This window comes from Achromobacter animicus, from assembly GCF_902859585.1.
Taxonomy (GTDB): domain Bacteria; phylum Pseudomonadota; class Gammaproteobacteria; order Burkholderiales; family Burkholderiaceae_B; genus Achromobacter; species Achromobacter animicus.
In genome coordinates, this window is the sequence record NZ_CADIJM010000022.1 from 1 (window position 1) to 53,850 (window position 53,850).

General features: G+C 64.9%; 43 protein-coding genes, 2 tRNA genes, 1 other RNA gene and 1 pseudogene. 29 read left to right on the forward strand and 18 right to left on the reverse strand.

The annotated features are described in order from the left end of the window. Nucleotides 1-413, reverse strand: a pseudogene (locus tag HV681_RS27755) (D-alanyl-D-alanine carboxypeptidase); the annotation flags it as partial. 310 nt (nucleotides 414-723) lie between these two features. Continuing rightward, a tRNA-Arg gene (locus HV681_RS26160) sits at nucleotides 724-798 on the reverse strand. Between the two features lie 350 nt (nucleotides 799-1,148). Between HV681_RS26160 and HV681_RS26165 the strand changes: the two genes are divergently transcribed. The 12 genes from HV681_RS26165 to HV681_RS26220 all read left to right on the forward strand — a co-directional run bounded on the left by HV681_RS26165 (nucleotide 1,149) and on the right by HV681_RS26220 (nucleotide 16,690). Continuing rightward, the gene (locus tag HV681_RS26165) at nucleotides 1,149-2,354 is read left to right on the forward strand and encodes an MFS transporter (protein ID WP_175126024.1); all 1,206 of its coding nucleotides are present in this window, start codon (nucleotides 1,149-1,151) and stop codon (nucleotides 2,352-2,354) included. Nucleotides 2,355-2,377: 23 nt separating this feature from the next. Continuing rightward, nucleotides 2,378-2,536, forward strand: coding sequence for a hypothetical protein (locus HV681_RS26170; protein WP_175126025.1), 159 nt, complete (start codon nucleotides 2,378-2,380; stop codon nucleotides 2,534-2,536). Nucleotides 2,537-2,660: 124 nt separating this feature from the next. Further along, nucleotides 2,661-5,330, forward strand: a complete 2,670-nt coding sequence (locus tag HV681_RS26175; RefSeq protein WP_437340403.1) for a PD-(D/E)XK nuclease family protein — start codon at nucleotides 2,661-2,663, stop codon at nucleotides 5,328-5,330. A gap of 2 nt (nucleotides 5,331-5,332) precedes the next feature. Then, nucleotides 5,333-8,791 carry a UvrD-helicase domain-containing protein gene (locus tag HV681_RS26180; protein WP_175126027.1) on the forward strand — a complete coding sequence of 1,153 codons (3,459 nt, stop codon included), beginning with the start codon at nucleotides 5,333-5,335 and terminating at the stop codon, nucleotides 8,789-8,791. Between the two features lie 267 nt (nucleotides 8,792-9,058). Continuing rightward, nucleotides 9,059-9,156: signal recognition particle sRNA small type (gene ffs / locus HV681_RS26185), an RNA gene on the forward strand. A gap of 151 nt (nucleotides 9,157-9,307) precedes the next feature. Then, the gene (gene dnaX / locus HV681_RS26190; protein ID WP_175126028.1) at nucleotides 9,308-11,710 is read left to right on the forward strand and encodes a DNA polymerase III subunit gamma/tau; all 2,403 of its coding nucleotides are present in this window, start codon (nucleotides 9,308-9,310) and stop codon (nucleotides 11,708-11,710) included. Between the two features lie 44 nt (nucleotides 11,711-11,754). Next, complete coding sequence (locus HV681_RS26195; protein ID WP_056326789.1) at nucleotides 11,755-12,081, forward strand: YbaB/EbfC family nucleoid-associated protein; 327 nt, start codon at nucleotides 11,755-11,757, stop codon at nucleotides 12,079-12,081. A 21-nt stretch (nucleotides 12,082-12,102) separates the two neighbouring features. Then, entirely contained in the window at nucleotides 12,103-12,711 is a 609-nt protein-coding gene (recR, locus tag HV681_RS26200; RefSeq protein ID WP_175126029.1) for a recombination mediator RecR, read from the forward strand. 67 nt (nucleotides 12,712-12,778) lie between these two features. Further along, complete coding sequence (locus HV681_RS26205; RefSeq protein WP_175126030.1) at nucleotides 12,779-14,053, forward strand: CaiB/BaiF CoA transferase family protein; 1,275 nt, start codon at nucleotides 12,779-12,781, stop codon at nucleotides 14,051-14,053. Next, nucleotides 14,050-15,090, forward strand: coding sequence for an ABC transporter substrate-binding protein (locus tag HV681_RS26210; RefSeq protein WP_175126031.1), 1,041 nt, complete (start codon nucleotides 14,050-14,052; stop codon nucleotides 15,088-15,090). Before HV681_RS26205 ends, HV681_RS26210 begins: the two co-directional genes overlap by 4 nt. Then, entirely contained in the window at nucleotides 15,083-15,892 is an 810-nt protein-coding gene (locus tag HV681_RS26215) for an ABC transporter ATP-binding protein (RefSeq protein WP_056570777.1), read from the forward strand. The genes HV681_RS26210 and HV681_RS26215 overlap by 8 nt, the downstream gene beginning before the upstream one ends. Nucleotides 15,893-15,895: 3 nt before the next feature. After that, nucleotides 15,896-16,690, forward strand: a complete 795-nt coding sequence (locus HV681_RS26220; protein ID WP_175126032.1) for an ABC transporter permease — start codon at nucleotides 15,896-15,898, stop codon at nucleotides 16,688-16,690. A 25-nt stretch (nucleotides 16,691-16,715) separates the two neighbouring features. On the opposite strand, the gene HV681_RS26225 is transcribed toward HV681_RS26220, so the two are convergent. From HV681_RS26225 to HV681_RS26240, 4 genes are all read right to left on the reverse strand, one after another. After that, nucleotides 16,716-17,291, reverse strand: coding sequence for a biliverdin-producing heme oxygenase (locus HV681_RS26225; RefSeq protein ID WP_175126033.1), 576 nt, complete (start codon nucleotides 17,289-17,291; stop codon nucleotides 16,716-16,718). Between the two features lie 73 nt (nucleotides 17,292-17,364). After that, nucleotides 17,365-17,997, reverse strand: a complete 633-nt coding sequence (locus HV681_RS26230) for a hypothetical protein (protein ID WP_175126034.1) — start codon at nucleotides 17,995-17,997, stop codon at nucleotides 17,365-17,367. A 10-nt stretch (nucleotides 17,998-18,007) separates the two neighbouring features. Next, nucleotides 18,008-18,364 (reverse strand): response regulator, encoded by a 357-nt coding sequence (locus HV681_RS26235; protein ID WP_224776719.1) that lies wholly within the window; start codon nucleotides 18,362-18,364, stop codon nucleotides 18,008-18,010. Between the two features lie 25 nt (nucleotides 18,365-18,389). After that, nucleotides 18,390-20,579 carry an ATP-binding protein gene (locus HV681_RS26240; RefSeq protein ID WP_175126036.1) on the reverse strand — a complete coding sequence of 730 codons (2,190 nt, stop codon included), beginning with the start codon at nucleotides 20,577-20,579 and terminating at the stop codon, nucleotides 18,390-18,392. Between the two features lie 97 nt (nucleotides 20,580-20,676). On the opposite strand from HV681_RS26240, the gene HV681_RS26245 reads away from it, so the two are divergent. Beyond that, entirely contained in the window at nucleotides 20,677-21,204 is a 528-nt protein-coding gene (locus tag HV681_RS26245) for a carboxymuconolactone decarboxylase family protein (protein ID WP_175126037.1), read from the forward strand. 38 nt (nucleotides 21,205-21,242) lie between these two features. Here HV681_RS26245 and tal read toward each other — a convergent pair whose 3' ends face one another. Next, nucleotides 21,243-22,196 (reverse strand): transaldolase, encoded by a 954-nt coding sequence (tal, locus tag HV681_RS26250; RefSeq protein WP_175126038.1) that lies wholly within the window; start codon nucleotides 22,194-22,196, stop codon nucleotides 21,243-21,245. 235 nt (nucleotides 22,197-22,431) lie between these two features. On the opposite strand from tal, the gene carA reads away from it, so the two are divergent. From carA to HV681_RS26265, 3 genes are all read left to right on the forward strand, one after another. Continuing rightward, nucleotides 22,432-23,586, forward strand: coding sequence for a glutamine-hydrolyzing carbamoyl-phosphate synthase small subunit (gene carA / locus HV681_RS26255; protein WP_056570759.1), 1,155 nt, complete (start codon nucleotides 22,432-22,434; stop codon nucleotides 23,584-23,586). A gap of 10 nt (nucleotides 23,587-23,596) precedes the next feature. Then, complete coding sequence (carB, locus tag HV681_RS26260) at nucleotides 23,597-26,836, forward strand: carbamoyl-phosphate synthase large subunit (RefSeq protein ID WP_175126039.1); 3,240 nt, start codon at nucleotides 23,597-23,599, stop codon at nucleotides 26,834-26,836. Nucleotides 26,837-26,910: 74 nt separating this feature from the next. Then, complete coding sequence (locus tag HV681_RS26265; protein WP_175126040.1) at nucleotides 26,911-27,675, forward strand: SDR family oxidoreductase; 765 nt, start codon at nucleotides 26,911-26,913, stop codon at nucleotides 27,673-27,675. Between the two features lie 43 nt (nucleotides 27,676-27,718). On the opposite strand, the gene HV681_RS26270 is transcribed toward HV681_RS26265, so the two are convergent. The 6 genes from HV681_RS26270 to HV681_RS26295 form a co-directional block, all read right to left on the reverse strand. Continuing rightward, on the reverse strand, nucleotides 27,719-28,363 hold the full coding sequence (locus HV681_RS26270) for a histidine phosphatase family protein (protein ID WP_175126041.1): 645 nt from the start codon (nucleotides 28,361-28,363) through the stop codon (nucleotides 27,719-27,721). A gap of 26 nt (nucleotides 28,364-28,389) precedes the next feature. After that, entirely contained in the window at nucleotides 28,390-29,298 is a 909-nt protein-coding gene (locus HV681_RS26275) for a LysR family transcriptional regulator (RefSeq protein WP_175126042.1), read from the reverse strand. 15 nt (nucleotides 29,299-29,313) lie between these two features. After that, the gene (locus HV681_RS26280; protein ID WP_105240132.1) at nucleotides 29,314-30,399 is read right to left on the reverse strand and encodes an ABC transporter ATP-binding protein; all 1,086 of its coding nucleotides are present in this window, start codon (nucleotides 30,397-30,399) and stop codon (nucleotides 29,314-29,316) included. Further along, complete coding sequence (locus HV681_RS26285; protein WP_175126043.1) at nucleotides 30,396-32,108, reverse strand: ABC transporter permease; 1,713 nt, start codon at nucleotides 32,106-32,108, stop codon at nucleotides 30,396-30,398. Before HV681_RS26285 ends, HV681_RS26280 begins: the two co-directional genes overlap by 4 nt. Before the next feature lie 89 nt (nucleotides 32,109-32,197). Beyond that, nucleotides 32,198-33,523, reverse strand: coding sequence for an ABC transporter substrate-binding protein (locus tag HV681_RS26290; RefSeq protein ID WP_175126044.1), 1,326 nt, complete (start codon nucleotides 33,521-33,523; stop codon nucleotides 32,198-32,200). A gap of 116 nt (nucleotides 33,524-33,639) precedes the next feature. Then, entirely contained in the window at nucleotides 33,640-34,080 is a 441-nt protein-coding gene (locus tag HV681_RS26295; RefSeq protein WP_175126045.1) for a FlxA-like family protein, read from the reverse strand. Nucleotides 34,081-34,230: 150 nt separating this feature from the next. Between HV681_RS26295 and HV681_RS26300 the strand changes: the two genes are divergently transcribed. After that, nucleotides 34,231-35,541 carry a solute carrier family 23 protein gene (locus tag HV681_RS26300; RefSeq protein WP_175126046.1) on the forward strand — a complete coding sequence of 437 codons (1,311 nt, stop codon included), beginning with the start codon at nucleotides 34,231-34,233 and terminating at the stop codon, nucleotides 35,539-35,541. Between the two features lie 416 nt (nucleotides 35,542-35,957). Beyond that, complete coding sequence (gene greA / locus HV681_RS26305; RefSeq protein WP_175126060.1) at nucleotides 35,958-36,434, forward strand: transcription elongation factor GreA; 477 nt, start codon at nucleotides 35,958-35,960, stop codon at nucleotides 36,432-36,434. Nucleotides 36,435-36,564: 130 nt separating this feature from the next. On the opposite strand, the gene HV681_RS26310 is transcribed toward greA, so the two are convergent. Further along, nucleotides 36,565-37,167 carry a YhbY family RNA-binding protein gene (locus tag HV681_RS26310; protein WP_175126047.1) on the reverse strand — a complete coding sequence of 201 codons (603 nt, stop codon included), beginning with the start codon at nucleotides 37,165-37,167 and terminating at the stop codon, nucleotides 36,565-36,567. An 18-nt stretch (nucleotides 37,168-37,185) separates the two neighbouring features. Here HV681_RS26310 and HV681_RS26315 point away from each other — a divergent pair, with 18 nt between their 5' ends. The 5 genes from HV681_RS26315 (at nucleotide 37,186) to HV681_RS26335 (ending at nucleotide 43,105) form a co-directional block, all read left to right on the forward strand. Next, nucleotides 37,186-37,818, forward strand: a complete 633-nt coding sequence (locus HV681_RS26315; RefSeq protein ID WP_175126048.1) for an RlmE family RNA methyltransferase — start codon at nucleotides 37,186-37,188, stop codon at nucleotides 37,816-37,818. A gap of 221 nt (nucleotides 37,819-38,039) precedes the next feature. Continuing rightward, a complete protein-coding gene (gene ftsH, locus HV681_RS26320) occupies nucleotides 38,040-39,926 on the forward strand; it encodes an ATP-dependent zinc metalloprotease FtsH (RefSeq protein ID WP_175126049.1) in 1,887 nt (628 codons plus the stop codon). A gap of 18 nt (nucleotides 39,927-39,944) precedes the next feature. Next, on the forward strand, nucleotides 39,945-40,790 hold the full coding sequence (gene folP / locus HV681_RS26325) for a dihydropteroate synthase (protein ID WP_175126050.1): 846 nt from the start codon (nucleotides 39,945-39,947) through the stop codon (nucleotides 40,788-40,790). After that, nucleotides 40,787-42,130, forward strand: a complete 1,344-nt coding sequence (glmM, locus tag HV681_RS26330) for a phosphoglucosamine mutase (protein ID WP_175126051.1) — start codon at nucleotides 40,787-40,789, stop codon at nucleotides 42,128-42,130. Before folP ends, glmM begins: the two co-directional genes overlap by 4 nt. A gap of 168 nt (nucleotides 42,131-42,298) precedes the next feature. Continuing rightward, entirely contained in the window at nucleotides 42,299-43,105 is an 807-nt protein-coding gene (locus HV681_RS26335; protein WP_175126052.1) for a GNAT family N-acetyltransferase, read from the forward strand. A gap of 159 nt (nucleotides 43,106-43,264) precedes the next feature. Here HV681_RS26335 and ppx read toward each other — a convergent pair whose 3' ends face one another. Continuing rightward, nucleotides 43,265-44,752 carry an exopolyphosphatase gene (ppx, locus tag HV681_RS26340; RefSeq protein WP_175126053.1) on the reverse strand — a complete coding sequence of 496 codons (1,488 nt, stop codon included), beginning with the start codon at nucleotides 44,750-44,752 and terminating at the stop codon, nucleotides 43,265-43,267. 219 nt (nucleotides 44,753-44,971) lie between these two features. Between ppx and ppk1 the strand changes: the two genes are divergently transcribed. The 6 genes from ppk1 to HV681_RS26370 all read left to right on the forward strand — a co-directional run bounded on the left by ppk1 (nucleotide 44,972) and on the right by HV681_RS26370 (nucleotide 51,256). Next, nucleotides 44,972-47,047: a polyphosphate kinase 1 gene (gene ppk1, locus HV681_RS26345; RefSeq protein WP_175126054.1), complete on the forward strand. Its 2,076-nt coding sequence runs from the start codon at nucleotides 44,972-44,974 to the stop codon at nucleotides 47,045-47,047. A 227-nt stretch (nucleotides 47,048-47,274) separates the two neighbouring features. After that, nucleotides 47,275-48,315, forward strand: coding sequence for a phosphate ABC transporter substrate-binding protein PstS (pstS, locus tag HV681_RS26350; RefSeq protein ID WP_175126055.1), 1,041 nt, complete (start codon nucleotides 47,275-47,277; stop codon nucleotides 48,313-48,315). 100 nt (nucleotides 48,316-48,415) lie between these two features. Further along, nucleotides 48,416-49,432, forward strand: coding sequence for a phosphate ABC transporter permease subunit PstC (gene pstC / locus HV681_RS26355; RefSeq protein WP_175126056.1), 1,017 nt, complete (start codon nucleotides 48,416-48,418; stop codon nucleotides 49,430-49,432). A 24-nt stretch (nucleotides 49,433-49,456) separates the two neighbouring features. Beyond that, nucleotides 49,457-50,311, forward strand: coding sequence for a phosphate ABC transporter permease PstA (gene pstA / locus HV681_RS26360; protein ID WP_082579045.1), 855 nt, complete (start codon nucleotides 49,457-49,459; stop codon nucleotides 50,309-50,311). 49 nt (nucleotides 50,312-50,360) lie between these two features. Then, entirely contained in the window at nucleotides 50,361-51,137 is a 777-nt protein-coding gene (gene pstB, locus HV681_RS26365) for a phosphate ABC transporter ATP-binding protein PstB (RefSeq protein WP_175126057.1), read from the forward strand. 42 nt (nucleotides 51,138-51,179) lie between these two features. Then, nucleotides 51,180-51,256 (forward strand) — tRNA-Pro (locus HV681_RS26370). A gap of 211 nt (nucleotides 51,257-51,467) precedes the next feature. Here HV681_RS26370 and HV681_RS26375 read toward each other — a convergent pair. The 3 genes from HV681_RS26375 to HV681_RS26385 all read right to left on the reverse strand — a co-directional run bounded on the left by HV681_RS26375 (nucleotide 51,468) and on the right by HV681_RS26385 (nucleotide 52,951). After that, nucleotides 51,468-51,755 carry a helix-turn-helix transcriptional regulator gene (locus HV681_RS26375; protein WP_175126058.1) on the reverse strand — a complete coding sequence of 96 codons (288 nt, stop codon included), beginning with the start codon at nucleotides 51,753-51,755 and terminating at the stop codon, nucleotides 51,468-51,470. Nucleotides 51,756-52,342: 587 nt separating this feature from the next. Further along, nucleotides 52,343-52,516, reverse strand: coding sequence for a hypothetical protein (locus HV681_RS26380; RefSeq protein WP_254595074.1), 174 nt, complete (start codon nucleotides 52,514-52,516; stop codon nucleotides 52,343-52,345). Nucleotides 52,517-52,639: 123 nt separating this feature from the next. Continuing rightward, the gene (locus HV681_RS26385; RefSeq protein ID WP_175126059.1) at nucleotides 52,640-52,951 is read right to left on the reverse strand and encodes a hypothetical protein; all 312 of its coding nucleotides are present in this window, start codon (nucleotides 52,949-52,951) and stop codon (nucleotides 52,640-52,642) included. Between the last annotated feature and the right edge of the window lie 899 nt (nucleotides 52,952-53,850).

The following is a 53,850-nucleotide window of genomic DNA, read 5'->3' on the forward strand; positions in this document are numbered from 1 at the left end:
GGCGGCATCGCGGCGCTGGCAGCGCCGGCTGCGGCAACGCGCCGGCCGCGAGCGGCCTTGTCCGCCTTGCCACCCTTGCCGCTCTTACCCGACGCGCCCGCCTTCTTGGACGGCGTGCCTTTCGCGGCAACCTGCTTGCCGCTCTTGGGCGGGGCCTTCTTGGCCGAAGAGGATTTGGGAGGCGCCTTCTTGGCGGACGGCGCGGCCTGCTTGGCAGCGGCGCTCTTGCCCGAGCCCGCCTTGGGCGCGGGGGCCTTCTTTGCTTGTTGCGCCTTGCAGGCCGCCGATTTGGCGTTTGTCTTGCAAGGATCGGAATTTTTGGCTGCTTGTGCCGCAGGGGGCAGGAGCGCGCACACCGCCAGCGCGGCAGGCGCTAGGGCTTTCGCAATTGCACGTTTCCAGGAAAAGGCCATGGTTGAGCAGGCTTGTCGGTCTGTGAACAAATATTTCTTAAGCCGGCGTTTCGTCGGATCAGGAAAAGTCCAGATGAATTATGGGCTTACGCGTCGAATTTAAACAGCAATTTCAAGTGCCACGCAAGGCGATTTGCGACGTTTACCGAAAAAAATATCAGTGACATATTGACGCAGCAGCAATTGGTCACATGTCAGAAGTCGCAAAGCTAACCGCGCAGCGCGCAAGAGCGTAGCCCGGATTAACCCTCATCTGGCTGAATGGGTGGACTTTTTTGAGGAGGAACGGCGCGCAAGGCCGAGGCTTGAGTGGCCTCGCCGGGTGGAATCGAACCACCAATTGACCCTTAGGAGGGGCCGGTTATATCCATTTAACTACGGCGAGCGGGGCGGGGTGCGCGAGACGCTTGCGCCACTGAGGGCGGCAAACGGGCGCCAGCATGGGCGCGCTACTGCACTAAGGCCTTGAAATTGCTGCGGAACTTGCGAGCCGAAGTTTAGCACTGCGGACGCGGGCCTCGAAGCAGGACGCAAGTCTATCAGCAGGCGGGGCAACGCCCAAATCATTGGGCTTTGAATGGCGCCTCGCAAATGTCTCGTCCGCGAAGCTTGTCGTGCCAACGCGGGTATTCGCGGACCCGCCTGCCGACTTGTATATGATGTTTGAGTCCCGCCGCCGCGTGGGGCCGCCCCGAGGAGGGGGCGAAAACCCAAAAACAACCAGACACGGGTTTCATGTCTAGCCAAACCGATACGATTTCCGCACGCACCATTGCCTTGGGCACCCTGGTCGTGCTGCTTGCCATGGGGGTGCGCGCCACCTTCGGCCTTTTCATGCAGCCGATGGGCCTGACGCACGGCTGGAGCCGCGAAGTGTTCTCCATGGCCTTCGCCCTGCAGAACCTGGTGTGGGGCGTGGCCTGTATCTTCATGGGCATGCTGGCCGACCGCTACGGTTCCGGCCGCACGATTGCCCTGGGCGCGCTGCTGTACATGCTGGGCCTCATCGGCACGCGCTTTGCCACCGACGAGGCCACGCTTTATCTGACGGCCGGCGTGCTGGTCGGGCTGGGCCAGGCGGGCACGACGTTCCCCGTCATCCTGCCCGTCGTCGCGCGCTCCGTGCCGCCCGCCTATCGCAGCACGGCGATGGGCATTGCCAGCGCGGGCGGCTCGCTGGGGCAGTTTGCCGTGGTGCCTACCGGACAACTGCTCATCAGCGGTCTGGACTGGACCGGCGCGCTGTGGGTGCTGTCGCTCTTCGTGGCTTGTGCCGCACCGCTTGCGTATTTCCTGCGCGGCCGGCCGCAAGCGCACACGGGTCCCCAGCAATCGCTGGCCACCGCCATCAAGCAGGCCGTGCGGCATCCGTCGTTCCACTTCCTGTTCTGGAGCTACTTCGTCTGCGGCTTCCACACCGCGTTCATCACCTTGCATTTGCCTGCCTATGTGACCGACGGCGGGCTGACGGCCGGGCAGGGCGCCACCGCAATCGCGCTCATCGGCCTCTTCAACGTCCTGGGGTCGTTCTACGCCGGCAAACTCGGCGGCAAGTACAGCAAGAAGCGGCTGCTGGCGGTGGTGTACTTCATGCGGGCGTTCGGCATCCTGTTGCTGCTTTCGGTGCCGCTGACGCCATGGGTGTTGTACGTATTTGCCGCGTGGATGGGTTTGTTCTGGCTGGGCACCGTGCCGTTGACGCAGGGGCTCATCGGTCAGATCTATGGCCTGCGCTATGCGGCCACGCTCTCGGGCATCGTGTTCCTCGGCCATCAGTTGGGCAGCTTCATCGGCGTGTGGCTGGGCGGCTACGCCTACGCCAAGACCGGCAGCTATGACCTGGTCTGGTGGCTGGGCGTTGCGCTTGCGGTCATCGCCGCGCTGCTGTGCTTGCCCGTGCGTGAACAGCCGGTGACGCCGGCTCAGCCCGCAACGGCGTGATCACGACCTCCCGGAACCGCGCCATGAACGCCAGCCCGAACCCCGAAGCCCCGCGCCGCAAAGGCTGGCGCGCCGTGGGCGTGCTGGCGTTGGTTGCCGTGTTGGGGCTTGCATTCTGGGGGTACACCACGCCAGAGATGCAGATTCACTGGGAAAACCTGGCCGCACTCTGCGGGTTTTGACAGGGCTCGGCTTACCGCAACCGGCGCATTTTGCCGGCCGGCTCGCGGTATCCTACGGCGGAGATTTTTCTCCGCCTTTTTCATCTCTTTTTCTTCGCGTGGCGCCTGCCGCGCGCGCCCTTGGATGACCATGCAGGACGCAGCGCCCACCTACTCCGATCTCTCGTTGCCAGACATCGCTGGTCTGTCGGCGGCGGACACGCTTGTGCTGACGGTGAACAATCGCCTGTCGCGCCGCCTTACGCTCGAGCTCGCCGGATTGCTGCGCCAGGAGCGGCAGGTCAGCGAATTGCCTCGCATCTTGCCGCTGTCCGCCTGGCTTGCGGAATCCGCCAACGAGCTCGCGTTCGAATCCGACGAAGACGTGCCTGCCTACCGGCTCGACAGTTTCGCCACGCAACTCGTCTGGACCGAAGCCATCCGCATCGAAGAAGCCGAACGCGTCCTGCTGGACGCCAGCCAGGCTGCCCGGCTGTCGATGGATGCCGACCTGCTCATGGACGAATGGGCGTTGCAGGTGCCTTCCGGCGCGGATACCGACGAATACCGCGGCTTTGCGCGATGGCGCGAACGCTACCGCCAGACACTTGCTGGCATCGACGCCGAAGACGCGAACCAGGGCTATGCGCGCGTGCTGCGCGCGCTTGAAGCCGGCCGCCTCGCCACGCCGCGGCAACTGGTGCTTGCCGGATTCACGGACATCTCACCGCGCTTTCAGCGCCTGCTGCTGGCGTTCGAGGCGCAGGGCACGGATGTTGCGCAATGGCGCGACACGCAGCGCGTGCAAGCGGTGGCGCATCGCTTCGAAGCCGCAGACCAAGGCGCTGAATGGCGCGCCGCCGCGGCCTGGGCCGCCAGCCAATTGAAGGCCAACCCTGCCGGCCGTTATGCCATCGTCTCGCCGCAACTTGAAGCCGAATCCCCATTTGCACGCCGCGTACTCAGCCAGGCGCTGGCCGGGCGAGACGGCGCGCCGGCGTTTGCGTTCAACGTGGCGGTGGGCCGTCCGCTCGACGAATGGCCCATGGCGCGCGCGGCGTTGGCGTGGCTGCGGGCCTTGGCCGAATGCGCGCCCGGCAAGGGATGTGGCGTCGACGTGCTGGGCGCCGCGCTGCTTGCAGGGCATTGCGCCGGCGACGTGCGCGACCGCGCGCGTCTTGCGGCCATCGATGCGCGCTGGCGACGCCAGGGCAAGCTGCACGTAGCCTTGCCGGAATGGCGCAAGCTGCTCGCGGACATTCCGTTGTTGGCGCAGGCATGGAACCACGCTACCGAGATCTGGACGCAGGGCGGCAACAAGGCTACGTGCGATGTCTGGATGCTGCGCATGAAGGCCGCATTGACGGCCCTGGGCTTCCCCGGCGAAGCGCCGCTGGACAGCGTCGGTTATCAGGTCATGGGTGCGCTTGGCGATGCGCTCGGCAGCTTTTCGGCGCTGGCGCCGGCCGCGGGCCGTCTGGGCGGCTTGGCGGCGGTGAACCTGCTGGAAAGCGTGGCGCGTTCATCCTCGTTCCAGCCGCAGCGCGACCCGCTCGCGCGGTTGGACGTATTGGGTTTGCTGGAAGCCGAAGGCGGCTACTGGGATGGTGTCTGGCTCTTGGGCCTGACGGACGACGTATTGCCGGCATCGCCGAAGCCAAACCCGCTGCTGCCCCTGGCCGTATTGCGTCAGGCCAGGGCGCCACGCGCCACGCCCGAGCGCGAACGCGAATGGGCGGAAGGCATGTACGCCGCGCTCTGCCGCTGTGCGCCCGGCATCATCGTCAGCCACGCGCACATGGATGGCGAGCGCGAATTGCGCCCGTCGCCGCTGATCGCCGCGCTTCCCCTCACCGATTGGGCGCCGGTCCTGGCCGAATCGCAGGCCGCCTTGCCGCAGGAATCGCTGGACGATTCGCAAGGGCCGCCGCTGGCCGCCGGCAATCGTGGCGGGGGCGGGCTGGATGTGCTGGACACGCAGGCGCGCAATCCGCTGTGGGCGTTCGTGCGCCATCGCCTCGGCGGGCGCGAGCTCGCGCCATATGCCGACGCCGCCACCGTGAACGTGCGTGGCCAGTTCCTGCACAAGGCGCTCGAAATCGTGTGGGGCATGATGCCCGACCAGGATGCGCTGCACGAACAACTTGCGGCGGGCCGCCTGCCGGCGCTGCTGGAGCAGGCCGTGGCGCAGGCCGCTGACGAAGAACTCAAGGAGTACGCGCCGGCCCTGCGGGCGCTGGAATGCCAGCGTGCCCAGGCCGTGCTGGCGTCGTGGCTCGATCTCGAGGCGCAGCGCATGCCATTCGCGGTCGCACAAGTTGAAAAGAACCATCAGTGGCAGCGTGGCGCGCTCAACCTGAAGCTGCGGCTGGACCGCATCGACAGCCTGCCCGATGGCCGCAACGTCATCGTCGACTACAAAACCGGCGTGGCCGCGGCCAAGCCCGAGCCCGACTGGTCGCGCAGTCGTCCCGTGAACGTGCAGTTGCCGTTCTATGCGTCCGTGCTGGCCGACGCCGCCGGCGGTGAAGCGGCGGGCCTGGTGCTCGCGCAGATCCACGCGCGGCAGGTCGCCGCACAAGGCTTGGCCGACGAAGACCTGGGCATGCCGGGCGTCACGCTGGCCAGCGAAAGCAAATTCTTCGAAGGCCTGTCCTGGCCCGAAATCCGTCAACGCTGGCGCGTGGCTATCGAGTCGCTGGCCGACGAATATGTCGCCGGCTATGCGGCCAACGTCGCGTACCGGCGCGACGATCTGAAATACTGCGATGCCTTGCCGTTCCTGCGCTTGCATCTGGACGACGAGGACGCATGACCATGGCCGAACAAGATCGCCTTCCGCATGACCACGCCGCGCGCGCCGCAGCGCTCGATCCCGCGCGCTCCTTTCTGGTCCAGGCGCCTGCGGGGTCGGGCAAGACCGAACTCCTGACCGACCGCATCCTGGCCTTGCTGGCTACGGTGAACCGGCCCGAAGAAATCGTCGCCATCACGTTCACGCGCAAGGCAGCCTCCGAGATGCATGCCCGCGTGCTGAGCAAGCTTCGCCGTGGCCTGGACGCGCCGCCCGAAGCCGCGCACGAACGCCGCAGCTGGGACCTCGCTCGCGCGGCGCTCGATCGCAATGCCGAACAAGGCTGGCATCTGCTCGAGCATCCCGCGCGTCTTGCCATCCGCACCATCGACTCGTTCTGCGCGGGGCTGGTGCGCAGCATGCCGTGGCTGTCCGAGCTGGGCGGCATGCCGGACATCACGGACGATGCGCGTTCGCACTACGAGGCCGCGGCGCGCGCCACACTGGATCTCGCCGACGACTACGAGGCCGTGCGCATCCTGCTGCGTCACCTCGACGTCGACGTGCAGGCCGCCAAGGACGCGATCGCCGACATGCTGGGCCAGCGCGATCAATGGCTGCCGCTCTTGCGCCATGGCTCCGACCGCGAGGCCATGGAGGCCACGTTGGCCGAAGCCATTGGCGAAGACCTCGATGCCCTGTGCGCCGCCATGCCCTACGGCTGGTGCGAGTCGCTTAGCGGCCCGGCGCGGCTTGCCGCGGCCAACCTGCAGGACGGCGAAGGCGAAAACAAGCTGGCCGCTTTGCTGGATTGGACTGACGAACTGCAGCCCGATGCCGAACTGCTGGACGCCTGGCGCGCCGTCGCGCATCTGCTGCTGACCGGCACCGGCTCCTTGCGCAAGACGGTCAACAAGAATCTGGGGTTCCCGGCCAAATGCGCGCACAAGGAACCTTTCGTCGCCTGGCTTGAAGGCGCCGACGCGCAAGGCGCGTGGGTCCGGCGCCTGCACGCCGTCCGCGATATCCCCGCGCCGCATTTCACCGATGCGCAATGGGAAGTGCTGGGCGCGCAGCTCATGACGCTCGCGCTCGCCGTCGCGCAGTTGCGCCTGCGCTTCGCCGACAAGGGCGAGGTGGACTTCATCGAAATCGCCCAGCGCGCTGCCGCCGCATTGGGCAGCGCCGACGATCCCGGCGAACTGCTGCTCAAGCTGGACGCCTCGATCCGCCATCTGCTCATCGACGAATTCCAGGACACCAGCCAGACGCAGCTGGACCTGCTGCGCACGCTCACGGCAGGCTGGCAGTCTGGCGACGGCCGCAGCCTGTTCCTGGTGGGCGACCCCATGCAGTCGATCTACCGCTTCCGCAAGGCGGAGGTCGGCCTGTTCCTGGAAGTGGCCGACGTCGGCGTGGGAGAGGTCAAACCAGACTTCCTGAACCTCACGGACAACTTCCGGTCGCAAGCCGGCATCGTGGACTGGGTGAACCAGTCGTTCGTCGACCTGCTGCCCCGCCGCAGCGACGCCGCGGCAGGCGCCATCGCCTACAGCCCGTCCACAGCCTTTCATCCGGCCTTGCCCGACCCCGCCGTGCGCTTTCACCCGGCCTGGTCACGCGAGGGCGCGCCGCCCGCCGAAGAACAGGCCGAAGACATCGCGGTGGGACTGGTGCGCCAGGCCCTCACCGACCACAAGGGCGCCAAGCACCCCGTCGCCATCCTGGTGCGCGCCCGCAGCCACCTCGGCAATCTCACGCGCCGGCTGGCGCAGGAAGGCATCCGTTCCCGCGCGGTCGACCTCGTGCCGCTGGCGCTGCGCCCTGTCGTGGCCGACCTGGTCCAGCTCGTGCGCGCGCTGTCGCATCCCGCCGACCGCCTCGCCTGGCTGTCCGTGCTGCGCGCGCCCTATTGCGGCCTGACGCTTACGTCGCTGCAGCGCCTGTTTGGCGACGACCACATCACGCCGATACCTGTGCTGCTGGAACGCGCCTTGCGCATTGCGCCGCAACCCGCCGCCACGGCAACGGCCGCTGCGTCGGCAGACCCGCAAGCGTCGCTCTTTGATGCGCCGGCACCCGAACCCGAAGCGCCGTCCGCGCAAAGCGTGCTCAGCGCCAACGAGTTCGCACGCCTGCGCCAGGTCGCATCCGTGCTGCTGGACAAGCGCAACGCCTCCGGCGCAATGCCGTTCGCAGCATGGGTGGAATCGCTGTGGCGCCGGCTGGGCGGACCGGGCCTGTACGCCGGCCTGTCCGTCGCCAACGACGCAGAAAGCCTGTTCCAACTGGTCGAACGCCTTGCCCCCCACGGCAGCATTGACGTGGCTGCACTGGACGCCGGCATCTCCCGCCTCTTCGCGGCCCCCGACGCCGCGGACGAAGACGAAGGCGCGGTCGAAATCATGACCATGCACAAGTCCAAGGGCCTGCAGTTCGAAACCGTGATCCTGTACGGCCTGCACCGCGCGCCGCGCGGCGATCAGGCCCCGTTGGTGCGCTTCGAACAAAGCGGCGGCCGCGTCCTCTTCGGTCCGGTCAAACCCCGCGCCGAAACCGAGGCAGACCCCGTCTCCCGCTACCTGGGCGCCCGCGAAGCCCGCCGCGCCTCCTACGAAATCGACCGCCTCCTCTACGTCGCCGCCACAAGAGCCCGCAAGCGCCTGCACCTGGTCGGTCACGTATCGATCGACGAAGCCACCGGCCAGACCAAGACCCCACCCGCAGCCAGCCTGCTGGGCCGCCTGTGGCCCTGCCTGACGCCACCCGTCCCGCCATCGCTCAACGGCGAGCCGGTCCAAGAGGAGGGCGACGCCCCCGAATGGCAAGGCGAACCCCTGCGCCGCATCGACAGCGTGGGCCTCGCGCAGCTGCAACGCCAATCGAACATCACCATGAGCGCCGGCTTCGCCACGGCCACCCGAGGCGCATGGGGCGAAGCCGCCGAACATCCCGCGTGGCAACTGGAAGCCGGCTACGACGCCGCCATCGGCACCTTGGCCCACGCATGGCTGGCCCGCATCGGCCAGGACGGCATACACGCGTGGCCCCCCGAAGCGCTAACCCCCCGCCTACCTGCCATGCGCCGTCAGTTGACTCGAGCAGGCATCCCCGCCAGCCAAGCCGACGCAGCCGCCGAAGCCGTCCTGGAGACCCTGCAAGCCACCCTGGCAGACGAACGCGGCCTATGGCTCCTATCCCAGTCAGGCGCCCGTCGAGAGTGGCCCCTCATCGACGCGGCAGGCAAAGTGTCGGTTATCGACCTGGCCCTAAGCACCGAAGACGGCTGGCTGATCGTCGATTACAAGACGGGCAGACCTCACCCAGGCGAATCCGCACCCGCTTTCGCCACCCGAATGCGCCAACGCCACGGTGAACAGTTGCAGCGCTACTGCACCCAAGTCACAGCCCTAGACGGCCGCAGCGCCCGAGCCGCCCTGTACTTCCCCCGCGCAAAGGCGTGGATAGATTTGATGGAATAAAGCGAAGCGAAACCCAAGCAAGCAAGGCAAAGCGAAGCGAGCCAAAGGGGGGGCAAGCGAAGCAACGCCCCCCAAACAAAGAAAGCGCAGCACCCAAGGCAAAGCAAGGCAAAGCGAAGCGAGCCGAAGGGGGGCAAGCGAAGCAAGACCCCCACCCCCTCCCCCTCGGGGGGAGGGCCGGGGAGGGGGCCCACATATTGCCCCCCGGGGCCCGCCAGCCGAGAGGCTAGCGAGCGCGCGAAGCGCAGCTCTGCTAGAATCTCGGCTGGCGGGCCCCTTCGCATGGTTCGACGGTGAACCTGGTCAGGTCGGGAACGAAGCAGCCATAGTCGTTTAGGGTCAGTGCCGGAGTAAGGCTCGCCAACCGGATTCTTCAAAGCTGTAGCGTTTGCTACTTCGCTTTCACAGGGGACGGGGTTATTTTCCAAGGATTCGTTCCACGGGAATAAGCCCGTCCCCTTTGCATTCCAGCCCGCTCGATCAACGGGTTCAACAATCAGGCTCTACAATCCAGCCATGACTTATCTGGTATTGGCCCGCAAGTGGCGGCCGCGATCGTTCGATACCCTGGTGGGACAGGATCACGTGGTGCGCGCGCTCACGCATGCGCTCGACACGCAACGCCTGCATCACGCCTGGCTGTTCACCGGCACCCGGGGCGTCGGCAAGACCACGCTCTCGCGCATCCTGGCCAAATCGCTCAACTGCGAAACCGGCATCACCTCAAAGCCCTGTGGCGTCTGCCGCGCCTGCACCGAGATCGATGCGGGCCGCTTTGTCGACTACCTTGAGCTGGACGCTGCCTCCAACCGCGGCGTCGAGGAAATGACGCAGCTTCTGGAGCAGGCGGTTTACGCACCGGGCGCGGGACGCTTCAAGGTCTACATGATCGACGAAGTCCACATGCTGACCGGGCACGCGTTCAACGCCATGCTCAAGACGCTGGAAGAGCCGCCGCCGCACGTCAAATTCATCCTGGCCACCACCGATCCGCAAAAGATCCCGGTGACGGTTTTGTCGCGCTGCCTGCAATTCAATTTGAAGCAGATGCCGGCCGACTCTATCGTTGGCCATCTGCAGGCCGTGCTCGGCCAGGAAGACGTCGGCTTTGAAATCCCGGCCCTGCGGCTGATCGGGCAGGCGGCGTCGGGCTCGATGCGCGACGCCCTGTCGCTCACCGACCAGGCCATCGCCTACAGCGCGGGCAACCTAACCGAAGATGCCGTGCGCGGCATGCTCGGCACCATCGACCAACGCCATCTCGTGCGCCTGCTGGACGCCCTGTCTTCGGGCGATGCCAAGGGCGTGCTGGCCGTGGCCGACGAACTTGCGATTCGCGGACTGTCGTATGCCGGTGCGCTGGCCGACCTGGCCGTGCTGCTCTCGCGCGTGGCGATCGAGCAGCGCGTGACCGGCGTGACCGCCGCCGAAGATCCGCTGGCCGGCGACATCGCCCGGCTTGCTCAGGCCCTGCATCCGGATGCCGTGCAACTGTTCTACTCCGTCGCCGTCCATAGCCGCGGCGAACTGACGCTGGCGCCCGACGAATACGCGGGCTTCATCATGGCGTGCCTGCGCATGCTGGCGCTCAATGGCGACGCCGGCCCGCAGACCGCGCTGGAAGCGCCCGCCGCGCCTGCGCGTCAGTCGGCGGAACCCGCTGCCGCCATCGCTGCGCCGGCCGCCGCTGCGGTTGGTGCCGCTGTCACCGCCGCCGCAGCGCCTTCGGGCGCGAGTCAGCCTGCCGCGTCTGCGCCCGACGCCGGTGCGGTCGCTCCGCCAGTGTCAGGCGCATCGGTCAACCATGCCGAGGCCGTCAATGCCTCGGCGAGCAACGCCGCCGACGACAATGCGTCGCGCAACGAGGCGCCGGCATCCGCATCAGAGTCCGCGTCCGCAGCAGCGTCCGCGTCCGTTGACGCTCCGTCGGAATCTCCCGCCGCCGTCGCTGCCGCGCCCGCGCAGCCCGCCGCCGTCGCATCGCCGCAATCGCCAGCCGCGCCCGTCCCTCAATCCGCAGACAGCAGCAGCGTCCCCCCCTGGGAAGACCTGCCGCCGGACGCCACGAATGCAGACGCGGGCGCAGCGACGTCCAATGCACCGACGAGCAACACTGCGGCGCGCGCCGTAACGGCCGCCGACGCATCGACGCCTGACCCATCAACCGCCGACACCTCAACCGCCGACACCTCGCCTCCCGACGCCGCAGCGCCTCACGCCCCGTCCGCCAAACCGCAAGGCGCCGCTGCCCTGGCCGTGACACCGGCCGCCGCAGCGATCGCCCCGGCATCCGCGTCCGCCCCGGCAATGGGCGACACCGACGGCCCGCCGTCCTGGGTCGACGAAGAAATCCCCTTTGAAGCCGAAGGCGGGTTCATGCCCGACAGCGGTTTCACGTCCGATCCGGATGACGATTTCGAAACGCTGGCCACGTCACCCGCCCCGGCGCCTGCACCGCCGGCCGCTCGCCGCGATGGCCCCGCGCCCGCGCGCAAGCGCCAGTCGCGTGCGCCTCGCCTGACGGACATGGACTCGGCGTCCTGGCCCGAGCTGGCCGCGCGCCTGCCCGTGACGGGCCTGGCATCGGAACTGGCTCGCCAGAGCGAATGGGCCGGCGTGCAGGGCGATGCCATCATCCTGCGCGTGGCCGTCAAGACCCTGGCCGAAAGCGAAAGCCGCGTGCGCCTCCAGACCGTCCTGTGCGAACATTTCGGGCAGGGCATCCGGCTGGACGTGCAGGTCGGCGTCACCGGTGACGCCACGGCGTATGCCGTGGCGCAGGCCGAGAGCGCGGCGCGCCAGCTCGCGGCCGAAAACGCCGTCGCCGACGATCCCTTCGTGCAAGCGCTGCTGTCGGATTTCGGCGGCCACGTCGTTGCTGGCTCGATCCGCCACGTTGATTCAGCGGCCGCCGCCTGACGCGGCGGCCAACCTCATTCCCCTCGTTCAAGGAAGCTCCCATCATGATGAAAGGACAACTCGCCGGCCTGATGCGCCAAGCGCAGCAGATGCAGGAAAACATGAAGAAGGCGCAGGACGCGCTGGCCGACATCCAGGTCGAAGGCGCCTCGGGCGGCGGCCTGGTGAAGGTCACCATGACCTGCCGCCACGACGTCAAGCGCGTCGAGATCGACCCGTCGCTGCTGGCCGACGACAAGGACATGCTGGAAGACCTGGTCGCCGCCGCGTTCAACGACGCGCTGCGCAAGGCTGAAGCCACCTCGCAGGAAAAGATGGCGTCCGTCACCGCCGGCATGCCGCTGCCCCCGGGCATGAAGCTGCCGTTCTGATTGCCGCTGCCGTAGGTTGCAATGGATCCCTTACTGCCCGAACCTGAGCCGCTGGTCTCGCTGATCGAAGCGCTGCGGCGCCTGCCCGGCGTGGGCGTGCGATCGGCCAGACGCATGGCGTATCACCTGTTGCAGCATGATCCGCAGGGTGCGGATCTGCTGGGGCGGGCGCTTGCCGGCGCGGTGCGGGATCTGAAGCACTGCGCGCGCTGCAACAGTTTCTCCGAAGACGAGGTCTGCGCCACCTGCTCCAATGTCAAGCGCGATCCCTCGCTGCTGTGCATCGTCGAAACGCCGGCCGACCAGAACATGATCGAGTCCAGCCACGGTTACCGTGGCCTGTATTACGTGCTCATGGGCCGGGTCGCGCCGCTGGAAGGCATCGGCCCGCGTGAACTGGATTTCGAGCGCGTGATCAAGCGCGCGACGGATGGGGTGGTGCAGGAAGTCATCCTGGCCACCAACTTCACGGCCGAAGGCGAGACCACCGCGCATTTCCTGGGCGAGGCCCTGGGCGAGCGCGGCCTGCGGGTCACGCGCCTGGCGCGCGGCGTGCCTGCCGGCAGCGAGCTCGAATACGTCGACGCCGGCACCATCGCCTGGGCGCTGATGGAGCGCAAGACCACCTGACGCTCGCGGTACCAGAACGCCCGCCGGCAACGTATCGGCCGGGCAATCAATGTGAGGAAGACAATCCATGTCAGCGCTGACCGGACTGAAGGTCCTGGAACTCGGCACGCTCATCGCCGGCCCATTCGCCGCGCGCATCTTCGGCGAATTCGGCGCCGACGTCATCAAGGTGGAGACCCCGCACGGGCCGGACGGCACGGGCGGCGGCGATCCCATCCGCAGTTGGCGCCATCTGCACGAGGGCAATTCCCTGTGGTGGACGGTGCAGGCCCGCAACAAGCAATCCATCGCGCTCAATTTGAAGGACCCGCGTGCGCAAGAGATCGCCCGCAAGCTGGCGCTGGACGCCGATGTGGTGGTCGAGAACTACCGCCCCGGCGTCCTGGAAAAGTGGGGGCTCGGCTTTGAGCAGCTGCGCGCCATCAATCCCGCGCTCATCATGGTCCGCCTGTCCGGCTACGGCCAGACGGGCCCCATGAAGGATCAGCCCGGCTTTGGCGCCATCGGTGAATCCATGGGCGGCCTGCGTTACGTGTCGGGCCACCCCGACCGCCCGCCGCTGCGGGTCGGCATCTCCATCGGTGACTCCATCGCGGCGCTGCACGGCGTGATCGGCGCGATGATGGCGCTGCGCCATCGCGACGCCACCGGCGGCCGCTGGAACGGCAAGACGGGCGACGAATGCCAGGCAGGGCAGGGCCAGATGGTTGACGTGGCGCTGTACGAAGCCGTCTTCAACATGATGGAGAGCCTGGTCCCCGAGTACGACGTGGCTGGCGTGGTGCGCGAGCGCACCGGCGGCGCGCTGCCGGGCATCGTGCCCTCGAATACCTACACCACGCGCGACGGCCAGAACATCGTCATCGCCGGCAACGGCGACGCGATTTTTCATCGTCTGATGCGGGCCATCGGCCGTGACGATTTGGCCGAGGATCCGGATCTGGTGCGCAACGACGGCCGCGCGCGGCGCGTTCAAGAGATCGACGGCGCCATCCAGCAATGGTGCGACGGACGCGGTATCGAAGCGGCGCTCGAAGCCCTGAAGCGCGCCGACGTGCCGGTCGGCAAGATCTACAGCGTGGCCGACATGTTCAGCGATCCGCAGTTCCTTGCGCGCCGCATGATCGAACAGCATCGCCTGGCGGACGGCAGTCCCGTCAAGCTGCCGGGCGTGGTTCCCAAGCTATCCGAAACACCTGGCCAGACGCGCTGGGTGGGCCCGAAATTAGGGGAACATACCGAGGAAGTCCTGAAATCGCTGGGGTATGATTCAGCGGCTATCGACAAGCTGGCGAAGACCGGCGCTATCGGAATATCCGACAACCAGGAGACAAAGCAATGACAGTCACCCGCCGTGAACTGCTCAAGATCGCCGGCGCTGCCGGCGTCATGACCATGGCCCCTGCCATCGTGCGCGCGCAGAAGCTTGAAAAGACCAAGGTCCAGATCGCAGTCGGCGGCAAGCCGCTGATCTATTACCTCCCGCTGACGATCGCCGAGGTGCGCGGTTACTTCAAGGACGAAGGGCTGGACGTCAGCATCGCGGACTTTGCCGGTGGCTCCAAGGCCCTGCAGGCCGTGGTGGGCGGCAGCGCCGACGTGGTCTCGGGCGCCTTCGAGCACACGCTGTCCATGCACTCCAAGGGTCAGGCCTATCGCGCCTTCGTGCTGCAAGGCCGCGCGCCGATGATCGGCGTGGGCGTCTCCAAGAAAAACATCCCGGGCTACAAGGGCGCGGCTGACCTGAAAGGCAAGAAGATCGGCGTGACCGCGCCGGGCTCGTCCACCAACATGGTGGTCAGCTTCTTCCTTGCCAAGCACGGCCTGAAGGCCTCTGACGTGTCCTTCATCGGCGTGGGCGCTGGCGCGGGCGCGGTGACTGCCGTGCGCAGCGGCCAGATCGACGCCATCTCCAACACGGACCCGGTGGTCTCGATGCTGGAAATGCCCGGCGACATCCAGATCATCGTCGACACGCGCACGCTCAAGGACACGCAGGAAATCTTCGGCGGCAACATGCCCGCCGGCTGCCTGTATGCGCCGCAGACGTTCATCGACGCCAATCCCAACACCGTCCAGGCGCTGACCAACGCCATCGTGCGCGCCGACAAGTGGATTCAGAAGGCTGGCCCCGAGGAAATCGCCAAGGTCGTGCCCGAAACCTACCTGCTGGGCGATCCGGCCATCTACAAGGCCGCGCTCGGCAAGAGCATGGAAGGCCTGTCGCCGGATGGCATGATCCCCGAAGACGGCGCGGCCACCGCGCTCAAGGCGCTGGCCGCCTACCAGGCTGACTTCAACGGCTCGAAGGTCGACCCGTCGAAGGTGTGGACCAACGATTTCGCGCGCCGCGCCAACGAGAAGTATGCCAATGGCTGAAGCCGCGCTGTCGCTGGAAAACATAAGTTGCACCTTTGTCTCGCGTGACGACCGGTCGCAGCGCTACACCGCGGTCAGCGACACGACCCTGGCCATCGCGCCGGGTGAGTTCGTGTCCGTGGTGGGCCCGACCGGTTGCGGCAAGTCCACGTTGCTCAACGTCAGCGCCGGCCTGTTGGCGCCGTCGTCGGGGCAGGTGAAGGTCTTTGGCCAGCCGCTGGTTGGCATCAACGAACGTGCGGGCTACATGTTCCAGGGCGAGGCGCTTCTCCCCTGGCGCAGCGCGCTGGACAACGTCATTGCCGGCCTGGAGTTCGCCAACGTGCCCCGCGCCGAGGCGCTGGACCGCGGACGCGAATGGATGCGCCGCGTCGGCCTGGGCGGTTTCGAGGGCCGCTATCCGCACCAGATGTCGGGCGGCATGCGCAAGCGCGCCATGCTGGCGCAGACGCTGATCCGCGACCCCGACATCATCCTCATGGACGAACCGTTCTCGGCGTTGGACATCCAGACGCGCCAGCTCATGGAGAACGAGGTCCTGGACTTGTGGATGGCCAAGCGCAAGGCGGTGCTGTTCATCACGCATGACCTGGACGAAGCCATCGCCATGAGCGACCGCGTGATCGTGCTGTCCGCCGGTCCGGGCACCCATCCCATCGGAGAATTTGCCATCGATCTGCCGCGTCCCCGCGACGTGGCCGAAGTGCGCATCGACCCGCGTTTCGTCGAGCTGCATGCCGCCATCTGGGGCGTGCTGCGCGAGGAAGTGCTCAAGGGCTATGCCCAACAGAAGCGAGCCTGAGCCATGCCCAAACTGAATAAATCCGGTTCCGGCAGCCTGCGCGTCTGGCAATTGCTGCTGCTCGTCATCATCCTGGCCGTCTGGCATTTTGCGTCGCGCGATCCGAAGGTCGCCTTCTTCTTCGGCGAACCGCTGAAGGTGTGGGGGCGCATCTGGGCGTGGTTCGTCACCAACGCCGACATCTACAACCACTTGGCCGTGACGCTGACCGAGACCGTGCTGGCGTTCTTCATCGGCACGATCGCGGGCCTGGCCTTCGGCTTGTGGCTCGGGCTGTCGCCGCGCGCCAGCGCAATCCTGGACCCCTACATCAAGGCAGCCAACTCGATGCCGCGCGTCATCCTGGCGCCCATCTTCGGCATGTGGTTTGGCCTGGGCATCTGGTCCAAGGTGGCGCTGGCCGTGACGCTGGTGTTCTTCATCGTGTTCTTCAACGTCTACCAGGGCGTGCGCGAAGTCAGCCCGACCTTGCTGGACAACGCCCGCATGCTGGGCGCACGCAAGCGCCAGTTGCTGCGTCACGTGTACCTGCCGTCGGCCACGAGCTGGGTGTTCTCCAGCCTGCACACCTCGGTGGGTCTGGCGTTCGTGGGCGCGGTCGTCGGCGAATACCTGGGGTCGGCAAGCGGCGTAGGCTACCTGATCCTGCAGGCCGAAGGCACGTTCGACGTGAACACCGTGTTTGCCGGCATCATCGTGCTGACTGCCTTTGCGCTGATCCTGGACACAATTGTCGGAGTCGGCGAGAAGCGCTTGATGAAGTGGCAGCCCAAGTCGGGCGAAACCGAAAAGCTGTGATCCGCCTTGGGTCGCGCTGCCGGGCTCAGGCCCGCAGCGCGCCCTGGCTGCGCAGCCAGGCGGTCAGGCTGTCGAAGGCGTCGAGTGCGCCTTGCAGCGCCTGTTCCTCGCGGCCCAACGCGCCGGCCTCGCTGTCCAGGTGCAGCAGAAATTCCTTCCACAACGGTCCCACCTGCTCGCCATACCCGCGCAAGTAGCGCTGGGGCAAGTCGGGCGCCACCGCCTGCAGGCGCTTGGCCAGGAACCGGCCGCCCAACTGCGACCCTTCGACAACGTACGCGACGCCCAGTGCGTAGGCGTCGGGCGCCGCCACCTGTAGCGGCTGCGCGCAATGCACGACAGGCGCGGGATCGCCCGCTGCCTTCAGGTCTTCATGCAGCCAGGCGGTCTTGCCGGCCCGCTCAGGGGCGCGCAGGGATGCCGGCCAGTCCAGTTGCCAGAGCCGTTGCTCCAACGGTTCCAGCCATCCCAGCAGCGCGCGCAGGTAGGCCAGATAGTGGCCGCGGTCGAGATGATCTTCGGCCAGCGCCAGACCCTGGTCCAGCGTTTCGTGACGTTCGCGGGTGCCATCGCGCAGCACCTGATGGACGGGAGAAATCATGGGGCTCGTGACGTGAAGGGTTGGTGGGACGGTTGAACCGGCGACATCGAACTGGTGCTAATACGGCGACGGGTTACGCCGGCAGATGCAGCGACCAGCAGCGATCCTGGCGCTCCAGCCGCCAGCCCGAAGCGGACGCAAGCAGCTCGATTTCCTGCGGGTCAAAAGCCGGCGGCTTGTCCGAGGCCGGTACGCCTTCGGGCACGCGGGCACGCCACACGCCGGGCTCAGATGCGTCCACTTCGAGCTGAGCACCCGCGGGCACCAGCGGCAACAGGCACAACAGCCATGCCAGGACCAGATATCGTGTGCTGAACAACTGCACATCGGCGTGCGCCACCTGCTCGGGCCAGCGGATGCCGTGACTCGCCAGCAGCAGGTGCGAGAACATCAGCTTGCGGCAGTCGTGCAGCAGGTCGCCGCTGGACGTCATGGCGCCGCCATCGCTCAGCCAGCCGTCCAGCTCGCGCACCACGCCCACGCTTTCGTCGAGCATGTCGGAAAGGTCGCCGGCAAGCCGTTCGCAGCGCTGCTGGACGGCTTCGCCGGTGGTGCCTTCAGGAGCCTGACGCAGCATGGCGGCCGCGAGCGAGGCGCTGGACAGCGGGCCCAGCACTTCATGGCGCAGCACGGGGAAGATCTGGCTGAGCACCTTGAGCTGCACGCCCTTTGCGGCCAGCAGGCCAAGGGTGTCGGATTGCATCATGAAAGAACCGTCAGTTGGCCTCGTGCAGAATGGCCAGGAGCGCGTCGGGGTCCGCCGGCTTTTCGATCCATCCAGTGAAGATGCCGTTGATGGCATCGCGTCGTTCGTGCCGCGCGAGGCCGCTCAGCGCATAGATGCGCGGCGGGTTGGCGCGTTCGCGCAGGCGCTTGGCCAGCTCGTAGCCGTCCATGTCGGGCAGCAGGATGTCCAGCAGCACGGCATCCGGCGCGAACGTGTTGACCAGCTCCAGGGCTTCGGCCCCGGTGGCGGCGCACCGCGTCTCCAGGTTTGAAAGCGCCAGGAACTCGGCCAGCAGTTCCGATCCCATTTCGTTGTCGTCCACCAGCAGGACCCGCATGGCGCGCACTTCGTTCAAGTTATGTCTCCCAGGTTCAAGAGGGGGTTGCTTCAGGCATGGCGTGGGGCAGCGTGACCGTGAAGATGACGAGCCCGTCGCGGCATTGGACGGCAATGTCGCCGCCGTGGTCGCGCACGACCTGCTCGGCAATGTACAGGCCCAGGCCCAGGCCGGAGCGGTTGCGCGACTGGCCCACCGATTCCGGCTTGAAGGGCGAGAACAGGTGCGCGAGCACGTCTTCGGCGATCGGGCCGCCATGGTTGATGACGCTGAGCGTAATGCCGTCATCGGTTTTTGCGGCGGTCACCATGATGGGCTGGCGGGGCGCGCCGTGCTGGCGCGCGTTGCCCATCAGATTGGTCACCACCTGCGCGATACGGTCGGTATCGGCCATGAGCGTCAGGCCGTCCGGCACGTCGGGTTCGATGCGCAAGCCGGGATAGGCCTGGCGCTTTTCCTCGATCAGGCCGTTCACCAATGCCGACAGGTCGCACAGCCGCTTTTCAATGCCCAGCCCCAGGCCGCCTTGCAGGCGCGACAGGTCCAGCACCTGCGATATCAGGCGCTGCATCCGGCCGCTGGAATAGCGGATGCGCTCGCCCATGCGCGCGCCGGTATCGGTGCGGGACAGCAGGGTCGCGGCCATGGAAATGGATTGCAGCGGGTCGCGCAGGTCGTGGCCCAGCATGGCCAGCAGCGCGGTGCGGGCGCGGTCCACGTCGGCGGCACGGCTGGTCGAAATGTGCGAGAGCTCGTCGCGCAGATTGTCCACGGCCTCAAGCTCCGCAGGCAGCCAGGGAAGACAAACCCCGCGTACGACCTCGCGCCAGGCTTCGAACGAGCCGCGCGGCGTCAGCCGCGGGCCGAGGCTGCCGACCGCGTACTGCTTTTCCGGCTTGCCGCCCCACACGAGGGTCTCGATCTGCTCCTTGCGCAGCCAGACCAGCCAGCCATTGTTCATGGGGTCGAACTTGCACGCGAGCAGGCCCGCGTACGGGACGATTTCGGTCTGCAATTCGGGGTAGTCGCGCGCGATGTTGGTGGTGTGCACCACGCGCTGTCCGCTCTGGTCCAGCGCGTTCAGGATGCCCGCCAGTTCGCCGCGCGGCGCAATGCCGCCAAACACCGTGACGCTGTTGCTCCAGAGGCACAGCGCGGCATCGTTCGGGACCAGCGACGCCGGCGTCTCACCGTCCTGCGACAGCGCCTGATGCACGTTTTCAGAGGCCGACACGCGCTCGACAAGCTTGCTGACCAGCGCGGCGTTCTGGCGGGATTGCTCGGCCCGCTCATTGGCTTCGATGCCGGATACCGTGGCCGCAACGACCTGCGCCATCGCCTCGCACGCCAGGCGGGCGGGGTAGGGCACGGCCCGCGGCGTGTGATGGTGGCAGGCGATCATGCCCCACAGGCGGCCGCCGATCACCAGCGACAGGCTCATTGACGCCCGTACCCCCATGTTTGCCATGTATTCCAGGTGGACGGGCGACACGCTGCGCAAGACCGAGAAGCTCAAGTCCAGCGGTTGGGGATCCGGCGAAGGGGCGCTCAGCACGCGCACCGGGTGGTAGGTCGCATCGGCGATCAGGCGCAGGGTGTTTACCGTATAGAGCCGGCGCGCCTGCGCCGGAATGTCGCCGGCGGGATAGCGGCGGCCCACCCAGTCGTCCAGGTCGGCGCGTCGCTGTTCAGCCACGATCTCGCCGCTGTCGTCGGGATGGAAGCGATACGCCATCACCCGGTCAAAGCCCGTGGCGCGCTGCACTTCGCGCACCATGCTGTCCAGGAGCGCGGGAATGTCACGCTGCCGGCGCACGCGCTCGATGCTGCGGTAGATACGCTCGGGCGCGGCAATGCCGACGCCGTCGGCCCGGCGCTCGAGTTCGACAATCGTCAGTCCATCGACATTGCGATGGCCGATCACGTCATAGGTGGCGCGATCCAGCGTGATGGTCAGCGGATCGAAAATGGGGTCGGGGTTGCCGAGCCAAGTGGACAGGCAGTACGCAAGGCCCGGCGGCAATGCCTCAGGCGCGCAAGGCTGGTCCAGCGTCAGGCAGGTGTCGAGCAACTGGGCGGCATTCTCGCTGGCGTAACGCAGCGTGCCGTCGGGATCGAACGCGAGCAGGGCCCCCAGCGGCTGGATGGCGCCCGGTATGTGTATCGGTTCGCTGTCGCAATTGGCGAGAGTGAGTTGGGGGTAGGATTCGGTGGGCGCATTCATGCGAGTGAGATACCGTGGACGCGCAAGTGTGTTGCCATTATGTCAAAGATATTGTGAGAATGTGTGCATTTGCTGCCCCCTACCTTCCGGAGTTCGCATGGCCCGTTTGCCCTACGCTGATCTGACTCATCCCGAAGCACGGCCCCTGGTGGAAAGCATTGTCGCGCAGCGGGGCAGTGTGTTGCATCTGTATCAGATGCTGCTGCATAGTCCCGCGGTGGCCGGCGGCTGGCTGAATTACCTGACGTCGATCCGGCAGCTCAGCACGTTGCCGGGCGATCTGCGCGAGCTCGTCATCATGCGGGTGGCGGCCATCAACGGTGCGCCCTACGAGGCCGACCAGCATGCGCCGATCGCGTTGAAGGAAGGCGTATCCCAGGCGCAGCTGGACGCGCTGGATGCGTGGGAAACCTCGGATCTGTTCAGCGAACGCGAACGGGCGGTGCTGGCCTACACGGACGCCATGACGCGTCACGTGCAGGTTCCCGAGGCGGTGTTCGACGCCGTCCGGGCGGCCATGGGGTCGGAAAAGCTGGTGGTCGAGCTGACGGCGACAGTCGCCGCGTACAACATGGTATCGCGGTTCCTGGAAGCGCTGCAGGTGCACTCTCACGATCACCGCTAGGCAAGGGCGCGCGGACAGCAACCGCGCGCCGCACTGACTCAGCCTCGCTGCGCGTCGATCAGGGCGTCCAGCTTGATGGCGTCGGCCACGAACAGGCGGATCCCCTCGGACAGTTTTTCGCTGGCCATCGCATCGTCATTGAGCAGCGTACGGAACGTCACTTCGTCAGCGCCGATGCGCGCAATGTCGCCGCGCGCATCGTCAGCGCGAAGCTGGGCGGGCGCGTCGCCTTCGGTGGCGGCCAGCTTGTTCAGCAGGTCCGGACTGATCGTCAGCAGGTCGCAGCCGGACAACGCAAGGATCTGACCCACGTTGCGGAAGCTCGCGCCCATGATCTCGGTCGGGATTTCAAAGTGCTTGTAGTAGCGGTAGATATTGGTGACGGACTGAACGCCCGGGTCACGCGCGCTCGTGTTGTCGTCTTCGACCCAGTTCGCGCCGGCCGTTTTCTTGTGCCAGTCGTAGATGCGGCCGACGAAAGGTGAAATGAGCTGAACATGCGCATCGGCGCAGGCGACCGCCTGGGGCAGCGAGAAAAGCAGGGTCAGGTTGCAGCGGACACCCTCGGACTGCAACACGCGGGCGGCCTGGATGCCTTCCCAGGTGGACGCAATCTTGATCAGCACGCGTTCGCGCGGGATGCCGGCGGCTTCGTACAGGGCGATCAGGCCGCGGGCGCGTTCGATGGTGGCGCGGGTGTCAAAGGACAGGCGGGCGTCCACTTCGGTCGACACGCGGCCCGGCACGATGTCCAGAATCGCGCGGCCGAAGGCGACCAGCAGGCGATCCATGAGTTCGGCGGTCGAGGCGCCGCGGTGTTCGCGCGCGGTCTTTTCCAGCAGCGGGCGGTAGGCGTCCTGCTGGACAGCCTTCAGAATCAGGGACGGGTTGGTGGTCGCGTCCGTGGGACGCAACGCCTTCATGGCTTCGAAATCGCCGGTGTCGGCAACAACGGTGGTGTGGTCACGCAGGGCGTCAAGTTGGCTGGGCATGGACTTATACGACTCGCAGCTGGCTAGGGTTGAAGGTGCTGCTAGCGTATCACCGACGCTGCCAGGCCGCAGTCCGCCGCAAGGGCGAGGGGCGCTGATTGCAGGCCGCGCAACGGCGCGGCAAAACGGCCGAAAAACCCGGTTTCGGCCTTATTTGGCGCGGTTCTCCGGGAAAAACGGCCGCTCGAGGTATAATCCGAAGGTTTGATTATCGATTCTAAAACCGGGGTTTACTGTGCTGCCGCAACTCTTTCCCGAGGGGATCAACCGCTTCCCTCCTGCAATTCTGGCTCTGGCGGACGGTACCATTTTTCGAGGCGTGTCGATCGGTGCGCCTGGCCATACCGTTGCCGAAGTGGTGTTCAACACCGCGATGACCGGGTACCAGGAAATTCTCACCGATCCCAGCTATAGCGGTCAGATCGTCACGCTGACCTATCCGCACATCGGCAACACCGGCGTCAACGCCGAAGACGTGGAATCCAATCGCGTCTATGCCGCCGGCCTGGTGGTACGCGACTGCCCCGCCCGCGTGTCGAACTTCCGTTCCACGCAATCCTTGCCCGACTACCTGACCGAGCAGGGCATCGTTGCCATTTCCGGCATCGACACCCGCAAGCTCACGCGCATTCTGCGCGAAAAGGGCGCCCAGGGCGCGTGCATCTTCGTGGGTTCCGACGCCGAGCGCGCCGTTGAACTCGCCCGCGGCTTTCCCGGCATGGCCGGCCAGGATCTGGCCAAGGTCGTGTCCATCAAGGAAAGCACCGGCTGGACCGAAGGCACCTGGCAGCTCGAAGGCGGGTTCACGTCGCCCGACCAGTCCAAGTTCCACGTGGTCGCCTACGACTACGGCGTGAAGAGCAACATCCTGCGTCTCCTGGCCGACCGTGGCTGCCGCATCACGCTGGTGCCGGCCCAGACCACCGCCGAAGACGTCTTCAAGCTCAATCCCGACGGCGTGTTCCTGTCCAACGGCCCCGGCGACCCCGAGCCCTGCGACTACGCCATCGACGCCACCCGCGCCTTCCTGGACAAGAAGCTGCCGGTGTTCGGCATTTGCCTGGGCCACCAGATCATGGGCCTGGCGGTGGGCGGCAAGACCGTCAAGATGAAGACCGGCCATCACGGCGCCAACCATCCGGTGCAGGACCTCGCGTCCAAGCGCGTGTTCATCACCAGCCAGAACCACGGTTTCGGTGTCGACGCTGCCAGCCTGCCCGCCAACGCGCGCGTGACGCACGTCTCGCTGTTCGACGGCACGCTGCAAGGCTTCGAACTCACCGACCGCCCGGCCTTCTGCTTCCAGGGTCACCCCGAAGCCAGCCCGGGTCCGCACGACATCCTCGAGCTGTTCGACAAGTTCATCAGCCTGATGTCCGGCCAAAAGTAAAGACTGCATCATGCCCAAGCGTACAGACCTAAAAAGCATTCTCATCATCGGCGCCGGCCCCATCATCATCGGGCAGGCCTGCGAATTCGACTACTCCGGCGCGCAAGCTTGCAAGGCGCTCAAGGCCGAGGGCTACCGCACCATCCTGGTGAACAGCAACCCGGCCACGATCATGACGGACCCGGAAACGGCCGACGTCACCTACATCGAGCCCATCACCTGGCAAGCCGTCGAAAAAATCATCGAGCGTGAAAAGCCCGATGCGCTCCTGCCCACGATGGGCGGCCAGACCGCGCTGAATTGCGCGCTGGACCTGGCCCACCATGGCGTGCTCAAGAAGCACAACGTGGAACTCATCGGCGCCAACGAGCACGCCATCGAAAAGGCCGAAGACCGCCAGAAGTTCAAACAGGCCATGACCGACATCGGCCTGGAATCGGCCAAATCGGGCGTCGCCCACAGCATGGACGAAGCCTGGGAAGTGCAGCGCCGCATCGCGGCCGAAGTCGGCACCTCCGGTTTCCCCGCGGTCATCCGCCCCAGCTTCACGATGGGCGGTTCGGGCGGCGGCATTGCCTACAACGCCGAAGAATTCGAAACCATCTGCCGCCGCGGCCTGGAAGCCTCGCCCACCAGCGAGCTCCTGATCGAAGAGTCGCTGCTCGGCTGGAAGGAATTCGAGATGGAAGTGGTCCGCGACAAGGCGGACAACTGCATCATCGTCTGCTCCATCGAAAACCTGGATCCGATGGGCGTCCACACGGGCGACTCCATCACCGTCGCGCCGGCCCAGACGCTGACCGACAAGGAATACCAGATCATGCGTAACGCATCGATCGCGGTATTGCGCGAGATCGGCGTGGATACGGGCGGCTCGAACGTGCAGTTCGCCGTCAATCCCAAGAACGGCCGCATGATCGTCATCGAGATGAACCCGCGCGTGTCGCGTTCGTCGGCGCTGGCCTCCAAGGCCACCGGTTTCCCCATCGCCAAGGTCGCCGCGCGCCTGGCCGTCGGCTACACGCTTGACGAGCTGCGCAACGAGATCACCGGCGGCGCCACGCCGGCTTCGTTCGAACCCACGATCGACTACGTGGTCACCAAGGTGCCGCGTTTCGCATTTGAAAAATTCCCCACCGCCGACGCGCGCCTGACCACCCAGATGAAGTCCGTGGGTGAAGTCATGGCCATCGGCCGCACCTTCCAGGAATCGTTCCAGAAGGCGCTGCGTGGCCTGGAAGTGGGCGTCGACGGCCTGAACCAGAAGACCACCGACCGCGAAAAGCTGCAGGTCGAACTGGGCGAGCCCGGTCCGGAACGCATCTGGTACGTGGGCGACGCCTTCGCGCAAGGCTTCACGCTGGACGAAGTGCACAACATCACGCACATCGACCCGTGGTTCCTTTCGCAGATCAAGGAAATCGTCGACATCGAGCTGGCGCTCGAGCAAAAGACGCTGGCCGACCTGGACTACGCCACGCTGTTCGAACTGAAGCGCCGCGGTTTCTCCGACCGCCGCCTCGCGTTCCTGCTGGATTCCTCGGAATCCGAAGTGCGCAAGCTGCGCCACCAGCTCAACGTGCGTCCGGTCTACAAGCGCGTCGACACCTGCGCCGCCGAATTCGCCACCCGCACCGCCTACATGTACTCCACGTACGAGGAAGAGTGCGAATCCGCCCCCACCGATCGCAAGAAGATCGTGGTGCTGGGCGGCGGCCCGAACCGGATCGGCCAGGGCATTGAATTCGACTACTGCTGCGTGCATGCCGCGCTGGCGCTGCGCGACGACGGGTACGAGACCATCATGGTCAACTGCAATCCGGAAACCGTGTCCACCGACTACGACACCTCCGACCGTCTGTACTTCGAGCCGCTGACGCTCGAAGACGTGCTGGAAATCGTCCACAAGGAAAACCCGGTCGGCATGATCGTCCAGTACGGCGGCCAGACCCCGCTGAAGCTGGCGCGCGCCCTGGAAGCCAACGGCGTGCCCATCATCGGCACCAGCCCCGAATCCATCGACGTCGCCGAAGACCGCGAGCGCTTCCAGAAGCTGCTCAACAAGCTCGGCCTGCGTCAGCCGCCCAACCGCACCGCGCGCACCGAAGGCGAGGCCCTGGCCCACGCCACCGAAATCGGTTATCCGCTGGTCGTGCGTCCCAGCTACGTGCTGGGCGGCCGCGCGATGGAAATCGTGCACGAGCAGCAGGACCTCGAGCGCTACATGCGCGAAGCCGTGAAGGTCAGCAATGACTCGCCCGTGCTGCTCGACCGCTTCCTGAACAACGCCACCGAAGTCGACGTGGACTGCCTGGCCGACGGCGAAACCGTCTTCATCGGCGGCGTCATGGAACACATCGAGCAGGCCGGCGTGCACTCGGGCGACTCGGCGTGCAGCCTGCCGCCGTACTCGCTGTCGGCGGAAGTCATCGCCGAGATCAAGCGCCAGACCACGATGATGGCCAAGGCCCTGAACGTCAGCGGCCTGATGAACGTGCAGTTCGCCATCCAGGGCGGCGACGTCTACGTGCTGGAAGTGAACCCGCGCGCCTCGCGCACGGTGCCTTACGTCTCCAAGGCCACCGGTTTGCAGCTTGCCAAGATCGCCGCGCGCGCCATGGCCGGCCAGACCCTGGCCGCGCAAGGCATCACGAAGGAAGTCGTGCCGCCTTACTTCTCGGTCAAGGAAGCCGTGTTCCCATTCGTGAAGTTCCCGGGCGTGGACACCATCCTCGGGCCGGAAATGAAGTCGACCGGCGAAGTGATGGGCGTGGGCATGAGCTTCGGCGAAGCCTTCGTGAAGTCGCAGCTTGCCGCCAGCGTGCGCCTGCCGGAGTCCGGCACGGTGTTCATCAGCGTCAAGAACCAGGACAAGGCCCGCGCCGTTGAAGTGGCTCGCGGCCTGCACACCCTGGGCTTCAAGCTGGTCGCCACGCGCGGCACGGCCGCCGAGATCGAAGCGGCCGGCATCCCGGTGCAGGTGGTCAACAAGGTCAACGAAGGCCGCCCGCACATCGTCGACATGGTCAAGAACGGCGAAATCTCGCTGGTCATCAACACCGTCGAAGAGCGCCGCAACGCCATCGCCGACTCGCGCACCATCCGCACCCAGGCGCTGGCCGCCCGCGTGACCTTCTTCACGACCATCGCAGGCGCCCGCGCCGCGGTCGAAGGCATGCAGTATCTGCGCCAGGGCCTCGGCCTGCAGGTCTACCCGCTGCAAGAGCTTCACGCTTCCCTGCAGAAGTAAGCCGGCAGATCACAATTAGGGCACGCGAAAGCGTGCCCTAATTTTTTGCAACGCGACAACAGGCAGGTCAGGACATGGACAAAGTCTTCATCACCGGCGCCAGCAGCGGCCTGGGGCGCGCACTGGCGCAGCAATATGCAGCCAAGGGCGCCACGCTGGGCTTGCTGGGCCGCCGCGAGGAAGCGCTGCGCGAACTGGCCGCCAGCCTGCCGGGTGAGCATCGCTGCTATGCCGTGGACGTGCGCGACCGCACGGCGCTGCACGCCGCGGCGCAGGACTTCATCGCGTTCTGCGAGCGCAGGGTGGATGTGGTCATCGCCAGCGCCGGCATCAGCGCCGGCACGCTGACCGACCACGGCGAGGATTTCGACGTCTTCAAGGCCATCGTCGACACCAACCTGCTGGCCACAGTGTCCACGTTCGAACCCTTCATCGCGCCGATGCGCGCGGCGGGGGCAGGGCGCCTGGTCGGGATCGCCAGCGTGGCGGGCATACGCGGCCTGCCCGGTGCCGGCGCTTACAGCGCGTCCAAATCGGCGGTGGTGACCTATTGCGAAAGCCTGCGGCTGGAACTGGCCGCGCAGGGCATCAGCGTCGTGACGATCGCGCCCGGCTATATCAAGACGGCCATGACGGCGCATAACCCGTACTCGATGCCCTTCCTGATGGAAGCCGACGCCTTCGCCACCCGCGCGCACGCGGCAATCAGCCGGGGAACGAGCTACACGGTGATTCCGTGGCAAATGGGCGTGGTGGCCAAGCTGATGCGGCTGCTGCCCAATGCCGTCTACGACAGGCTGGCCCGCAACGCCCCGCGCAAGCCGCGCAAGACGGTGTGAGGCCAGCCGTCCGGCATTCGCCGGACGGGGGCAGACATTTCCCTCAAGGCACCACGTCGTCGCCCACTTCGGCGGCGATGTGCGTCACGTCACCCCAATCCAGCACTTCCCATTTCCGGCCTTCAACGCCGACGCGGTTGATGCTGACATTGAGCAGGGCCGCGTCACGCGGCGCATTCAGCGGCACTCCCGACGCATGGCGCCAGATGATGTCCAGCACGCCGCCATGGGTGAACATCAGGATGCGCTCGCCCTCATGGCGGCTGGCGATATCGTCCACGGTGCTGATGACGCGCGATTGAAACTGCCCGAGCGATTCGCCGCCGTCCAGCGGGCGCAGCGGATCGCGGCTCTTCCACGCCGCCGCGGCTTCCGGCGCCAGCACGTCGATGCGCTCATGGTCCAGGCCTTCCAGCACCCCAAAGCCCCGCTCCCGGATGCCGGGTTCCACGCGTACACGCAGGCCAAGCTGCTCCGACACAGGCACGGCCGTCGCGTGCGCGCGTTGCAGGTCGCTGCTGTAGATCGCGTGGATCGGCGTGTGCTTGGCCTCTTCGTGCAGGCGCGCGGCCAGCAGGCTGGCCTGGTTGACGCCGAACTCGTTCAGGGGGATGTCTTGCCAGCCTTGCAGGCGCCGCTGGCGATTCCAGTCGGTTTCGCCGTGGCGGATGAACCAGATTTCAGTCATTGCAGTCTTGTTGCGGGGATTGAGCCTTATGCCTGGACCGGCGCGATGGGCGCGCGCGGCTTCCAGATGGCTTGAATGATCGAGCTTAACGCGACCAGCGCGGGCTCGCTAGCGCGTTCGTAAGGCAGCATGAAGCCCAGCACCGCGTCGACGCGCGCCTGGCCCCACACGATGAAGTCGCTGGACGCGGCACCCGCCAGCGCGGTTTCCTCGCGCAGCAGCGCGCAGCCCGCGCCGGCCCGCACCAGCGCGTCCATGTTGGCCTGATCGTCGTTCTGCATGACGATGCGGGGCGATAGCCCGTGGCGCTCGAACATATCGCGCAGCAACAGATGCGTGTGGCTGCCGGACGGACCGTCCAGCCACGGCAGTTGCGCCACCTCGCGCCAGCCGCCGCGTTTGAGCACCGCAGCGTGCTCGGCGGGCATCGCAATCCGATAACGCACGCTGCGCAGCGGCTGCCACAACACGCCGCGCGGCGCGTTGGCCGCGATGGTCAGCGCGGCGGGCAGGCGGCCGGTGCTGACCTGTTCGGCCAGTGCCGCGGCGGGCTGGGTCTGGGTCTTCAGTTCGACCAGCGGCAGGCGCTGCGTGACTGCCGAGGCCAGCTCCCCCAAGCGCAGGAAATCGGGCTTTTCGCTGGGAACACCCAGTTCGACAACGCCATGCAGATTGCCCTGCAACTGCTGGGCTTCGGACTTGAATTGCGCGCCCAGCACCAGCAGCGATTCCGCCGTCGGCAGCAGCACTTCACCCGCCTTGGCCAAGGCTAGCCGGCCGCCGCTGCGGTCGAACAGTGCGACGCCCAGGCTCTGCTCCAGCGCCTTGATCTGCGCGGTCACGGCGGGCTGCGTCAACGACAGCGCCTCGGCCGCCTTCGTCAGGTTGCCCAATCGGGCAACCGTGACGAAGGCGCGGATCTGGTAGATTTCCATGGCGGCGAGTGTAGGTCAGGCGGCCAGCAGCCGCACCTGTGTCGGCTCCAGTCCCACCGACACCGGCGCGCCCGCCGGAAACGGCGACAGGCCGGCCAGATGCGCCTGGTCGGCCGTCAGCCGCTGCTCTCCAACCTGCACCTGATAGCGCGTGAATTCGCCCAGAAACTCGCTGCTTTCCACGATGCCCGGCAGCCAGACATAACGCGCATCGCCCAGGCCATCCGCCATCTCGATCTGCACCGTGTGGGGCCGAAAGCTCGCTGCCAGCCGAGTGGCTGCGGGGGCCTCGCCGGTCAGCGGCAGGTGCAGGTCGCCCACGCCGTCCACCGCCAGCGTCACGCTGCTGCTGGTGCGCTCGCGCACATTGCCTTCCAGCACGTTCATCGTGCCCACGAAGTTCGCCACGAAGCGGTTCACGGGGTAGTCGAACAGCGTGCTCGGCGCGCCGATCTGCTGCACCACGCCGTGATCCAGCACCGCCATCCGGTCGGCGGTGGTCATCGCTTCTTCCTGGTCGTGCGTGACGAAGATCGTCGTGATGCCCAGGCGGCGCTGCAGGCTCAGAAGGTCTTGGCGCATCTGCACGCGCAGCTTCTTGTCCAGGTTGGACAGCGGCTCGTCCAGCAGCAGCACCTGCGGTTCGATCACGATGGTGCGCGCCAGCGCCACGCGCTGCTGCTGTCCGCCCGAAAGCTGGTTGGGACGCCGCTTGGCATATTGCGACAGCCCCACCAGATCGAGCGCGGCTTCCACCTTGGTGCGGATCTCGGCGCGCGGCAGCTTGCGCTCGACCAGGCCGAACGCCACGTTGTCCCACACCGTCATGTGCGGCCACAGCGCATAGTTCTGGAACACCATGCCGATGTTCCGATGCCAGGGCGGGGTCCCGCTGATGTCCTTGCCGTCCACCAGCAACTGGCCTGCGCTGTGGCGGTTGAATCCCGCGATCAATCGCAGCAGGGTGGACTTGCCCGACCCCGACGGCCCGAGCAGCGCGAAGAACTCGCCCGGCTCGATGCTGATGCTGACGTCCTTCAGCACTTCGGTCTTGCCGTACGAGAGCTGGATGTTGCGGCATTCGACGCTGACTTTCTTCATGCGGATTCCCCTTCATTGCGCGCCGGTTGCTGGCGCTTCGATGCGCGGTCCACCAGCAGGTGCGATACGTAAGTGCCGATACCCACGGCGACCACCGCCAGGACGCCAAGCGCGGCGCCCGGTCCGCGGCCCGCCGCGCTCTGCATGTACAGGTAGATGCCGTAGCTCATGGGCGCCTGGCTGTCCTTGGTCACCAGCATGATGGTGGCCGACAGTTCCACGGCGGCCGTCACAAAGCTGGTCACGAACCCGGCCAGCATGCCGCCCGCCATCAGCGGCACCACCACGCGGCGGATCGTGCTCATGCGCGTGGCGCCCAGCGACTGGGCCGCCTCTTCTAGCGACACGTGGATCTGCTGCAACGCCGCTACGCACGAACGCAGCGCATACGGCAGACGCCGCACGGAATACGCGAGCATGATGATGATCCACGACGACGTCAGCATCGTGCCCGTGCCAGGCAGCTCGATGCCGCGGAAGGTGCGCAGAAAGCCGATGGCCAGCACGATGCCCGGAATCGCCAATGCCGCCGAAGCCAGAAAATCCAGCCATTGGCGCGCCGGCAGCCGGGTGCGCAGCATCAGGTAGGCGATCGCGGTGCCCAGGATCACGTCGATGCCCGCGGCAAGGCCGCAATACAGCAGCGTGTTGGCGATCATGCCCTGCGATTCCGAGAACACGGCTGAGTAATGGGCCAGCGTGTACCCGTCCGGCAGCGGCGCATAGCTCCAGACGCTGGCCAGCGACAGCAGCAGCACGCCGATGTGCGGCGACAGCACCAGCAGCAGCACCAGGATGATCCAGCCATACGCCAGCACGCTTTCCATCGGACCCAGCTTGCGCTTCTGGATGGAATTGCCGCCCTTTTGCAGCGTGGAGTAGTCGCGTCCCTTGAGCACGCGCGCCGACAGCCACAGCGCCAGGATCGAAAATCCCACCATGATCACGCTGATCACATAGCCCAGCGGATCCTCCAGTCCCACCTGCGTGATGCGCAGGTACGCTTGCGGCGCCAGCATGTTGGTCGTGCCCAGCACCAGGGGCGTGCCCAGGTCGTCGAACACCTTCACGAACACCAGCGACGCGCCCGCCACATAGCCGGGCAGGGCGAGCGGAAAGATGACGCGGCGGAACAGCCGGAACCCGCGCGAACCCAGGTTGAAGGCCGCTTCTTCCATGGCCCCGTCGATGTTGCGCAGCGCCACCACGAGGTTCATCAGGATGAATGGGAAGTAATGGATCGCTTCAACGAAGATGACGCCATTCAGCCCTTCCATGAACGGAATCGTGAAGCCGAACCAGTCATTGAGCAGCAGGTTCACGCTGCCCGAGCGGCCAAAGATCAGCTGCATCGCCACCGCGCCCACGAAGGGCGGCATGATGAGCGGCAGCACGCCCAGCGTCTGGATCAGCAGTGCGCCACGAAAATCGAAGCGCACCGTGAAGTACGCAAGCGGCACCGCGATCAGGGAAGCGATCAGCGCCGACCAGCCCGCCACGTACAGGCTGTTGAAGAACGCTTCGCGCATCAACGGCTGGTTGAAGAAGGCGCCGAAGTGGCCGGTGGTGAAGCTGCCGTCGGCATTGACGAAGGCGCTGTGAAAGACCGTGCCCACAGGCACGGCCAGGAAAAGCAGCAGAAAGCCGAACACCAGCAGCGCCGCAAGGACGGGGCCGGCGGGCAGGCGCGAATGGCTCGAATGATTCATCGAGAGTCCCGAAAATCGTTGCCAGAAGACAGGCGCGATCCACGGCGGGCGGGGCAAGCCCGCCAGCCGTGTTCAACGCATTCAGACGATCAGAGCGCGGCGGCCTGCCGTGCCAGCTTGACGGCTTCTTCGTAGTTGGCGCGCGCGCGGCCATTCCACTCGCCTTCAAGCTGCGTGATCTGCTGGTTGACGGCCGCGTCCTTCTTGTTGCCGGCGAAGATCGCCAGGAACGCCGGGTCGGCCGCCTTCTTGCTGTCGATCAGCGGCGCCCAGGCCAGCTTGCGTGCCTCGCCCAGCAATTCGGCTGCCTTGCCGCTCTTGGCCTTGTCGCCCAGTTTGGCCTCGGCGTCATAGATCGCCTTGGTGGCCGCTTGCAGTTCCTTCAGCCGGAACGTGACGGTCTGGTCGTACAGCGATTGCACGACGTAGTAGCGCGACTGCGACAGGTCCGCGTCGAAATGAACCTTGCTGCGCTTGGCGATTTCCGCCGGGTCGGGATAGCCGGGCGGAATCTTGCCGGCCAGCGCGGAGTAGGGCAGCACCGGCAACCGCGAGATCTTCGGCTCCAGCAGCAGCTCCTGGCCCGCCTGGCTCAGCGTGAAGGCGATGAATTTCTTGCCTTCCTCGGTGTTCTTGGCGCCCTCGATCAGCGCGATGTTCGCCGGGACGATGGCGGTCTCGGACGGATAGACGAACTCAACGGGGAATCTGGAGTACTTGCTCGACAGCCCGAAGAAGTCGATGACCGGTCCGGCGCCGAACTGGCCGTTGTTCACGCCGTCGGGCACGCCGAACGAGCGCTCGGTGACGGCGCTGCTGTTGCCCGACATGCGCAAGAGCGTGTTCCAGCCGTCATCCCAGCCTTCGCCTTGCAGGATGGTTTCCACGGTCAGGTGCATCGTGCCCGAACGCGAGGGCGACGTGATGCCCACGTGGCCGAACCACTTGGGCGACAGCAGATCCTTCCACTCAACGGGCGCCGGGATCTTGTGCGCCGCGATGTACCGGGTGTTGTAGATAATGCCGTAGCCCGCCAGCGCCTGACCCAGATACATGCCGCCCGGATCATTGATGGGATAGCTGCCGATCTTGTCCGGCACGTCCTTATTCGCGATGTCGGCCGACTTGGCCAGCAGCTTGTCGCGTCCCAACACCTCGAACGCATCGGGCGCGCTGGCCCAGAAGACCTCGGGGCGCTGACCCGCTGGCGTCTCCCGCACGAAGGCGATCCCCGACACCGTGTTCTTGTTCAGGATTTCCAGCGTGATGCCGGGATTGGCTTTCTCGAAAGCGGTCTTGTAGGCCTGGGTCAGGTCCTTGGGGAACGACGTGATCACCGTGACGGTGCCGGCCAGGGCCGGCGCCGCGCAAACGGCCAGCAGCGCCCCGGCAAGGGCTGTGCGCATTGCGTGCATGGTTTGTCTCCGTGGTTTTAGATTTGTCTGGAGACAGTACCGGCACGCCTGCCAAGCGTCCAATCAGAAATTTTGATGCGCGCCATCAGTGACGGCGCCGCGATGCTCGCCCGGAATCAGGCCGTGGCCGACACGCCGCCGCCCTGAGACCCGCCGCTGCTTTGGGCCGCACGCGCCTGCATTGCCAAGACCTGTGCGATCTGCCCTTGGATCTGCACGGCCTGCGCGTTCAGCGCCATCACCTGCTGCGCCTTCATCTCGGCCGACATGCCGCTCGCCTGCACCTTGGCGATCTGGTCCATGATGCGCTTGAGCTGCTTCTGCAACTCCTTGATCTGGCGGGTGTATTCGTCTTCGTTGTCGGTTTCTTCCGTTGCCTGCGCGGTCGCGACTTTGCTGGCGCCAGGCGTATTGACGCGGATCTTGCCTTCAGCGGTCACCGAGACGGCCTCCTGCCCCGAGGCATTTTTCGCTTCCTTGTTGGCCTGGATCTTTTCGGCCCACATGTCGGCAAGGCTGCCGATGCGGGAGGTGCCGCTGATGCTGTTGATCGCCATGACTGTTCCTTTGCCTGGGGATTTCGGGGTTTCCTCTAGTACGGCAATCCGGCGGCAAAACTTAAACGTTGCCCCCGCTTGATGGCCCCCTTTACACTGGCGCCCGCTCGAAGTCTGAAACCCTAATCCGTACCATCCCCCGGGGAATCCATGTCCAATTCCTACTTTCCGCGCTGGCGCCTGGCGGACGACGCCGAGCCCGGCGTCATCATTGCGCCCGATGAACGGCTGTCCTGGCCCAAGAACGTGGCCATGGGCGCTCAGCACGTGGTCGCGATGTTCGGCTCGACCGTCCTCGCGCCGCTGCTCATGGGTTTCGATCCCAACGTCGCCATCCTGATGTCGGGCATCGGCACGCTGATCTTCTTCCTGTTCGTGGGCGGACGCGTGCCCAGCTACCTGGGTTCCAGCTTTGCATTCATCGGCGGCGTGATCGCGGTGACCGGCTATGCCGGCGGGGGCGCCAACGCCAACATCGGCGTGGCGCTGGGCGCCATCATCGCCTGCGGCTTGGCGTACACGTTGATCGGCGTGATCGTCTGGATCGTCAATGCGCGGGCAGGCGGTGGCGCCAACTGGATCGACACGCTGATGCCGCCCGTCGTGACGGGCGCGGTTGTCGCGGTGATCGGCCTGAACCTCGCGCCCATTGCCGCCAAGGGCGCGATGGGCGCCTCGGGTTTTGACAGCGCCATGGCCATCGTCACGATCGTCTGCGTCGGCGGCATCGCCGTCTACACGCGCGGCATGGTGCAGCGCCTGCTGATCCTGGTCGGCCTGATCCTCGCGTGCGTGGTGTACGCCGTGCTGGCCAACGGCCTGGGCCTGGGCAAGCCCATCGACTTCACCGCCGTGTCGGCCGCCGCCTGGTTCGGCCTGCCGCACTTCGCGGCGCCCGTGTTCAAGGCCGAGGCCATGGGCCTCATCGTGCCGGTCGCCATCATCCTGGTGGCCGAAAACCTGGGGCACGTGAAGGCCGTCAGCGCCATGACGGGCCGCGACCTGGACCGCTACCTCGGCCGGGCCTTCGTCGGCGACGGCGTGGCCACCATGGTGTCGGGCGCCGTCGGCGGCACGGGCGTCACGACATACGCCGAAAACATCGGCGTGATGGCGGTCACCCGCATCTATTCCACGCTGGTGTTCGTGATCGCTGCCCTGATCGCGATCGTCCTGGGCTTCTCGCCCAAGTTCGGCGCGCTCATCCAGACGATCCCGGGACCTGTACTGGGTGGCATGTCGGTGGTGGTCTTCGGCCTGATCGCCATTGCCGGCGCCCGTATCTGGGTCGTCAACCAGGTTGATTTCACCGACAACCGCAACCTCATCGTGGCTGCGGTCACGCTGGTGCTGGGCGCGGGCGACTTCACCATCAAGCTGGGCAACTTCACACTGGGCGGCATCGGTACCGCCACGTTCGGCGCGATCATCCTGTACGCGCTCTTGCGGCGCACGAAGTAACGACGACATGCGGGATGTCGAGGCGTCCCGCATCATGGCCCAAAGCCTATCGTCCAGTAGTTTCCTGGCCCGGGAGGCTCCCGGAAAACCCTCGGTTCGCGCGGGAGTCCATCGGGCCCGGCAAGGCCGCAAAGCCTTTTCGGTGCGAAATCGCCGGTTTTAGCGGGTTACAGCGCCGAAATGCGCCGAAAAGGCCGTTTTCTCCGGCGGCTTGCAATTCCCGCCGAGATTGACCACAATATGACTTTGATTGCCCCGGTTCCGACCCGAGCCGGGGTTTTGTTTTGGTCGCCCGCGCCGCTCGCCAGATTTTTCCAAGCATCAAATGGCAAACAAAAGGCAAGCGCGCCGGTCCTGCGGCCTTCACCGAGAACGCTCCTTCGGGGCGTTTTTCTACTTTTTGTTTGGGAAACGACATGTCTGCCATTCCTTTGACCGTGCGCGGGGCCGAGCGCTTGCAAGAAGAGCTCCAACGGCTGAAAACCGTCGAACGTCCTGCCGTGATCAACGCAATCGCCGAGGCGCGCGCACAGGGTGATCTGTCGGAAAACGCCGAGTACGATGCCGCTCGCGAGCGCCAAGGTTTCATCGAGGGCCGGATTGCCGAGCTTGAAGGCACGCTTTCCAATGCCCACCTCATCGACCCGACCTCGCTCGAGGCCGAAGGCCGCGCCGTGTTTGGCGCTACCGTCGACATCGAAGACCTGGATTCGGGCGATCGCGTTACGTATCAGATCGTCGGCGACGTTGAAGCCGATATCAAGTCCAACCTGATTTCCGTGTCCAGCCCCGTGGCTCGCGCGCTGATCGGCAAGAGTGAAGGCGATGTGGTCGAGGTCGTTGCCCCGGCTGGCGTTCGCGAATACGAAGTCCTTGGCGTGCGTTACATCTGACGCTATCGCCACAAGCAGTAAAAATGTCAAACCACCCTGGCCCGGACGCTACGTTCGTCTGAATTCCGCGGTACATTGCGGATCGCTATGGTGGACCGGGCGCGTAAAGCGCCCGTTTTTGTGCCTGGACTTACCTTTTTGCGGTCTTGCGGCTGGTGCCGCTGCGGGCTCCGGCGCGCAGGCTCAGCGCGCTGCCGGCGCGGCGCGGAATGCCGTGGCCGCCAGCCGTGGCGCGCTTGTTGGAAGGCCGCATGGGCTTGCCGTTCTTGTTGAGTTCGTCCTGGGGGACGTAACGCTTCTTGGCGGGTGCGGGCTCTTCGGATTCGCTGCGGCGCGGGCGCTTGGCAAGGGTCCTGCCTTCGGCGGCCAGCTTCTTGGGCGTGTAAGGTTCCGAGGCGCGGCGTTTGGCAGGCGCTTCGAGTTCCTGAGCGGCCAGCGCGGCGGGCTTGATGTTGCCGGGCAGCGGGCGGAACAGGATCAGGGTCTTGCCCAAGTGATGCACGGGCGCGCAGGATAGCGTCTCGCAGATCGTGGCGAGCATGGCGTCCCGGGCTTCACGGTCGTCGCCGCCCGCGCGAACCTTGATGAGGCCATGCGAAGTCAGCGCCCGATCGATTTCCTTCAGCACGGCGTCGGTCAAACCGTTGTCGCCAATTAGGACGACGGGGCGCAGAGGGTGAGCGGCGGACCGCAGGTCGCTGCGCTCACGAGAGGTAAGTTCTAATATAGGCATGCGTGGAATTGTACGGTAATGGCCAAGAATAAATTCTCTAAAGACTGGATTCACCAGCACATCAACGATCCCTATGTGAAGCTGGCGCAACAGAAGGGCTATCGCGCCCGCGCCGCTTTCAAGCTGATCGAGATCCTCGACACCGAAAAGCTGATGCGCCGGGGCGACCTGGTCATCGATCTGGGCTCCGCGCCGGGCAGCTGGTCACAGGTGGCGCGCGAGCGGCTCGCCGGGCCGGGCGGCGTCGTGGACGGGCGCATCATCGCGCTGGACATCCTGCCCATGGAGCCCGTGGCAGGCGTGGAATTCATCCAGGGCGACTTCCGTGAAGACGAAGTCTTGAAACAATTGGAAGACATGGTCGGATCGCGTGCGGTGGACCTTGTTATTTCAGACATGGCCCCCAACTTGTCCGGGGTGGGTATTGCCGACTCCGCGCGCATCCAGCATGTTTGCGAATTGGCGATGGAATTTTCCTGCGCCCACCTCAAGCCCAACGGGGCGCTGATCGTCAAGGCTTTCCACGGCACGGGCTTCTCGCAGATCGTGGAATCCTTCAAAAAGCGCTTCCGCCGGGTGGTCGAACGCAAACCGAAGGCCTCTCGGGACAAGTCCTCAGAAACCTTTCTGGTGGCGCGCGATCTGAAGTAACCCTTCCGTAATCATCCGGGGCAAATCGTCCCGGCCAAGAAAACCCCCGTCCCGCCGAGACAACGACCAGAAAACTCAAGAATCAAATGTAATTAAATGGGCCCCACGGCTGCCAGGACGCAACTCCGTCCTACAGGTTAGAATGGGCTATTGACATACTTGTGACTGTGCCATACGCGGGTGCGCAGTCGCCGGTCGGAATCGAAAGCAGGAGATCGACCTTGAACAATTCATTTTCCAAAGTCGCTGTCTGGATGGTGATAGCCCTGGTGCTGTTCACCGTCTTCAAACAGTTCGACGGACGCGCTCAGACCCAGGACGGTGTGACTTACACGCAGTTCATGGACGACGCCAAGGCGGGACGTATCCGCAAGGTCGACGTTCAAGGCGACGTGCTCTACGTCACCCCGGACGCGGGCCGCGCCTATACGCTGACTTCCCCCGGCGATCTCTGGATGGTCTCCGATCTGCTGAAGTACGGCGTGCAGGTTTCGGGCAAGCCGCGCGAAGAGCAGTCGCTCCTGATGAGCATCTTCGTCTCGTGGTTCCCGATGCTGCTCCTGATCGGCGTATGGGTGTTCTTCATGCGACAGATGCAGGGCGGTGGCAAGGGCGGCGCATTCAGCTTCGGCAAATCGCGCGCCCGGATGCTCGACGAGAACACCAACCAGATCACCTTCGCTGACGTCGCCGGTTGCGACGAAGCCAAGGAAGACGTGCAGGAACTGGTCGACTTCCTGCGTGACCCCAGCAAGTTCCAGAAGCTGGGCGGCCGTATCCCGCGCGGCGTGCTGATGGTGGGTTCGCCCGGTACCGGCAAGACGCTGCTGGCCAAGGCCATCGCCGGCGAAGCCAAGGTGCCGTTCTTCAGCATCTCCGGTTCGGACTTCGTTGAAATGTTCGTCGGCGTGGGCGCGGCCCGTGTCCGCGACATGTTCGAAAACGCCAAGAAGCACGCTCCCTGCATCATCTTCATCGACGAAATCGATGCGGTCGGACGTCAGCGTGGCGCCGGCCTGGGTGGCGGCAACGACGAGCGCGAACAGACCCTGAACCAGATGCTGGTGGAAATGGATGGCTTCGAATCCGGCCAGGGCGTCATCGTGATCGCCGCAACCAACCGTCCCGACGTGCTGGATCCGGCGCTGCTGCGTCCGGGCCGTTTCGATCGCCAGGTCGTGGTGCCGCTGCCCGATATCCGGGGCCGCGAGCAGATCCTGAAGGTCCACATGCGCAAGGTTCCGCTGTCGCCCAATGTCGACGCGACCATCCTGGCGCGCGGTTGCCCGGGCTTCTCCGGCGCCGATCTGGCCAACCTGGTCAACGAAGCCGCACTGTTCGCCGCCCGCCGCAATGGCCGCACGGTCGATATGTCCGACTTTGAAAAGGCCAAGGACAAGATCATCATGGGCGCCGAGCGCCGCTCCATCGTGATGCCCGAAGAGGAACGCAAGAACACCGCGTACCACGAATCCGGCCACGCGATCGTCGCGCGCATGCTGCCCAAGACCGACCCGGTACACAAGGTCACCATCATCCCGCGCGGCCGTGCGCTGGGCGTGACGATGCAGTTGCCGGAAACCGACCGCTACAGCATGGACAAGGGCCGTCTGCTGTCCACCATCGCCGTGCTGTTCGGCGGCCGTATCGCCGAAGAAATCTTCATGGACCAGATGACGACGGGCGCCTCGAATGACTTCGAACGTGCCACCGCCATCGCCCGCGACATCGTCACGCGCTACGGCATGACCGACGAACTGGGTCCCATGGTCTACGCCGAGAACGAAGGCGAAGTCTTCCTGGGCCGCAGCGTCACCAAGACCACGCACATGTCCGAAGCCACCATGCAGAAGGTGGACACCGAGATCCGCCGCATCATCGACGAGCAGTACGGCGTTGCGCGCAAGATCCTGGAAGACAACCGCGACAAGGTCGAAGTCATGACGTCCGCGCTGCTCGAATGGGAAACCATCGACGCCGACCAGATCAACGACATCATGGAGGGCCGCCCCCCGCGTCCCCCGAAGACGCCGCAAGGCCCGTCGGACACGTCCGATACGCCGCCGACCGGCCTGGCTGCAGGCGGTAGCACGGCAGCTGCGGTCTGAGGTTCTTCGTTCTGGTTTATGGCAAATAACTTCCTTTGCGGGCGCTTCGAGTTTGATCTCGAGCGCCCGCTTGTCATGGGCATCGTCAACGTCACGCCGGACTCGTTTTCCGATGGCGGCCAACACGACGATACCGATTCCGCCGTGGCGCATGCGCGCCAGTTGATCGAGGAAGGCGCCCAGATTCTGGACCTGGGCGGCGAATCCACGCGCCCGGGGGCCGACCCCGTTTCCGTGGCCGACGAGCTCAACCGGCTGCTCCCGGTGGTCGAGGCGCTTCGGGACTGCGGCGTGCCGCTCTCCATCGACACGTTCAAGCCGGAAGTCATGCGCGCGACGCTGGACGCCGGCGCGGACATGATCAACGACATCTACGGTTTCAGGCAGCCGGGCGCGATCGAAGCCGTCTCGCAATCGCGCTGTGGCCTGTGCGTCATGCACATGAAAGGCGAGCCTCGCACCATGCAGGCAGCGCCGCCCGAGTACACCGACCTGATCGGTGAAATCGGCCTGTTTCTGGGGGCTCGCGCGCAAAAGCTGCGCGCGGCCTGGATCGATCCTCGCCGCATCGTGCTGGACCCGGGCTTCGGGTTTGGCAAGACGGCCGACCAGAACTTTCAACTGCTGCGCCGGCTGTCCAGCCTGCGCAGTACCGGTTATCCATTGCTGATCGGCCTGTCGCGCAAAAACATGATCGGCCAGGCCACCGGCCGGCCGGTTGGCGACCGGCTGCCCGGCAGCATTGCCGCCGCGCTTGCCTGCGTCGCGCGTGGCGCCTCCATCGTGCGCGTGCACGATGTTGCGGCCACGGTGGATGCGCTTAAGGTATGGCAGGCGGCTGAACAAGGAGCAATCAGTTCATGATTCGACGCAAATATTTCGGTACCGATGGCGTACGCGGTGAAGTCGGCGGTCCGGTGATCAATGCCGAATTCGCCTTGCGCCTGGGTTACGCCGCTGGCCGCGTGCTGGCCCGCGAGCACGCCGTGCGCGGCGCAAGCCGCCCGCAGGTCGTCATCGGCAAGGACACCCGGATTTCCGGCTACATGCTGGAGTCCGCGCTGGAAGCGGGGCTGTCCGCCGCCGGTATCGACGTGCTGCTGGCCGGCCCGATCCCCACGCCCGCGGTCGCCTACCTGACCCGCGCGCTGCGCTTGGTCGCCGGCATCGTCATCAGCGCCTCGCACAATCCCTACCAGGACAACGGCATCAAGTTCTTCTCGGCGCAGGGCATGAAGCTGCCCGACGAAATCGAAGCCGACATCGAGGCCGCGCTGGACGAGCCCCTGGGTTGCGTCAGTTCGGAAGCGCTGGGACGCGCGCGCCGCATGGGCGACGCTCAGGGCCGCTACATCGAGTTCTGCAAGAGCACGTTCCCGAACGACCTGGACTTGAACGGCATGACGATCGTGGTGGACGCCGCGCACGGCGCCGCCTACAACATCGCGCCGCACGTCTTCCGTGAGCTGGGCGCCGAAGTCCACGCCATCGGCGTGCACCCCGATGGCTTCAACATCAACAAGGGCGTGGGCGCGCTGCATCCCGAGCTGCTGGCCAAGGAAGTCAAGGCGCGCGGCGCCCAGCTTGGCATTGCGCTGGACGGCGACGCCGACCGCCTGCAGATGGTGGACGGCGAGGGCCGCATCTACAACGGCGACGAACTCATGTACGCCATCGTGCGCGAGCGCATGCAGCGCGGCAAGGTCGAGGGCGTGGTCGGCACGCTGATGACCAACTTTGGCTTCGAGCGCGAAATGAAGCGCCTGGGCGTGGGCTTTGACCGCGCGAACGTGGGCGACCGCTATGTGCTGGAACAGATGCAATCGCGCGGCTGGCTGTACGGCGGCGAAAGCTCCGGCCATCTGCTGTGCCTGGATTGCCACTCCACCGGCGACGGCATCGTGGCGGCGCTGCAGGTCTTGACCGCGCTGCGTCGCAATTCCACCACGCTTGGCGACTGGGTCAGCGACCTGCGCATGTATCCGCAAAAGATGATCAACGTGCCGCTGACGCCGGGCCTGGACTGGAAGACGCATGCCGGTCTGACCGCCGCGCGCCAGGCCGTCGAGGCAGAGCTGGACGGCCGGGGCCGGATCCTGATCCGCGCTTCGGGGACGGAACCCAAGCTGCGCCTGATGGTTGAGGCCGAAGATGAGGCGCTGGCGACCAATTCTGCAGAGAAGCTTGCGGCAAGCCTGGGGTAAACCCTGAGTTTCGATTTAATATGTGGGCCACGCGTCGAAATCGTCGCGTGGCCTTTTGTTGTTTGAGTTTTCGATGCCGGTCTAAGCGTCATAGTCACGTAACATATTGGTCAAGTCATTGACATACAGGGCGTCCACACTGGCTGGACTCTCTAGGAGCTTCGCGCAATGCTGGAATTAGCACGCATCAATCCGAGCCGCAGTACCGCAGAACCCTGGACGGGCTCGGCCCCGAAGGTCCTGGCTGTCGGCCTGGCGCGTACCGCCGAAGAAATAGAGCAGATCCAACGCCTGCGCTATGAGGTCTTCACCGAAGACATGGGTGTCGTCTTCCCTGATGCGCAAGATGGCATCGAGCAAGACCGCTTCGATCCGTTCTGTGAACACCTGATGGTCCGCGAACTCGACACCGACCGAGTCGTTGGCACCTATCGGATCCTGACCCCCGAAAAGGCGCGCGAAGCCGGCGGCTATTACTCGCAGTCGGAATTCGACCTGTCGGGCCTGGGCGCCATCCGCGACGAAGTCGTTGAAGTCGGCCGCTCCTGCACCCACGCCGATTACCGTGGCGGCGCGGTCATCATGCTGCTGTGGTCCGGCCTGGCGGAATACCTGCGCCGCGGCGGTTACGAATACGTGCTCGGTTGCGCCAGCGTCAGCCTGCGCGATGACGGCGTCACCGCAGCGGAAGTGTGGCGTACGGTGGCCAAGCAGATGCCCCAGGGCAACGAGCCGCGCGTCACGCCGCTGCACCGCTACCCGGTCGAAAAGCTCAACAGCACCTTACCGGCGCGCGTGCCGCCGCTGATCAAGGGCTATCTGAAGCTGGGCGCCAAGGTATGCGGCGAACCGGCATGGGATCCGGATTTCAACGCCGCCGACTTCCCGGTGCTCTTGAAGATGGAGCGCATGGACGAGCGCTACCGTCGCCACTTCGGCCTGGACCAGCCGGCCATCATCGCTACCCAGCGCTAGACCCCATCCATCATGCGCCGCCTGTTCCGCCGAATGACAATCAGACTGATCCGGCGGGCCACCCGGCCGCTGCGCATGGAACTCAGGCGGCTGGATCGGGAAACCGATCTCTCGCCATTCTGATCAGCCGGGGCGGCCGCGCCGCCCCGTTCTTGATTTTCAGAACTCCAGCAGTTCGAACGAAAACCCGACCTTGTTCCACTCGGCTTCTTCCGCGCGCAGCGTGAAGTCGCTGAGCGGGTGTTCGGCCAGCCATTCGCGGTTGACGCGCACCACGATGGAATTGTCTCGGACCGACGCGGTGAGGGGCAGGGGTTCGATCTCGCCGCGGCGGCGGAACAGCAACACCGCCAGACGCAGCGCCAGGATGGCCTTCCATTGCGGGCGCGTGCGCACCAGCGGTTCCACCTTGGCCAGCTTGCCCTGATGTCCCAGCGCCAGCAAGGCCAGCAGTTGCTGGTCGGCGCGTGAAAAGCCCGGCATGTCGGCGTTTTCCAGCACGTAGGCGGTGTGCTTGTGATACGCGTTGTGGGCAATCGACAGACCCACTTCGTGCAGATCGGCCGCCCAGCCCAGTGCGGGACGCAGCTCGGCGCGCTCCTGGCCTTCGGGGAACATGGCGTCGAACAGGCTGAGGGCTGCGTGGCGAACGCGGCGCGCCTGGTTCACGTCCACGTGATAGCGCTTGACGAACTGGCGTACCGATTCGTCGCGCTTGTCGTGCTCGTCGTCACGGCCCAGCAGGTCGTACAAAACGCCCAGGCGCAGTGCGCCGTCGCCGGTGTGCATGACATCGATGCCCAGCTCGTCGAACAGCGCGCTCATGATGGCCAGCCCGCCGGGCAGCACGTCGGCGCGTTCGATCTTGATGCCGGGAAGCTCGGACGGAATGACGCGGCCCGAGCGGATGAGACGGTCCTTCAGCTTGGTCAGGCCCGAGCGCGTGATGCCGCGGTCGGAATAGCCGCCTTCGGTCAGGATTGCAAAGAGCGCCTTGGCGGTGCCGGAGGAGCCATAGGCTTCCTTCCAGCTCATCTTGCGGTACTGCTTGGCGATGACTTCGATTTCGCGGCGCGCGGCCAGCTCGGCCTGCTTCATCTGGTGCGCATCCACGACGCCGTCCGAGAAGAACTGGCGGCTGTAGCTGACGCAGCCCATGTACAGCGAGGACATCAGGCCCGGTTCGTGGCCCTTGCCGATGATGACTTCGGTAGAACCGCCGCCGATGTCGATGACCAGGCGCTTGTTGGGCGAAGGGGGCAGGGTGTGGGCCACGCCCGTGAAGATCAGGCGGGCCTCTTCGCGGCCGGCGATGACTTCAATGGGAAAGCCCAATGCGGCTTCGGCCCGGGGCAAAAAATCTTTGGTGTTGCGGGCGACGCGGAACGTGTTGGTGGCAACCGCACGGACCCGGTTGGGGTGGAAACTGCGCAGGCGTTCGCCGAAGCGTTCCAGGACGGCAATGGCGCGGTCGATGGCGGCGTCGCCAAGCCGTTTTTCGGCGTCCAGACCGGCGGCGAGCCGGACGGTTTCCTTGAGGCGGTCGATCTGGTAGATCTGGGGCGTACCGTCCTGCTGAACGATGCGTCCGATGGAGAGGCGAAAGCTGTTGGACCCGAGGTCCACCGCGGCCAGAAGTTGATCCATGCGGCTCGTAATATTGGCTGTGAGGTGGACCGATTATAAGGACCCCATGTGACAACGCCGCCGGATACGGGTTTTTGCTTACGGAACAGAGGCTTGGGAGCCATTGTCCGGTGCGCCATATGTCCCGCATTTGACGTACCCTTAGCGATTGGGCGCTGTCATAGAACCGTCACCTGTTTGCAGTAAAACTTCACGCTCTCTTTTCGTATGGAATCCGGTATGCCCACACGTCCGCCAGGCGAGCCTCTGCTCATGAATCGCGAATTGTCGCTGCTCAAGTTCAATGAACGCGTGCTGGCGATGGCGGAAAACCCCAAGACGCCGCTGCTGGAAAGGCTGCGCTACGTGTGCATCGTCAGTTCCAACCTGGACGAGTTCTTCGAGATCCGGATCTCCAGCCTGAAAGAGCAGCAGCGCCAGTCGCCCAACCTGGTCGGCCCGGACGGCATGACGCCCGACGAGGCATTCGAATGCGTCCAGCAGGCGGTGCACGAACTGGTGAACCGCCAGTACAACCTGCTCAACGATCAGATCCTGCCCGCCATGCACAAGGAGGGCATCGCGCTGCATCACGCTTCCGAATGGAATCCGGAGCAGCAGGAATGGGCGCGCGACGTGTTCCACCGTGACGTGATGCCGCTGTTGACCCCCATCGGGCTGGACCCGGCGCATCCGTTTCCGCGCGTCTACAACAAGAGCCTGAATTTCATCGTGTCGCTGGCCGGCGCTGACGCGTTCGGCCGTCAGGCGTCCATCGCCATCGTCCAGGCGCCCCGCGCGCTGCCGCGCCTGATCAAGATGCCGCAGGAGCTCTCTGGCCAACCCGAGGGCTACATCCTCCTGACTTCCCTCCTGCGCGCGTTCGTGGGCGAGCTGTTCCCGGGCCTGGAGATGCTGGGTTGCTACCAGTGGCGCGTCACGCGCAACAGCGACCTCTTCGTGGACGAGGAAGAAGTCACCAACCTGCGCCATGCGCTGCAGGGCGAGCTGTCGCAGCGCAACTTCGGCGCCGCCGTCCGCCTTGAGATCGACAAGCTGACGCCCGTCGAACTGGAAACCTTCCTGCAGCGCGAGTTTTCGCTCAAGGCCGACGACACCTATCGCGTGCCCGGCCCGGTGAACCTGTCGCGGCTCATGCAGCTGTGCAATTCCGCGGCGCGCCCGGACCTGTTGTTTCCCGACTACCGCGCGCCCGTGCCCGCGCCCTTTGACCGCTTCGGCGACAAGCCCGCGGAACTCTTTGAGGCAGTTGCCGAGTGCGACCGCCTGCTGCACCATCCCTATCAGTCGTTCCAGCCCGTCATCGACTTCCTGACCGCCGCCGCGCTGGATCCGGACGTGATGGCCATCAAGCAGACCATCTACCGCACCGGCGAAGACTCCGAGCTGATGAAGATCCTGCTGGCGGCCGCGCGCGCCGGCAAGGAAGTGACGGTGGTGGTGGAGTTGATGGCGCGCTTTGACGAGCAGACCAACATCAACTGGGCCTCCAAGCTGGAAGAGGTGGGGGCGCACGTCGTCTATGGCGTAGTGGCGCACAAGACGCACGCCAAGATGGCGGTGGTGCTGCGCCGGGAAAAGGGCCGTCTGCGCCGCTATGCCCACTTGGGCACCGGCAATTACCACCCGCGCACGGCGCGCCTGTACACCGATTTCGGGCTGCTGACGGCGGACCCGAAGCTGTGCGAGGACATGGACAAGGTGTTCGCGCAGTTGACCGGCCTGGGTGCGCGCCGCGCGCTCAAATCGCTGATGCAGTCGCCGTTCACCCTGCACGAAGGCATGGTGTCGTTGATCCGCGCCGAGGCGCGCGCCGCCAAGGCGGGCAAACGGTCGCGCATCATGGCGAAGATGAATTCGCTTCTCGAAGAGCAGATCATCGCCGAGCTGTACAAGGCCAGCCAGGCGGGCGTGAAGATCGACCTGATCGTGCGCGGCGTCTGCGCCTTGCGCGCCGGGGTGCCGGGATTGTCAGAAAACATCCGTGTGCGCTCCATCGTGGGCCGCTTCCTGGAGCATTCCCGCGTCTTCTATTTCTACGCCGACGGCGAAGAGACCGTGTACCTGTCGTCCGCCGACTGGATGGACCGCAACTTCTTCCGCCGCGTCGAGATCGCCTTCCCGATCTACGACAAGACGCTCAAGAAACGCGTTATCGACGAGGCCTTCACCTACGCGCTGCGCGACAACCAGCTTGCCTGGCAGCAGCAACCCAGCGGCGACTACGCGCGCGTCAAGAGCCGCCGCGAGCCCTACAACCTGCACCAGTTCCTGATGCAGAAGCTGGGCGTCTGAACGACCAGGGCCGAAATAGGGTTTGTCCCTTTAATCTTGTCTTAGCCTTTCGGCCGCCCGGCAACTGCCCCGCGGCCGTGGTTTTTATGCCGCATCGAACATCTGCATGAACAGTTTGTGACTGTCATGGTCTTGTCACGTTGGGTACCTAAGATGCGAGGGTCGCTGAAAGACAGGCAGCTAAAAAGCCTGCCAAGACTCCTTTAACGAGCACAGAAGGAACCCAGATGTTCAAACGTGTCTTCAAGCAAGTTTCCGTGGGCGTCGCGCTGAGCGCCGCCGTTTTTGCCGTCCAGGCCGCCAACGTCACCGGCGCCGGCGCATCGTTCCCGTACCCGATCTACGCCAAGTGGGCGTCCGACTACAAGGCTGCGACCAACAACGCGGTCAACTACCAGTCCATCGGTTCGGGCGGTGGTCAACAGCAGATCATTGCAAAGACGGTCGACTTTGGCGCTTCGGATGACCCGATGAAGGCTGCCGACCTGGAAAAGCACGGCCTGCTGCAATTCCCCGCCGTGATCGGCGGCACTGTCGCCGTCGTGAACGTCGACGGCGTCGAGCCGGGCAAGCTGAAGCTGTCGGGCAAGGTCCTGGCCGACATCTTCCTGGGCAAGATCAAGAAGTGGGACGACGCTGCGCTGAAGGCGCTGAACCCCGACGTCAAGCTGCCCTCGGCCGACATCATCGTCGTGCACCGTTCGGACGGCTCGGGCACCACCTTCGGCTGGACGAACTACCTGTCCAAGGTGTCGCCGGAGTGGAAGTCGCAAGTCGGTGAAGGCAAGGCCGTCAAGTGGCCCACCGGTCAGGGCGGCAAGGGCAACGAAGGCGTCGCCGCCTACGTCGGCCAGCTGAAGAACTCGATCGGCTACGTCGAATACGCCTACGCCAAGCAGAACAAGCTGGCCTGGACGCAACTGCAGAACAAGGACGGCAAGTTCGTCCAGCCCGAGCAAAAGGCTTTCGCTGCCGCGGCCGCCAACGCCGACTGGAAGAGCGCGCCGGGCATGGGCGTGGTCCTGACCGACGAGCCGGGCGCCGATTCGTGGCCCGTCACCGCCGCCACCTTCATCCTGATCCACAAGTCGCAAGACAAGCCGGTTCAGGGCAAGGCTGTGCTGGACTTCTTCGACTGGGCCTTCAAGAACGGCGCCAAGTCGGCTGAAGCCATGGACTACGTGCCGCTGCCGGAAGCCGTGACCAAGGAAATCCGCGCCGCCTGGGGCGAAGTGAAGTCCACTGACGGCCAGGCTGTCTGGAAGTAAATCAGTACCGAGCGGCCCCGACGCCTGATGGCGGGCGGGGCCGCCGCTTGTAAATCGACCTCTCTGCTGTTCCCCCAGGTTTCCTAAGGAAAGTCCATCCATGAGCGCGGTAATGGATAATAGTGTGCCGCTTCCGCCCAGCGTGGCGGATTCCGTGACTACCGGCACGCCTTCGCCTATGAAGCAAACAAAAAACGCGCTGATGGATGCGCTGTTCAAGAATCTGACCCGCCTGTTCGCCTTCCTGGTGTTCATTCTTCTGGCGGCGATTCTCATCTCCCTCATCTACGGCAGCCGCGAATCGCTGGCCAAATATGGCCTGTCGTTCCTGTGGCTCAATGACTGGGACCCGGTCAACTCCAATTACGGCGCCGTCGTGCCGATCATCGGCACGTTGCTGACGTCCGCGATCGCACTGATCATCGCCGTGCCGGTGTCCTTCGGCATCGCCATCTTCCTGACCGAACTCTCTCCGACCTGGCTGCGCCGCCCGCTGGGCACCGCCATCGAAATGCTGGCGGCCATCCCGTCCATCATTTACGGCATGTGGGGCCTGTTCGTCTTCGTGCCCGTGTTCCAGCAGTACGTGCAGCCGTTCCTGATCGCGACGTTGGGCAATCTTCCCATCATCGGCGGGCTGTTTGCGGGCCCACCGTTCGGTATCGGCATCTTCACCGCCGGCCTGATCCTGTCGATCATGATCATCCCGTTCATCGCCGCGGTGATGCGCGACGTGTTCGAACTGGTCCCCGCGATGCTCAAGGAATCGGCCTACGGCCTGGGCAGCACGACCTGGGAAGTGATGTGGCGCGTAGTGCTGCCCTTCACCAAGTCGGGCGTCATCGGCGGCATCATGCTCGGCCTGGGCCGTGCCCTGGGCGAGACGATGGCCGTGACCTTCGTCATCGGCAACGCCTTCAAGTGGTCCGGTTCCCTGTTCTCGCCCGGCAACTCCATCGCCTCGGCGCTCGCCAACGAATTCAACGAGGCGGGCGGCATCCAGAAGGCGGCATTGCTGGAACTGGGCCTGATCCTGTTCCTGATCACGACCATCGTGCTGGCCTTGGCCAAGACGCTGCTGGTCCGCCTGTCCGCCGGCGAAGGCAAGAAGACCTGACGCCCGGAGCACAAGGAAAAAATCATGGCTGAATCCGTACTCAACATGCAGAACGGCATCTATCGCCGGCGCCGCGTGGTCAATCGCATCATGCTCGCCGTGTCGATGACGACGCTGGTCTTCGGCCTGTTCTGGCTGTTCTGGATCATTCTCACGTTGCTGATGAAGGGTGCGCCCGCGCTGTCGTACACGCTCTTCACCGAAATCACGCCGCCGCCGGGCCAGGCGGGGGGCTTGCTCAACGCCATTCTCGGCAGTGTGATGATGGCGGGCGTCGGCACGCTGATCGGCACGCCGGTCGGCATCCTGGCCGGCACCTATCTGGCTGAATACGGCCAGCGCGGCTGGCTGGCGCCGGCCACGCGCTTCCTGAACGACGTGCTGCTGTCGGCGCCGTCCATCATCATCGGCCTGTTCATCTATGCCGTGTATGTGGCGCAGGTCGGGCATTACTCGGGTTGGGCCGGCGCCATTGCGCTGTCCATCCTGGTGATCCCGGTCGTGGTCCGCACCACCGACAACATGCTGCTGCTGGTGCCCAACAGCCTGCGCGAGGCGACCGCCGCGCTGGGCTGCCCGAAGTGGCGCATGATCACGCTGGTCTGCTATCGCGCCGCCAAGTCCGGCATCATCACCGGCGTGCTGCTCGCGATCGCCCGCATCTCCGGCGAAACCGCGCCGCTGCTGTTCACCGCGCTGTCGAATCAGTTCATGTCGCTGAACATGAACGGCCCGATGGCCAACCTGCCGGTCGTCATCTACCAATACGCCGCCAGCCCCTTCAAGGACTGGAACAACCTGGCCTGGGCCGGCGCCACGCTGATCACGCTGCTGGTGTTGGGCATCAACATCATCGCCCGCAACCTGTTCCGCAAATAAAGATCGCTTTGCCGGCGCGCTGGACGCGCCGACATCCAAGGGAAACCCAATGGAAAACACCGCTACCGCAGTCAAGAACAAGCTCGAGGTCAAGAACCTGAACTTCTACTACGGCAAGTTCCACGCGATTCGCAACGTGAACATGTCGATCCAGGAGAAGAAGGTCACCGCCTTCATCGGCCCGTCGGGCTGCGGCAAATCGACGCTGCTGCGCACGTTCAACCGCATGTTCGAGCTGTACCCCGGCCAGCGCGCCGAGGGCGAAATTCTGCTGGACGGCGACAATCTGCTCACGGCCAAGACCGACATCTCGCTGATCCGCGCCAAGATCGGCATGGTCTTCCAGAAGCCCACGCCGTTCCCCATGAGCATCTACGACAACATCGCCTTCGGCGTGCGTCTGTTCGAACGCCTGTCCAAGGGCGAAATGGACGAGCGCGTGGAATGGGCGCTGAGCAAGGCTGCACTGTGGAATGAAGTGAAGGACAAGCTGCACCAGAGCGGCAACAGCCTGTCCGGCGGCCAGCAACAGCGTCTGTGCATCGCGCGCGGCGTGGCGATCAAGCCCGAAGTGCTCCTGCTTGACGAGCCGTGCTCGGCCCTGGATCCCATCTCCACCGCCAAGATCGAAGAGCTGATCGCCGAACTGAAGAACGACTACACCGTCGTGATCGTGACGCACAACATGCAGCAGGCTGCGCGTTGCTCGGATTACACGGCGTATATGTATCTGGGCGAGCTGATGGAATTTGGTCAGACTGATCAGATCTTCGTGAAGCCTTCGCGTAAGGAGACTGAGGACTACATTACGGGTCGATTTGGCTGATCGCGATTTGTCGAGCAGGTTTCTGGTATAGTCTCCACCCTTCGGGGCGTAGCGCAGCCTGGTAGCGCATCTGCTTTGGGAGCAGAGGGTCGTGAGTTCGAATCCCACCGCCCCGACCATACAAATCAAGACCTTACGCTGAGGTCCCCTAGTTCTCCTTTGTTTTGGTGGACTAGCTAGTGGACTAGTTGCAAAAGCCCTTCCTACGCGCCGCATAGGAAGGGCTTTTTTATGCTGTCTCATCCCCCGTCGGCACACTCAAATGAAAAGGCCTTGCACAGTGCTCTGTGCAAGGCCTTTTGTATCTTCTGGGCCAGTCGTGGTCTATGCCTAGTGAGGGGCCGATTTGCGCTCGTCAACCCATCGTTGAATGTCACTCGCGCGCCAGCCGACTGCTTTGGAGGTGAGCTGAATCGGCTGGGGAAAATCCCCTTTTTTGATCAGGTCATAAACAGTCCATTTGGACAGTCCTATCACCCGGCGAAGGTCGTCGATTCGGTACACCAGCGCGGGTATTGGTGGCGCTTGGTGCGCAGCTTCGCTCGTGCCTGCCGCGCTTCCAAAAAAAATCGATTCTGACGTGGCGCGGCTCGCGTCGATGTCGTGCCTACCGTACATTCCTTCATGTAGGTACGGTACGGAGGGATCTCCGCTGGCGATTGCAACAGTCCGCGTATGTAGTTGATTCGGCGGGAAAAGCTCTGAACTTCACGCGGGTGAGCGCAACTCGAACTGGCCAAGATCTGCTGTATGGTGACTTGCGTCATTCCCAGCGTGGCCTATAGCAGGGGGGCTGCCTGTGGAGGTCTGATTTCGTGTGTCGACTTCAAGGGGGCCGCTATTTGTTCGGCATGGGGCCCTTGCCTGCGGCAGACGACCTGAGCTTGTCCGGCACACTGCGGGCGTGGTCTGGTATCGGCCGATGCAGCCACGCCCGATGCGGCTGGCTGCATGGCCTCCCCGGGCCTGAACTGCGTCGGCGATAGGCCGATTTCGACCCAAAGCGATCATTCGCACCCTGGCTCGTCCCTGCCTAAGTCTCGCTACCGGGAAATTGGTTTCGAGCACAGGCGAGCTCTCGAATTCAGGACGAATGGAAACACTGCACCTTGCGTCGCCGAGGTTGAAATTCCTTCGCGGAAATTCACCCAAGTTGGAAAGGTGCCATTTTTCTAGAGTGCGACCTCCTGCCCCTCCCGCCACGCCTACAGGTCCACCCGCACCTTGCCCGCTTGCACCAGCCCGGCGACGTCGCGGATTTCCGCCAGCAGCGCGTCGCGCAGCTGGGCCGGGGTGCCGCCGGTGGGCAGGAAGCCCTGCTCGGCCAGCTTGGCGTGCACCGCGTCGGTCTGCAGCGCGCGGTTGATGCCCTGGTTCAAGGCGGCGATGGCGGCTGTCGAAGTTCAACGAACTTGGAAAGTTGGTCACTCAATTTGAAAAATAACCAGGCGCGGGCTGTGAGGGCTGGCTGACGCAGTGCGCCAGCGGACCCGAGATGCGGTTCAGGTGGCTGGATCGACGTCCTTGAAACGCAGGTTGAGCGGGCGCAGCTTGGACCACAGCCACAGCCCCACGGCGGTGCTCGTGCCTACGATCAGCGTGATGCCGGTGGCGATGATGAAGCCGATCACCGGGCTAATCAATAGCGCATCAAGGCCCTCCAAGACGCGGCCGTTCCATTGGATCGAGCCCAAGCCGAAGAAAGTGCCGATGGCGCACAGGATCGCGAACGGGATCCAAGCCAGATACTGCCCTATGGCGATGAGCTTGAACACGGACTTGAGACTTAGCTTGCGGATTTGGATGTCGCGCACGGCGCCTCCGGGTAATCAGGGTTGAGCATTGGGTCGGTCCGGGAATGCCATGCCCCTTACTAAACTGCTGGGTGGCCGCATCCCCTCACACCGAGGTGGTGCATCAGCACCCTTCATCAACTTCTGGCACCCTCGCAAACAAATTCCAGTTGGCGGATGAATGCAAAGCGATACAGGCCCTCAGCTTGCTGTGAATGCGTACAGGCTGGGTAGTTTTTTAGAGGTGGTACGGATCGCAGACTTCGTATCCTCGGAGATCATACCGGTTTTATCGTGGAGAAGCCCTAGTACCCGAAGCCCTTAAAGAAGTTAAATGAGTCTTGCGATTTGGTTCACAAGCTTGAACTGAAGGAACGCGACATTCAGTCAGTCGCGGCACTGCTGTTGAAGTTCAACGGACTAGGAAATTTGGTCCCTCAATTTGAAAAGTAATAATTGTGTGGATCCAAGGGTGGTGCGGCCTTCCACCTCGATGAGGTGCAGAGGCTATGTGTGTGGGACTGCGCAGGCGGGGAAAGACGGTTAAGCTTTCGAGTACAGAATGAGTGGAAACACTGCTCCTCGCGTCGCCGAAGTTGGAATTCGTACTCGAAAATTCGTCCAAGTTGGAAAGGCGCCGTTGTCTTTATGATGCGTTTCAGCCCACTACATATTGAGCACTGTACGAGTGGCGCTATCGCTACGGGCCGTCTGTACATGGAGGCTCACGAATGCGTCGCGAATAGGTGTACCCGCAGGTGTGGTTTGACAGTACAAGCATCCTCCTTGAGCCGTTAGTCCGCTTTCGACCGAGGCTGTGTGGAAACGCTTTTCGTCCTGCCAGCCACAGCGCAATAGCCTAGTCCGCATCACCTTGGGCGGTCTTCACTTCGATTTTTCGAAGCGGGGCTCACTCAAGG

Excerpts from the sequence above, each read along its gene's own strand:
- HV681_RS26165 (WP_175126024.1), top strand. The coding sequence starts at position 1,149 with ATGTCTAGCCAAACCGATACGATTTCCGCACGCACCATTGCCTTGGGC.
- HV681_RS26170 (WP_175126025.1), top strand. The coding sequence starts at position 2,378 with ATGAACGCCAGCCCGAACCCCGAAGCCCCGCGCCGCAAAGGCTGGCGC.
- HV681_RS26175 (WP_437340403.1), top strand. The coding sequence starts at position 2,661 with ATGACCATGCAGGACGCAGCGCCCACCTACTCCGATCTCTCGTTGCCA.
- HV681_RS26180 (WP_175126027.1), top strand. The coding sequence starts at position 5,333 with ATGGCCGAACAAGATCGCCTTCCGCATGACCACGCCGCGCGCGCCGCA.
- dnaX (WP_175126028.1), top strand. The coding sequence starts at position 9,308 with ATGACTTATCTGGTATTGGCCCGCAAGTGGCGGCCGCGATCGTTCGAT.
- HV681_RS26195 (WP_056326789.1), top strand. The coding sequence starts at position 11,755 with ATGATGAAAGGACAACTCGCCGGCCTGATGCGCCAAGCGCAGCAGATG.
- recR (WP_175126029.1), top strand. The coding sequence starts at position 12,103 with ATGGATCCCTTACTGCCCGAACCTGAGCCGCTGGTCTCGCTGATCGAA.
- HV681_RS26205 (WP_175126030.1), top strand. The coding sequence starts at position 12,779 with ATGTCAGCGCTGACCGGACTGAAGGTCCTGGAACTCGGCACGCTCATC.
- HV681_RS26210 (WP_175126031.1), top strand. The coding sequence starts at position 14,050 with ATGACAGTCACCCGCCGTGAACTGCTCAAGATCGCCGGCGCTGCCGGC.
- HV681_RS26215 (WP_056570777.1), top strand. The coding sequence starts at position 15,083 with ATGGCTGAAGCCGCGCTGTCGCTGGAAAACATAAGTTGCACCTTTGTC.
- HV681_RS26220 (WP_175126032.1), top strand. The coding sequence starts at position 15,896 with ATGCCCAAACTGAATAAATCCGGTTCCGGCAGCCTGCGCGTCTGGCAA.
- HV681_RS26225 (WP_175126033.1), bottom strand. The coding sequence starts at position 17,291 with ATGATTTCTCCCGTCCATCAGGTGCTGCGCGATGGCACCCGCGAACGT.
- HV681_RS26230 (WP_175126034.1), bottom strand. The coding sequence starts at position 17,997 with ATGATGCAATCCGACACCCTTGGCCTGCTGGCCGCAAAGGGCGTGCAG.
- HV681_RS26240 (WP_175126036.1), bottom strand. The coding sequence starts at position 20,579 with ATGAATGCGCCCACCGAATCCTACCCCCAACTCACTCTCGCCAATTGC.
- HV681_RS26245 (WP_175126037.1), top strand. The coding sequence starts at position 20,677 with ATGGCCCGTTTGCCCTACGCTGATCTGACTCATCCCGAAGCACGGCCC.
- tal (WP_175126038.1), bottom strand. The coding sequence starts at position 22,196 with ATGCCCAGCCAACTTGACGCCCTGCGTGACCACACCACCGTTGTTGCC.
- carB (WP_175126039.1), top strand. The coding sequence starts at position 23,597 with ATGCCCAAGCGTACAGACCTAAAAAGCATTCTCATCATCGGCGCCGGC.
- HV681_RS26265 (WP_175126040.1), top strand. The coding sequence starts at position 26,911 with ATGGACAAAGTCTTCATCACCGGCGCCAGCAGCGGCCTGGGGCGCGCA.
- HV681_RS26270 (WP_175126041.1), bottom strand. The coding sequence starts at position 28,363 with ATGACTGAAATCTGGTTCATCCGCCACGGCGAAACCGACTGGAATCGC.
- HV681_RS26275 (WP_175126042.1), bottom strand. The coding sequence starts at position 29,298 with ATGGAAATCTACCAGATCCGCGCCTTCGTCACGGTTGCCCGATTGGGC.
- HV681_RS26280 (WP_105240132.1), bottom strand. The coding sequence starts at position 30,399 with ATGAAGAAAGTCAGCGTCGAATGCCGCAACATCCAGCTCTCGTACGGC.
- HV681_RS26285 (WP_175126043.1), bottom strand. The coding sequence starts at position 32,108 with ATGAATCATTCGAGCCATTCGCGCCTGCCCGCCGGCCCCGTCCTTGCG.
- HV681_RS26290 (WP_175126044.1), bottom strand. The coding sequence starts at position 33,523 with ATGCACGCAATGCGCACAGCCCTTGCCGGGGCGCTGCTGGCCGTTTGC.
- HV681_RS26295 (WP_175126045.1), bottom strand. The coding sequence starts at position 34,080 with ATGGCGATCAACAGCATCAGCGGCACCTCCCGCATCGGCAGCCTTGCC.
- HV681_RS26300 (WP_175126046.1), top strand. The coding sequence starts at position 34,231 with ATGTCCAATTCCTACTTTCCGCGCTGGCGCCTGGCGGACGACGCCGAG.
- greA (WP_175126060.1), top strand. The coding sequence starts at position 35,958 with ATGTCTGCCATTCCTTTGACCGTGCGCGGGGCCGAGCGCTTGCAAGAA.
- HV681_RS26310 (WP_175126047.1), bottom strand. The coding sequence starts at position 37,167 with ATGCCTATATTAGAACTTACCTCTCGTGAGCGCAGCGACCTGCGGTCC.
- HV681_RS26315 (WP_175126048.1), top strand. The coding sequence starts at position 37,186 with ATGGCCAAGAATAAATTCTCTAAAGACTGGATTCACCAGCACATCAAC.
- folP (WP_175126050.1), top strand. The coding sequence starts at position 39,945 with ATGGCAAATAACTTCCTTTGCGGGCGCTTCGAGTTTGATCTCGAGCGC.
- glmM (WP_175126051.1), top strand. The coding sequence starts at position 40,787 with ATGATTCGACGCAAATATTTCGGTACCGATGGCGTACGCGGTGAAGTC.
- HV681_RS26335 (WP_175126052.1), top strand. The coding sequence starts at position 42,299 with ATGCTGGAATTAGCACGCATCAATCCGAGCCGCAGTACCGCAGAACCC.
- ppx (WP_175126053.1), bottom strand. The coding sequence starts at position 44,752 with ATGGATCAACTTCTGGCCGCGGTGGACCTCGGGTCCAACAGCTTTCGC.
- ppk1 (WP_175126054.1), top strand. The coding sequence starts at position 44,972 with ATGCCCACACGTCCGCCAGGCGAGCCTCTGCTCATGAATCGCGAATTG.
- pstS (WP_175126055.1), top strand. The coding sequence starts at position 47,275 with ATGTTCAAACGTGTCTTCAAGCAAGTTTCCGTGGGCGTCGCGCTGAGC.
- pstC (WP_175126056.1), top strand. The coding sequence starts at position 48,416 with ATGAGCGCGGTAATGGATAATAGTGTGCCGCTTCCGCCCAGCGTGGCG.
- pstA (WP_082579045.1), top strand. The coding sequence starts at position 49,457 with ATGGCTGAATCCGTACTCAACATGCAGAACGGCATCTATCGCCGGCGC.
- pstB (WP_175126057.1), top strand. The coding sequence starts at position 50,361 with ATGGAAAACACCGCTACCGCAGTCAAGAACAAGCTCGAGGTCAAGAAC.
- HV681_RS26375 (WP_175126058.1), bottom strand. The coding sequence starts at position 51,755 with ATGTACGGTAGGCACGACATCGACGCGAGCCGCGCCACGTCAGAATCG.